This is a genomic window from Streptomyces sp. NPDC100445, from assembly GCF_044759735.1.
Classification (GTDB): Bacteria; Actinomycetota; Actinomycetes; order Streptomycetales; family Streptomycetaceae; genus Streptomyces.
In genome coordinates this window covers 285,837-341,175 of record NZ_JBIVZV010000006.1, presented here as the reverse complement: position 1 = coordinate 341,175, position 55,339 = coordinate 285,837, and the positions used below count along the sequence as shown (strand labels likewise).

The window sequence follows — 55,339 nt, the reverse complement described above, 5'->3', positions numbered from 1 at the left end:
CCCCGACTTCCCCGGCCGGCTCAAGGCGCTCCGGGCCCGTGGCGGGAGGCTCACCGTCGTGGACCCGCGCCGCACCCGCACCGCCAAGCTCGCCGACCGGCACCTGGCGATACGCCCCGGCACCGACGCGCTGCTGCTCGCCGCGATGGCCCACACCCTCTTCGCGGAGGACCTCGCCGACCTCGGGCACCTGGCCCCGCACATCGAGGGCCTGACCGAACTCCGCGACGCGCTGGCCGACTTCACCCCCGAGGCCGTGGCCCCCGCCTGCGACCTGGACGCCGGGGTCGTCCGCACCCTGGCCCGCGAACTCGCCGCCGCCCCGACCGCCGCCGTCTACGCCCGCATCGGCAGCTGCACCGTCCCCCACGGCACCCTGGCGAGCTGGCTGGTCGACGTCCTCAACATCCTCACCGGCAACCTGGACCGCCCCGGCGGCGCCCTCTTCCCGCAGGCCGCCACCGACCGGACACCGCGCCCGGCGGGTCCCGGCCGCGGGTTCGCCCTCGGCCGCTGGCACTCCCGGGTCCGGCGGCACCCGGAGGCCAAGGGCGAACTGCCCCTGTCGGCCCTGGCCGAGGAGATCGACACGGCGACTTCCACCGGGGAACCGGTCCGCGCGCTGATCGCCGTCGCCGCCAACCCGGTGCTCTCCGCGCCCGACGGCGACCGGCTCGACAAGGCCTTGGCCTCCCTGGACTTCATGGTCAGCGTCGACCCGTACCTCAACGAGACCTCGCGCCACGCCCACGTCGTCCTGCCCCCGCCCCCGCCCGCCCAGAGCCCGCACCACGACTTCGCGTTCAACACCCTCGCCGTCCGCAACCAGGTCCGCTACACCCGCCCCGCCGTCCCGCTGGAGCCCGGCCGCATGGCCGAGAGCGAGATCCTGGCCCGGCTGGTGCTCGCGGTCTCCGGCATGCACGGCGCCGACCCGGCCGCCGTCGACGCGATGGTCGTCGAACAGACCCTCGCCAAGGCGGTCCGGGACGAACACGGGCCGGTCCACGGCCAGGACCCGCACGCCCTCGCCGCACGGCTCACCGGCGACAACGGCCCCGAGCGGCGCCTCGACATGATGCTGCGCCTCGGCCCGTACGGCGACGGCTTCGGCGCCCGTCCCGACGGGCTGACCCTGGCCCGGCTGCTCGACCACCCGCATGGCATCGACCTCGGCCCGCTGCGCCCCCGCCTCCCGCAGCCGCTGCGGACCCGCAGCGGCCGGATCGAGCTGCTGCCCGAGCCGATCGCCGGCGACCTGCCCCGGCTGCGCGCGGCCCTGCGCGAGCGCCCCGCGGGACTCGTCCTCGTCGGCCGCCGCCACCTGCGCTCCAACAACAGCTGGATGCACAACGTGCCCGCCCTGACCGGCGGCAGCAACCGCTGCACCCTGCACATCCACCCCGAGGACGCGGCCCGGCTCGGTGTCCGGGACGGCGCCGGGGTCCGGGTCCGGGGCGCCGGGGGAGAGGTGGTGGCCCCCGCCGAGGTCACCGACGGCGTCCGGCCCGGTGTGGTGAGTCTGCCGCACGGGTGGGGCCACGACCGCCCCGGCACCCGGCTGGGCCACGCCTCCACGGTCCCGGGCGTCAACGTCAACCAGCTGCTCGACGGCACCCTGCTCGACCCGCTGTCCGGCAACGCGGTGCTCAACGGCATCCCCGTCGAGGTCGTCACACAGCTGTGACCTGGAGTTCTGCGCTTATTGCTCGCGCGCCGACCCCTTGTTGACCCTGTTCGGACGGACCTAACGTCGACCCACCGCCGGCCCCCAGGCGGAATGTTCAAGGGCGAACGTTAGGTACCCATCCATGCTGACCCTCCTCGGCTTCGCCATGATCGCGACCTTCCTGGTCCTGATCATGCTGAAGAAGATGTCGCCGATCGCGGCGCTCGTGCTCGTACCCGCGCTGTTCTGCGTGTGCGTGGGCAAGGGCGCCCACCTCGGCGACTACGTCATCGACGGCGTCACCAGCCTCGCCCCCACCGCGGCGATGCTCATGTTCGCGATCGTCTACTTCGGCGTGATGATCGACGTCGGCCTCTTCGACCCGGTGGTGCGGGGCATCCTCAGGTTCTGCAAGGCCGACCCGCTGCGCATCGTCGTCGGCACCGCGGTCCTGGCCGCGATCGTCTCCCTGGACGGCGACGGCTCCACCACCTTCATGATCACCGTGTCGGCGATGTACCCGCTGTACAAGCGCCTGAGGATGTCCCTGGTGGTGATGACCGGTGTCGCCGCCATGGCCAACGGCGTGATGAACACCCTGCCCTGGGGCGGCCCCACCGCCCGGGCCGCCACCGCGCTCAAGGTCGACGCGAGCGACATCTTCGTGCCGATGATCCCGGCGCTGGCCGTGGGCCTGGCGGCCGTGTTCGCCCTCGCCCTCGTGCTCGGCCGCCGCGAGCGCCGACGCCTCGGCGTGCTGACGCTGGAGGAGGTGCTCGCGGAGGAGACCGAGACGGTGCCGGCCGGCGCGGCCACCGGCGCCGGCGGCGGCACGCGGACCGCCGTGGGCCCGGGACCCGGCCCGGACACCACCCCCGGTGTCCCCGACGCTCCCGAGGACGACGGCATGCGGGGGCTCGACCCCCACCGCGCCACCCTGCGCCCCCGGCTGTACTGGTTCAACGCGCTGCTCACGGTCGCCCTGCTGACCGCCATGATCATGGAGTGGCTGCCGATCCCGGTGCTGTTCCTGCTCGGCGCCGCCCTCGCCCTGACCGTCAACTTCCCGCACATGCCGGACCAGAGGGCCCGCGTCGCCGCGCACGCCGAGAACGTCCTCAACGTCTCCGGCATGGTGTTCGCCGCCGCCGTCTTCACCGGCGTCCTCCAGGGCACCGGCATGGTCGACCACATGGCCGGGTGGCTGGTCGGCAACATCCCCGCGGGCATGGGGCCGCACATGGCCGCCGTCACCGGTGTGCTGAGCATCCCGCTCACCTACTTCATGTCCAACGACGGCTTCTACTTCGGCGTCCTGCCGGTGCTCGCCGAAGCCGGCCACGCGCACGGCGTCTCCTCGCTCGAGATCGCCCGCGCCTCGATCGTCGGGCAGCCCCTGCACATGTCCAGCCCGCTCGTCCCCGCCGTGTACGTCCTGGTCGGCATGGCCAAGGTCGAGTTCGGTGACCACACCCGGTTCGTGGTCAAGTGGGCCGTGCTCACCTCACTCGTGGTGCTCGGCGCGGGCCTCGCCTTCGGCATCCTCTGACCCCGCCGTGGAGGACGTGCGCACGGGGTCCACGGGGAGCCGCGGCTGGCTGCTGCGCCTCGTCATCGCCTTCGGCTGCGTGCAGGGGGCGGTGTCGACGGCCCGGCCCGCCGTCTCCTACCGGGCCCTCGCGCTGCGCGCCGACGAACGGGCGGTCGGTGTCATCACGGCCGGCTACGCCCTGCTGCCGCTGTTCGCGGCCGTACCGCTCGGCCGCCGCACCGACCACGGCCGCTGCGCGCCCCTGCTCGCGGCGGGCGTGGCCCTCATCGCCGGTGGCTGCGCGCTCGGCGGCCTCGCCGGTTCCCTGTGGGCGACGGCCCTGTGGAGCGGGGTGACGGGCCTCGGCCACCTCTGCTTCGTGATCGGCGCCCAGTCGCTGGTTGCCCGCCGGTCCGCGCCGCACGAACAGGACCGCAACTTCGGCCACTTCACCATCGGTGCCGCTCTCGGCCAGCTCGTCGGCCCCGTCGCCGCGGGCGCTCTCGTCGGCGGCCCCGACATGGCCCGCGGCAGCGCGCTCGCGCTCCTCACGGCGGGCGCGGGCGCGGCCGTCGCGTTCACCTCGCTGTGGCGCCTGGAGGACCGTACGGCCGTCGCACCGCACCCGCGGCGGGGCGCGCGCGTGCCGGTCACCGGCATCCTGCGGGCCCGCGGGGTACCCGCCGGGATGCTGATCAGCCTGTCGGTGCTGTCGGCGACCGACATCCTCACCGCCTACCTGCCGGTGGTCGGCGAGGACCGGGGCATCGCCCCGTCGACGGTCGGGGTCCTGCTCGGCCTGCGCGCCGGTGCCACCCTCGCCTGCCGGCTGGTGCTCACCCCGCTGCTCCGGCTGCTCGGCCGGCCGCTGCTGCTCACCGTGAGCTGTCTCCTGGCCGCCCTGCTGTGCGCGGGGGTGGCACTGCCGGTGCCGGTGGGCGCGCTCGGCGCGATGCTCGCGGTGCTCGGCTTCTGCCTGGGGGTGGGCCAGCCGCTGTCGATGACGACGGTGGTGCGGGCCGCCCCCGCCGGGGCCCGGTCCACCGCCCTCGCCCTCCGGCTGACCGGCAACCGGCTGGGCCAGGTCGCCGCGCCGGCCGCCGCCGGACTGGTCGCCGGCCTGGCGGGGGTGGCGGCGCCGTTCGTGATGCTGGGGGCGCTGCTGCTGCTGTCCTCGGGTGTGGCGCTGCGCTCGCCGGACCGGCCGGAGGAGGAGCCGGACCGCCCCGGGGAGGAGCCGGAGGGGCCGGCGGGGGAGCCGGAGGGGCCGCGTGAGCCGCCGGACCGGCGGGAGGGATCGCCCGGACGGGTGCACGAGGCACGTCCGGAGCGTCCGGGACTGCGCCGCACGGGTGATTTCTGACGGCGCGTCGGCCGTCGGTCCCGGCTCGCGCGGGGTGGATGGCGCAGAGTCCAGGCGAAAGAGCGATTTGTATGAAAATCGTCTGACTCGGAGGAACATCCATGCCCACCCTGAAACTCCCACGAGGCCTCGGCTCGCGCGCGGGCGCCACCGTCATTCTCTCCGCTCTCGCGGCGTCCGGCGCGTCGTGGGTGGCGGCGCCGGCGGCGTCGGCCCAGGGGGAGAACGGCGACATCAGGATCCACCGCGTGGGCGTGCCCTTCGGGGTCTCGAAGGACGATCCGGTGGTGTGCAAGTTCTACCTCGACGCCGTCAACTTCGACGTGCTGCCCACCATCGCCTACACCATCACGCCGCAGCCCCCGCTGCCGACCTCGGCCACCGTCGCCGGCACCATCCCGCTCGCCGGGGGCGCCGGTCACACCGACCCGCTCGGCCTGGCGGACGGCCAGTACCGGCTCACCTGGGTGGTGGCGGGTGCCCCCAAGGAGAAGGTCTTCCGGGTCCGTTGCAAGGACGAGCACCAGGAGGAGGGGCACGAGGGCCCGAACGGGCAGATCGCCGACGACCAGCACAACGACGGCGCCTGGGGGAAGAGCGACCAGGGCGGCCCCAAGGGTGGCGTGCACGCGGGCGGCGGCGGGCTCATCGACACGGCCGCCGCGTACTCCCCGGTGGCCGCCGCCGCCGTGGTGGGTCTGATCGCCGTCAGTGGTGTCGTGTACGTCCGGGTGGTCCGCCGGCGCCCCCATGGTGCCGCGTAGGCGCCGACGCAGGCCCTGGTACCGCACCCGCGGCTACCGGCTGGCCAGGACGGCGCTGCTCGTGACCGTCCTGGTGACGGTCGGCAACCGGTGCGGGCGGGACGGCGGGCCGGCTCTGCCCGGCCGGCCGGGCCGCCCGGACGCCGTGGCGGCCTCCGGCGCGGGCTCCGACCGGGCCGACGGACGGGGCTCCGGCCCGGACGACCCCGGTCCCCCCGCCGCGGCGGGCCCTCCGCCGAGCCCGCTGCCCCGGTCCCGGCCGACGTCCTTCCGGGTGCCCTCCCTCGGGATCGACGCCCCCGTCGCCCCGCTGCGCCTGGACGCGAACCGGCAGTTGGAGACGCCGCCCGTCGACCGGCCCAAGCTGGTCGGCTGGTACCAGGGCGGTCCCACGCCGGGCGAGTCCGGCACCGCGATCGCCGTCGGCCACCGCGACACCAGGACCGGACCCGCCGTCTTCGCCGGACTCGCCCTGGTCCGGCCCGGCAAGCCCGTCGAGGTGCGGCGGGCCGACGGCCGCACCGCCGTCTACACGGTGGACCGGGTGAAGGTCTACGACAAGGCGGGCTTCCCCGACCAGGAGGTCTACGGGCCCTCCCGGCGCCCGGAGCTGCGGATCCTCACCTGCGGCGGCCTCTTCAGCCGGCGGACCGGCTACACCAGCAACGTGGTGGTCTTCGCCCACCTGACCGCGACGAGGTGACCGGCGGACCGGCCGGTACGGGCGCCGGCACCGTACCGGCCGGTCCTTCGCGCGGCCGCCTCCCGGGCGCCCCGGGCGTCCCGCGGTCCGGGAAGGTCTGGCGCCGGAAAACTATCACCGCTAGTTTGTGTGTCGGACGACGCGGAACCGCCGGGAGGAAGCAGCATGAAGGCACACGACGCCCTGTACATCGACGGCGCCTGGCGCCCCGCCGACGGCGCGGACGTCATCGAGGTGGTCGACCCCGCCGACGAGCAGGTCATCGGCCGGGTCCCGGCGGGCAACGCCCTGGACGTCGACACCGCCGTCCGGGCCGCGCGCGCCGCCCTTCCCGGCTGGGCGGCCACGCCCCCGGCCGAGCGGGCCGCGCGGCTGGCCGCCCTGCGCGACGCCCTCACGGCCGGCGCGGACGAGATCGCCGCGACGGTCACCGCCGAACTGGGCTCGCCCCCGCAGTTCTCCCGGGCCGTGCACGTCGGCATGCCGATCGCGGTCGCCGACTCCTACGCCGGGCTGGCCGCCACCCACGCCTTCGAGGAGCGGGTCGGCAACTCCACCGTGCTGCACGAACCGGTCGGCGTGGTCGGCGCGATCACCCCCTGGAACTACCCCCTCCACCAGATCGTCGCCAAGGTCGCCCCCGCGCTCGCCGCGGGCTGCACGGTTGTCCTCAAACCCGCCGAGGACACCCCGCTCACCGCCCAGCTGTTCGCCGGGGCGGTGCACCAGGCGGGCGTACCCGCGGGCGTGTTCAACCTGGTCACCGGCCTCGGACCGGTCGCCGGCCAGGCCCTCGCCGAGCACCCGGGCGTCGACCTGCTCTCCTTCACCGGCTCCACTGCGGTGGGCCGGCGGATCGGCGCGGTGGCGGGCGCGGCCGTGAAGAAGGTAGCCCTGGAACTCGGCGGCAAGTCCGCCAACGTCATCCTGCCCGGTGCCGACCTGGCCCGGGCGGTCAACGTCGGGGTGGCCAACGTGATGGCCAACTCCGGCCAGACGTGCAGCGCCTGGACCCGGATGCTGGTCCACCGCGACCGGTACGAGGAGGCCGTCGAGCTGGCCGCGGCCGCCGCCGTCAAGTACGCCGAGCGCATCGGCCCGGTGGTCAGCGCCGCCCAGCGGGACAGGGTGCGCGGCTACATCGAGAAGGGCGTCACCGAGGGCGCCCGCCTGGTCGCGGGCGGTCCCGAAGCACCGCGCGAGCAGGGCTACTTCGTCAGCCCGACCGTCTTCGCGGACGTCACCCCGGAGATGACCGTCGCCCAGGAGGAGATCTTCGGGCCGGTCCTGTCGATCCTGCGCTACGACGACGAGGACGACGCCCTGCGCATCGCCAACGGCACGGTGTACGGTCTCGCGGGCGCCGTCTGGGCCGCCGACGAGGCCGAGGCGGTGGCCTTCGCCCGCCGCATGGACACCGGCCAGGTCGACATCAACGGCGGCCGGTTCAACCCGCTCGCGCCCTTCGGCGGCTACAAGCAGTCCGGGGTCGGCCGGGAACTCGGCGCGCACGGACTCGCCGAGTACCTCCAGACCAAGTCCCTCCAGTTCTAAGGGAGTCCGAGACCCATGGCCGTACGAGCCGCCGTCCTGCCCGCCATCGGCGCCCCGCTGGAGATCACCGGCATCGAGCTGCCCGACCCGGGCCCCGGGCAGGTTCGGGTCCGCCTCGCCGCCGCCGGCGTCTGTCACTCCGACCTGTCCCTGGCGAACGGCACCATGCGGGTGCCGGTCCCGGCCGTCCTCGGCCACGAGGGCGCCGGCACGGTCGTCGCCGTCGGCGAGGGCGTCACCCACGTCGCGCCCGGCGCGTCCGTGGTCCTCAACTGGGCGCCGTCCTGCGGCACCTGCCACGCCTGCGAGCTCGGCGAGGTCTGGCTGTGCGCCAACGCCCTGAACGGCGCCGCGGGCGTGCACGCCCGCACCGCCGACGGCACCGACCTGCACCCCGGCCTCAACGTCGCCGCGTTCGCCGAGGAGACGGTGGTCGCCGCGTCCTGCGTACTGCCGCTGCCTCAGGGAGTGCCGCTGGTGGACGCCGCCCTCCTCGGCTGCGCCGTGCTCACCGGGTACGGCGCCGTCCACCACTCGGCGAAGGTCCGGCCCGGCGAGACGGTCGCCGTGTTCGGCGTCGGCGGGGTCGGCCTCGCCACCCTCCAGTCGGCCCGCATCGCGGGCGCCTCCCGGATCGTCGCGGTCGACGTCTCCCCCGGCAAGGAGGAACTGGCCCGCGCGGCCGGCGCCACGGACTACGTCCTCGCCTCCGACACCACCGCGCGCGAGATCCGCGCCCTCACCGGGAAACAGGGCGTCGACGTCTCCGTGGAGTGCGCGGGCCGCGCCGTCTCCATCCGGGCGGCCTGGGAGTCCACCCGCCGGGGCGGCCGCACGACGGTCGTCGGCATCGGCGGCAAGGACGAGCAGGTCACCTTCAACGCGCTGGAACTCTTCCACTGGGGCCGCACCCTGTCCGGCTGCGTCTACGGCAACAGCGACCCGGCCCGCGACCTGCCCGTCCTCGCCGCGCACGTCCGGGAGGGCCGCCTGGACCTCACCCGGCTGGTGACCGAGCGGATCACCCTGGAGGGCATCCCGGCGGCCTTCGACAACATGCTGGCGGGCAAGGGGGGCCGGGCGCTGGTCGTGTTCTGAGGGCGCGCGGCCGCCGGGGCGGGCCGGTGCGCTACGCGCCCTCCCGCACCTGCCGGTACTGCTGCGCGAGCCCGTCCAGCAGCGCGCCGAGCCCCGTCTCGAAGGCCCGCTCGTCGATCTTCTCCTGCTGCTCGGCGAGCAGGTGCGCCTGGCCGAGGTGGGGGTAGTCGGCCGGGTCGTAGGCGCTGGCGTCGTCCACGAAGCCGCCGGCGAAGGAACCGAGCGCCGAGCCCATGATGAAGTACCGCATCAGCGCGCCGATGGAGGTCGCCTGCGCCGGCGGCCAGCCGGCGTCGACCATCGCGCCGTAGACCGCGTCGGCCAGGCGCAGCGCGGCGGGGCGGCGGCCGGGGCCCCGGGCGAGGACCGGGACGATGTTGGGGTGGTCGCGCAGGGCTGCCCGGTAGGAGACGGCCCAGTCGTGCAGCGCGGTCCGCCATTCCCGGCCGTCCTCGAACATCGACAGGTCCACCAGAGCGCTCACCGAGTCCGCGACCGCCTCCAGGATCTCGTCCTTGGTGGCGAAGTGGTTGTAGAGCGAGGGACCGCTCACGCCCAGTTCGGCGGCGAGCCGGCGCGTGGAGACGGCCGCGAGCCCCTCGCGGTCCACGAGGTCCCGGGCGGTCTCGACGATCCGGTCGGTACTGAGGAGGGGCTTGCGCGGTCGGGCCATGGCGCACATAGTAGGGCTGGAATCAGAAACTAGCAGTGCTAATTTAAATGTACGGAATTCAAGAACCATCTGGTGTGGGGTGATCTCGTGGTGAACCTGATGCTCAGCGAGGAGCAGACGGCCGTACGGCAGCTCGCCCGGGACTTCGTGGAGCGCGAGATCGCCCCGCACGTCGTCGCCTGGGACCGCGCCGAGGAGGTCGACCGGGGCATCGTGAAGAAGCTCGGTGAGCTGGGCTTCCTCGGCCTGACCGTCGACGAGGAGTACGGCGGCTCGGGCGGCGACCACCTCGCCTACTGCCTGGTCACCGAGGAGCTCGGCCGTGGCGACTCCTCGGTCCGCGGCATCGTGTCCGTCTCCCTCGGCCTCGTCGCCAAGACGATCGCCGCCTGGGGGAGCGAGGAGCACAAGCGGCGCTGGCTGCCCGGCCTCACCTCCGGGGAGTACGTCGGCTGCTTCGGCCTCACCGAGCCGGGCACGGGGTCCGACGCGGGCAGCCTCACCACGCGGGCCGTCCGCGACGGCGGCGACTACGTCATCAACGGCACCAAGATGTTCATCACCAACGGCACCTGGGCCGACGTCGTCCTGCTCTTCGCGCGCTCCACCGATGCCCCCGGCCACAAGGGCGTCTCCGCCTTCCTCGTCCCCGCGGACACCCCCGGCCTGACCCGCCGCACCGTCCACGGCAAGCTCGGCCTGCGCGGCCAGGCCACCGCCGAGCTGGTCCTCGAGGACGTCCGGGTGCCCGCCTCCGCCCTGCTCGGCCAGGAGGGCAAGGGCTTCTCCGTCGCCATGTCCGCGCTGGCCAAGGGCCGGATGTCGGTGGCCGCGGGCTGCGTCGGCATCGCCCAGGCCGCACTGGACGCGGCCGTGCGGTACGCCGGCGAGCGCGAGCAGTTCGGCAAGCCCATCGCCCGCCACCAGCTGGTGCAGGAGCTGATCAGCGACATCGCCGTGGACGTGGACGCGGCCCGGCTGCTGACCTGGCGGGTCGCCGACCTCGTGGACCGCGGCGAACCGTTCGCCGTCGAGTCCTCCAAGGCCAAGCTGTTCGCCTCCGAGGCCGCCGTCCGCGCCGCCAACAACGCCCTCCAGGTGTTCGGCGGCTACGGCTACATAGACGAGTACCCGGTCGGCAAACTCCTGCGCGACGCCCGGGTGATGACCCTCTACGAGGGCACCAGCCAGATCCAGAAGCTGCTCATCGGGCGCGCCCTGACCGGTGTCTCGGCGTTCTGAGTACGTCCCCTGAGTATCCCGGCGGATGTGGCGCGCGCCGCGTCCGCCGATGCTGTGTCCCATGAGTGACACACCGGTCAAGCAGCAGAGCACGGCCGCCTTCCACGGCCAGGCCGTCGCCTCCTTCGCCCTCGCCCTGACGGCCACCGCCATCGGCGTCTACCGGCTGGACGCCGGCGCCTGGGTCCGCGGCTTCCTCGCCATCGCCGTCCTCTACCTCGTCACCTCCGCCTTCACCCTCGCCAAGGTCGTCCGGGACCGCCAGGAGGCCGGGTACCTCGTCAGCCGCGTCGACCAGGCACGCCTGGAGAAGCTGCTCGCCGCACACGACCCCTTCGACAAGCCCTGAGGCACCGCAGGCGCCGGTGACCTGGCCGGGCGGCCACACTAAGCGCCCGCTCACTGTCGGCGGTATGGTGGTGCTCCTGTCACGAGAGGGGCGAACGAGCGATGAGTACGGCGGAGGAGACGACCGGCGGCGAAGTGGAGCCGTGGGAAGAGGTCACCCCGGACGCGGCCCGGCGGCTGCTCGTCGCCGCCGTGGAGGCCTTCGCCGAGCGGGGCTACCACGCGACGACCACCCGTGACATCGCGAGCCGCGCCGGCATGAGCCCGGCCGCGCTCTACATCCACTACAAGACCAAGGAAGAGCTGCTCCACCGGATCAGCCGGATAGGCCACGACAAGGCCCTCGACATCCTGCGCACGGCGGCCGGCCGCGAGGGCCGCGCCTCGGAGCGGCTGGCCGACGCGGTCAGCTCCTTCGTCCGCTGGCACGCGGGCCGGCGGACGACCGCGCGGGTCGTGCAGTACGAACTCGACGCCCTCGGTCCCGACGCCCGCGCCGAGATCGTCGCGCTGCGCCGCCAGGTCGACGCCGAGGTGCGCGGCATCATCGAGGACGGCGTGGCCTCGGGCGAGTTCGACGTGCCGGACGTGCAGGGCACCACGCTCGCCGTGCTGTCGCTGTGCATCGACGTGGCCCGGTGGTTCACCGTGAACGGCCCGCGCACCCCCGAGGAGGTCGGCGCGCTCTACGCCGACCTCGTCCTGCGGATGGTGGGGGCCGGATAGCCGCCCCGGGGGCTCAGAGGTAGTAGCGGGACACCGACTCGGCGACGCACACCGGCTTGTCGCCGCCCTCGCGCTCCACGGTGAACGCGACCGTCACCTGCACCCCGCCGGTCACGTCCGCCACGTCGGTGATCGTCGCCGTGGCGCGCAGCCGGGAGCCGACGGGGACCGGGGCGGGGAAGCGGACCTTGTTGGTCCCGTAGTTGACGCCCATCTTCACGCCCTCCACCCGGATGAGCTGCGGCCCGAACAGCGGCAGCAGCGACAGGGTGAGGTAGCCGTGGGCGATCGTGGTGCCGAACGGCCCGGCGGCGGCCTTCTCCGGGTCCACGTGGATCCACTGGTGGTCCCCGGTCGCCTCGGCGAACAGGTCGATCCGCTTCTGGTCGACCTCCACCCAGTCGGTGTGGCCCAGTTGCTCGCCCACGGCCGCCCTCAGTTCGTCGGGGGAGGTGAAGATCCTCGGTTCTGTCATGTTCCCGGCCTCTCGCTCGCGTCTCTAAGCAACTGCTTAGCATGGTCGGGTGGGAGGGCGATGTCAACGGACGGCCCGGCGGCCGGGTGGGTAATCTCTGAGAGGTGCCCCAGATTCCGGAGAAGATCCACGAGCTGACCGTCGGCCAGTTGTCCGCGCGCAGCGGCGCCGCGGTGTCCGCCCTGCACTTCTACGAGGCCAAGGGCCTGATCTCCAGCCGGCGCACCCCGGGCAACCAGCGTCGCTACAGCCGCGACACGCTGCGCCGGGTCGCGTTCGTCCGCGCGTCCCAGCGGGTCGGCATCCCCCTCGCCACGATCCGCGAGGCCCTGTCCCGACTCCCGGAGGAACGGACGCCGACCCGGGAGGACTGGGCGCGGCTGTCGGAGGAGTGGCGCTCCGAACTGGAGGAGCGCATACAGCAGCTGAACCGGCTGCGGGACCACCTGGCCGACTGCATCGGGTGCGGCTGCCTGTCCCTGGAGAACTGCGTCCTGTCCAACCCGGACGACGTCTTCGGCGACCGCCTGACAGGCTCCCGACTCCTGCCGGAGAACCACTGACCCCGAGGGCCCACGAACAGAGCACCGACGCCGCGCTCTCCGGCCCCCCGCCTCAGCCGCCTGCGCTGCCGCCCGCCCGGCCGCCCGCTCTGCGGGACCGGTGAGCGGGGCGGCACCGCCGAGTCGCGCACCCGGTTGTCCGGGACCGGTACCGGTCGGCTGTTCGACTCTCGGCGGAGGCCGCTGACTCCGGCGGGCCGGGAACCGAGCGCCGGCGCCGCGCTCTTCGGCCACCGCCCCGCCCGTCTACGCGGCCGGCCCCCCGCCTCGGCCTGCGCTGCCGCCCGCCCGCCCGCCCGCTCCGGGGGACCGGCGAGCGGCGCGGGACGGCGGAGTCCCGCGCCCGCTCTGCCGAGACCGGCGCCGGGCGGTTGCGGGGCTCCTGGTGGGTGGCCGCCGGCACGACGGAGCGTCGTTCTTCAGCCGCCGCGCCGACCATCTGCCCGGCCGCTCCGGGGGACCGGCGAGCGGGGTGGCACCGCCGAGTCCCGCATCCGGCCGTCCGGTACTGGACCGCTGCGCGACTCCTGGCGGAGGACCGCTGACCTGGCGGGCTGCGGACGGAGTGCCGGCGCCGCGCTCTTCGCCCGACGCGCGCCGAACGTCTGCCTGGCCGCCCGTTCCGAGGGACCGGCGAGCGGCGCGGGACGGCGGAGTCGCACACTCGGCGTCCGGGACCTGTACTTGCCGGTTGCGCGGCTGCTGGCGGCGGGCCGCTGGCACCGGCGGGCCGCGCACGGTGCGCCGCTCTCGGTCACCCCGCCGACCTTCTGCCCGGCCGTTCCGCGGGACGGGCGCGCTGGGCGGTACCGCCGAGTCGCGCACCCGATCGTGCGCGACCGGTGTCGGACGGCTGCGCGCCCCCGGGCGGGCGCGGTCCCGGCGCGCGCCGGACGCACGCCCACGGGAGAGCACCGCCGGCTCGGCGTCCAACCCCGCCGGGCGGCGGGACAGGGGTGGGGGACTCAGGTGCGCGCCAGCGGTGCGACGGGCCGGCGTCCGCGTCTCGGCGGTCACCGGATCCGCGTCGATCACCTCGCGCGGTACGCGCACCGCGACGCGCCCCCGGTGGCGGGCCGGATGCCTGCCGAGCAGTTCCTCGGTGCCGTCCCTGTGCCGGGCGGCACCGGTCACGCGCCGTGGGCGACCGGATCCGGCCGCGCCCAGGCGCCGGTCGTCATCCGACCCGCGTCCGCTTCGCTTCCCGTGCCGGTGCGAGGGCGCGCGGCCATCGGCGGCCGGTGGTGCCGAACGACACCGGTGACCGCGTCGGCCGCCGCGTCGACGGGGTGCGGCACCCCCTGCGCACCCCGCGACACCCACCGGGTGCGGGCCCGTCGGCCCTGTCACCGCTCAGGCCGTCATGAGCAGGCGCTCCCGCCTGGCGTACTCCAGCGCCCGCGGGGTGAGTACCGGTAGCGGCACGAGGATGCCGCAGTCCGCGCAGACCGGGCCGGACGACGGCTCGTGGTCCAGGCCGTACCGCCACACCAGGCGCTCCCCGTCGCACACCGGGCAGGACGAGCCCGGTGCCCGCTCCAGCGCGGCGATCAGCCGGCGCAGCACCACCGCCAGCGGCTCGTCGGGGTGGACCCGCGGGTCGTCGCACCAGGCGACGCCGAAACCGCCCCAGGTCATCCGGTGCCAGTCGTCGACGCTGCCCGGCCGGCGCAGCCCGTCGTGCTTCTCCTTCCTGCGCCGCTCCGTGAAGTCGCTCTCGTAGGCGAGCCAGACGTCACGGGCCTCCTCCAGTTCCTCCAGCGCGGCCACGAGCCGCGCCGGATCGGGGGAGCGGTCCTCCGGGCCGAACCCCGCCCGGGAGCACAGATGGTCCCAGGTCGCGCGATGCCCGTAAGGGGCGAACTTCTCGAGGCACTTGCGCAGTGAGTACCGCCGCAGCGCCAGATCACAGCGCGGATCGCGTACTTGTCTCGCCAGACTCCGGAAACCTGCCATCGTCCTGCACCTCCGTCACACCTGCACCTGCACCTGCACTCCGGTCACTTCGGCGTCGTCGCACGGACGTCGCCGAATAGACGTATCGACAGGCGATTCGGCTCCATCTCTTCTCCGGATCTCCTCGCGGACTCCCGAAAGTGACGCATGTTCACCTTTGAACGTGGGGATACCGGCGGTAACGTTCGGCCACCCCCAGTCGCTAGGAGCCGCCATGCCACGGCGAAGTCCACGTACTGCCCCTGACAGACTGAGAACGTCCCGACCTCTTCCCGGGTTCCTGAAGACCGCGTCCGTATGCGTCCTCGTCGCCGGTCTCCTCTCTCCCTTCACCCGGACAGCGGCGGCGGCGACCGACGCGGCCGCCCCGAACGACTACTGCGGCGGCCAGTGTTCGGACATCGTGCCGCCCGGCGAGAACGGCAACGCGACCCTCGCGCAGATCCTCCTCAACCAGGCCTTCGGCACCCAGCCCGCGCACGCGGAGGACCAGCTCGGCCCCTACGCCAACCTGGCCACCGGCTACAAGACGCTCACCGACGCCACCGTCAACACCTTCTTCAACGACGCCTCGTTCGGCGTCCCGGCCGGCCAGGTCGCCTCCACCGAGAAGCCGGCCGGCCGCGGCGACGTGATCATCGTGCGCGACAAGAAGGCCGGCGTGCCCCACATCACCGGCACCACCCGCTACGGCACCGAGTTCGGCGCCGGTTACGCGGCGGCCGAGGACCGGCTGTGGCTGATGGACGTCTTCCGGCACGTGGGCCGCGGCGAGCTGACCTCCTTCGCGGGCGGCGCCCCCGCCAACCAGGGCCTGGAGCAGCAGTTCTACCGCGACGCGCCCTACACCGAGGCCGACCTCCAGGCCCAGATCGACAACGCGGTCGCGAAGAACGGGGCGCGCGGGCGGCAGGCCCTCGACGACGTCGACGCCTATCTCGCCGGCATCAACGCCTACATCGACGCCTCCGACAGCGGCCGTTACTTCCCCGGCGAGTACGTCCTGACCGGACACAAGGACTCGATCACCAACGCCGGCACGATAGACCACTTCAAGGTCACCGACATGGTGGCCCTCGCCTCGGTCGTCGGTTCCCTGTTCGGCTCCGGCGGGGGCGGCGAGGTCGACAACGCGCTGTCCCTGCTCGCCGCCCAGGCCAAGTACGGCGTCGAGGAGGGCACCCGGGTCTGGGAGTCCTTCCGCGAGCGCAACGACCCCGAGGCCGCCCTCACCGTCCACGACGGCCGCAGCTTCCCCTACGCCGCCAAGCCCGCCGACGCCCAGGGCGGGGCCCTGCCCGACCCGGGCTCGGTGACCGGGGAACCACTGGTGTACGACCGCACGGGCAGCGCCGCCTCGGCGAGCGCCCGCAGGTCCTCCGCCACGGCCGCCACGGCGACGCTCGGCTCGGCCCGACGGGGCATGTCCAACGCCCTCGTGGTGAGCGGCGCCCACACCGCGAGCGGCCACCCGGTCGCCGTCTTCGGCCCGCAGACCGGCTACTTCGCCCCGCAGCTGCTCATGCTCCAGGAGATACAGGGCCCGGGCATCAGCGCTCGCGGCGCGTCCTTCGCGGGGCTCGGCATGTACGTGGAACTCGGCCGCGGCCAGGACTACTCCTGGAGCGCCACCACCTCCGGCCAGGACATCATCGACACCTACGCCGTCGAACTGTGCCAGGACGACCACCACTACCTGTACCACGGCACCTGCACCGCCATGGACCAGGTCGAGCGGAAGAACGCCTGGAAACCGACGGTGGCCGACGGCACGGCCGCGGGGTCGTACACCATGCGGGTGTGGCGCACGAAGTACGGTCCGGTGACCTACCGGGCGACCGTCGGCGGCAAGAAGGTCGCCTACACCACCCTGCGCTCCTCCTACCTGCACGAGGCCGACTCGATCATCGGCTTCCAGATGCTCAACGACCCCGACTACGTCAAGGGTCCGGAGGACTTCCAGAGCGCCGCGCGGCACATCAACTTCACCTTCAACTGGTTCTACGCCGACTCCCGGCACACCGCCTACTACAACAGCGGTGACAACCCCGTCCGGGCGGACGGCGTCGACGCCGAGTTCCCCGTCTGGGCCCGCCCGGCCTACGAGTGGCGGAACTGGGACCCCGCCACCAACACGGCCGACTACACCCCGGCCTCGGCACACCCCAATTCCGTCGACCAGGACTACTACATCTCCTGGAACAACAAGCAGGCCGAGGACTACACCACCGCGTCCTGGGGCGACGGCTCCGTGCACCGCGGCGACCTGCTGGACGACCGCGTCAAGAAGCTCGTCTCGGCCGGCGGGGTGACCCGGACGAAACTGGTGCAGGCCATGGCCGACGCGGGCCTCACCGACCTGCGCGCCGAGGACGTGCTGCCCGAACTGCTGAAGGTGGTCGACACCGCGCCGGTCACCGACCCCGCCGCCGCGGCGGCCGTGGGCAAGCTCAAGGCCTGGGTGGCCGCGGGCGCCAAGCGCACCGAGACGTCGCCCGGTTCGAAGACGTACGCCGACGCCGACGCCGTCCGTGTCCTGGACGCCTGGTGGCCGCTGCTGGTGAAGGCGGAGTTCGAGCCGGGACTCGGCAGCGACCTGTACACCGCGATCACCCACAGCCTGCCGGTCGACGAGGCGCCCTCCGCTGGCCACGGCCCGACCGGGTCGCACGCCGGCAGCTCCTTCCAGTACGGCTGGTGGAGCTATGTCGACAAGGACATCCGCGCGGTGCTCGGTGAGTCCGTCCGGGGCGGCCTGGCCCACACGTACTGCGGCGGCGGCGGACTCGGCGCCTGCCGGGACGTCCTGCTCGGCACGCTGAAGCAGGCGGCCGGCCTGACCGCCGCGCAGGTCTACCCCGGCGACGACCAGTGCTCGGCCGGCGACCAGTGGTGCGCCGACTCGATCGCGCAGCGCACCCTGGGCGGCATCAAGCACGGCCGGATCAGCTGGCAGAACCGGCCCACCTACCAGCAGGTCGTGGAGTACACCTCACACCGCTGAGGCGGCACGGGCGGCGGGTCAGCGGATGCGGCCCGCCGCCACCACCAGCCGCGCCAGCTCGGGGTGCACGATGTCGCTGTGCGCCCCGGTCGGCGCGCCCCCGCGCCGCACCACGGACGCCGCGTCGACGTTCACGCACCCCGACGCGGGCAGCGCACCGCCGAGCGCCGCCGCCAGGTCCAGCCGCGCGGTGCCCGGCACCCCCTGCGCCCCGTCGTGGCCCAGGGCGCCCCAGCGCGGGCCCAGGACGGCCGCGATCTCGCTGCCCAGGCAGGAACGGTCGTCCCCGGCGAGCCGGGAGGCCAGCGGGTAGAACGTGCCGAGCGCCGCGTCGAAGTGCGAGTAGCAGCACACCACCGGGCCGTCGACACGCCGCTGCCCGTCCTTCAGCGCCCCCGCCCGGTCGGGGGCGTGGGGCAGCCGGGCGGTGAACGCGTAGTGCGAGAAGGCGCCCTGGAGCAGGGTCACCGACTTGACGGTGTCCACCCCCTCGGGCAGCCCGCGCAGCGCGAACGCCACCAGCCGCCCGCCGAAACTGTGCCCGACCAGGTGCACCCGCACCCCGGGCGCCACCGCCGCCAGCCGCCCGAGCAGCGGCCCCAGCCCCCGCTCGCCCACCGTCCCGGCCCGCACCTTCATCTGGTGGTACGTCAGCTGCCGCAACAGCTCCTTGGCGCCGTCCCACGGGTTCGGCAGACTGAACCGCGCGGCACCGCCCGCCGTGTCGAGCGCGGCCAGCGCCTCCGCGAACTGCTCGCACGCGGCCACCGGATCACCGCCGAGGACCAGCGGATCACCGTCCTCGTCGGTGTCGGCGGTCCCCGCCGGGCCGCCCTCCGCGAGCCCCCGCGCCAGCCGGCCGAACTCGGCCAGCCCCGAAGCGCCGTCGGGACGTACCTCCAGCATCCGGTCCAGCCGGTCCACCACCGCCGCCCGGCCGGGGAAGGTGTCCGCGAGCGCCCGCCGGGTGCCCTCGTCCAGTCCCCGGCCCGGTGCCGCCGCGCCCACCGCCGCCGCCGGGCCGGGGAAGTCCGGGATCGGCTCGTCGCTGAACCGCATCGACGGCCAGATCACCCCCGCGTACCCGAGCCGGGCCTTCGGCGCGAGCTTCGGGAACGGGGCGAGGAAACGCCGGTAGAGCGCGGTGGCCCCCGACCGGTCGTTGTTCCAGCCGTGCGCGAACACGACCAGGTCGCGCACGCCGCGCCCGGCGATCTCCGCCAGCAGCCGGTCGCGTTCGGGGCCGTCACCGTCCCCGTCCGCGTCGAAGGTCAGCTCCCAGTAGGGAGTCACGCCCGTTCCAGGATCCGTCATGCCAGCTCCCTCGTCCCCGACGACCGTGTGGTGCGCCCGTATCGTCCTGCGGGGGCGAGGGGTTGGCCATACGGCGCGGCTCAGTCGTAGAGGAGGTATTCCCTCCGGGTCCGCCGGAACGCGGCCAGTTCGTCCTGCCAGGCGCCCACCACCTCGTCGGTGCCGGCGCCCGCGTCGATCATCGTGCGCACCCGGGCCGAACCGGTGAGCTTGTCGATCCAGTCGTCGGACCGCCAGGCGAAGCCGTCCCACACCCGTCGGGCGGTCACCAGCAGCGCGATCCCGGTGCGTACGGGGTCGTAGGCGGCCCGGTCGGTCACGTGGATCTGCACCCCGCCGACCGTCACCCCCTGGAACTTCGAGAACGTCGGCGTGAAGTACGCCTCCCGCAACCGCACGCCCGGCAGCCCCAGCGCGCCGGCGGCGGCGGCCCAGCGGCCGTCGACGCCCTCGGCGCCGAGGAGTTCGAACGGCCGGGTCGTGCCGCGCCCCTCGGAGAGGCTGGTGCCCTCGAACAGGCAGGTGCCGGAGTACACCAGCGCCGTGTCCGGGGTCGGCATGTTCGGGCTCGGCGGCACCCAGGGCAGGCCGCACTCGTCCCAGAACGCGTCGCGCCGCCAGCCCGACATCCGGACGGTCTCCAGGGCGACGGGCGTGGCCAGGAACTCCCCGTTGAACAGGAGGGCCAGTTCCGCGACGGTCATCCCGTGCGCCTGGGCGATCGGCTGCCGGCCGACGAAGGTGGCGAACTCCCGGTGCAGGACCGGTCCCCGGGCCTCGCGGCCGGTCACCGGGTTCGGGCGGTCCAGGACGACGAAGCGCAGGCCGGCGAGCTGGGCCGCCTCCATGCAGTCGTAGAGCGTCCACACGTAGGTGTAGAACCGGGCGCCGACGTCCTGGATGTCGAAGACGACCGTGTCGACGCCGGAGGTGGTGAAGACGTCGGCGAGCGCCCGGCCGCTCTTCAGATAGGTGTCGTAGACGGGGAGGCCGGTCGCGGGGTCGTCGTGGCGCCCCTCGGAGCCGCCCGCCTGCGCGGTGCCCCGGAAGCCGTGTTCCGGGCCGAAGACCGCGGTCAGCCGGACGCGGGGGTCGGCGTGCAGGACGTCGACGATGTGGCGGGTGTCCCGGGTGATGCCGGTGGGGTTGGTGACGACGCCGACGCGCCGGCCCGCCAGCAGCGCGTACCCGTCGGCCGCCAGTCTCTCGAAGCCGGTGCGCACCGGCTCCCGGTGCCGCGACGGGGCGGGGACGGTCCCGGGACCGCCGTGCCGGGAGGCGGCGGGGGCGGCCGGGGGTCCGCCGGGCCGGGCCGTCACGGGGACGGCCGCCACCGCGGCCGATCCGAGCAGGTTGCGTCGGGACAGGTGCATGGGATGGCCTCCGTGGGGTTGGAAGGTACCGGCAGGTCCGTGGTGGCTCGCGCGGTTCCCCGCCTCCCCCCGAGGGTGGCGCGGTCACCCTTTCCCTTATACATACCGACTGGTTAGTCTGTCCGGAAGAGCCGCGCGCGCCGCGCGAGAGTCGTGTCGAAGGAGACCGATGGTGGAAGCCGTGCAGGATGCGGGAGTGATCGTCACCGGAGCGGGCGGCGGGATCGGGGCCGCGCTGGCCCGGCGGTTCGCCGCCGAGGGCGCCCGGGTGGTGGTCAACGACCTGGACGCCGGCCGGGCCGAGGCCGTCGCCGCGGAGATCGGCGGGATCGCCGTGCCCGGCGACGCCTCCGCGATCGTCGGACCGGCCCGGGACGCGCTCGGCGGCACGGTCGACGTGTACTGCGCCAACGCCGGTGTCGCCTTCGAGGACGGCGACCTCGGCGGCCCCCTGGACGAGTACTCCTGGGCGACGTCCTGGGACGTGAACCTGATGGCCCACGTCCGCGCGGCCCACGCCCTGCTGCCGGACTGGGTGGAGCGCGGCGCCGGCCGGTTCGTGTCCACCGTCTCCGCCGCCGGCCTGCTGACGATGATCGGTGCCCCCTCGTACAGCGTGACCAAGCACGGCGCCCTCGCCTTCGCCGAATGGCTGTCGCTGACCTACCGCCACCGGGGGGTCAAAGTCCATGCCATCTGCCCGCAGGGCGTGCGCACCGACATGCTGTCCGCCACCGGCACCGCGGGCGACCTGGTGCTGCGGCCCACCGCGATCGAACCCGAGGACGTCGCCGAGGCGCTGTTCCGGGGCATCGAGGAGGACCGCTTCCTGATCCTCCCGCACCCCGAGGTCGCCGGCTTCCACCAGTCGCGCGCCGCGGACCCGGACCGCTGGCTCGCCACCATGAACCACATCCAGCAGAAGTGGGAGGCCGGCCGGTGACCGCGTCCCGCTACGCCGCCCGCCCCTGGCTCGCCCTGCTCGACGAGGCCCAGCGCGCCCCCGTCGACCCCGCCGACTCGCTCGTGCACGCGCTGCGCGCGGCCGTCGCGAAGGCCCCGGACCGCACCTTCCTCGCCTACTTCGACGGGCGCCTGAGCTACCGCGAGGCCGACGTGCTGAGCGACGGCGTCGCCGCCCACCTCGCCGCCCGCGGCCTGGCCTGCGGCGACCGGGTGGCCGTCCTGCTCCAGAACTCCCCGCACTTCGTGCTCGCGGTCCTCGGCGCCTGGAAGGCGGGCGCGACCGTCGTCCCGGTGAACCCCATGTACAAGGCGGGCGAGGTCGGGCATGTCCTGCGGGACGGCGAGGTGACCGCCCTGATCTGCTCCGACCGGGCCTGGGACTCCTACCTGCGGGAGACGGCCACCGGTTCACCGGTGCGGATCGTCCTGACCGCCTGCGAGCGGGACTTCCAGACCCGCGACGACCCGCGCGTGCTGTCCTTCGACCGGCTGCCCCCGGCCGCGGACGCCGACGACCTGACCGCCGTGGCCCGGCGCGGCGGCCACGCCCCCGCGGACCGCGCGCCGCGCCCGGAGGACATCGCGCTGATCAGCTACACCTCCGGCACCAGCGGCACCCCCAAGGGCGCCACCAACACGCACGCCAACATCATGCACAACGCCGAGCGGCAGGCCACCGGGCTCGGCCTGCCCCAGCCGCCCGTCTACCACGCCCTCGCGCCGCTGTTCCACATCACCGGCATGGTCTGCCAGTTCGGCGCCTGCCTGGACAGCGCGGGCACCCTGGTGCTCACCTACCGCTTCGAGCCCGGTGTCGTCCTGGAGGCCTTCACCGAGCACCGCCCGCACTACACGGTCGGCCCCTCCACCGCCTACATGGCGCTCGCCGCCCACCCGGGCGTCACCCGCGACCACTTCGCCTCCTTCACCCACCTCTCCTCCGGCGGCGCCCCCGTGCCGCCCGCCCTGGTGGAGAGGTTCCGCGAGCGCTTCGGGCCGTACATCCGCGTCGGCTACGGCCTCACCGAGTGCACCGCACCCTGCGCCTCCGTCCCGCCCGGCCTGGAGGCACCCGTGGACCCGGTCTCCGGGACGCTCTCCGTCGGCCTGCCCGGCGCGGACACGGTGGTGCGCGTCCTGGACGAGCGGGGCGAGGAGGTGCCCTTCGGGGAACACGGCGAGATCGTCGTACGGGGTCCCCAGGTGGTGCCCGGCTACTGGCGGCGCCCCGACGCCACCGCCGAGACCTTCCCCGACGGCGAGCTGCGCACCGGCGACATCGGCTTCATGGACCAGCGGGGCTGGCTCTACGTCGTCGACCGCAAGAAGGACATGATCAACGCCTCCGGCTTCAAGGTGTGGCCGCGCGAGGTCGAGGACGTCCTGTACACCCATCCGGCGGTGCGCGAGGCGGCCGTCGTCGGCGTGCCCGACGGATACCGTGGCGAGACCGTCAAGGCCTACATCAGCCTGCGGCCGGGAGCCGAGGCGGACCCGGACGAACTCGCCGGGTACTGCAAGGAGAGACTGGCCGCCTACAAGTATCCGCGTCAGGTGGAGATCCTGCCCGAACTGCCCAAGACGGCGAGTGGGAAGATCCTCCGTCGGGAACTGCGTTCCCGCACCGACGACTAGCAGCAGACCGGAAGGCAGGTGGCGGCAGTGCCCAGGACGACCGACGGAGACGGTGCGCCCGTCCCGCAGCGGCTGCTGGCCGCCGCCACCCGACTCTTCGCCGAACGCGGCTACGACCGCACCTCCGTGCAGGAGATCGTGGAGGCGGCCGGCGTCACCAAGGGCGCGCTGTACCACTACTTCGGCTCCAAGGACGACCTGCTGCACGAGGTGTACGCGCGCGTGCTGCGCGTCCAGCAGGAGCGCCTGGACCACTTCGCCGGCCTGGACGCGCCCGTGGACAAGCGGCTCAGGGACGCGGCGGCCGACGTGGTCGTCACCACGATCGACAACCTCGACGACGCGATGATCTTCTTCCGGTCCATGCACCACCTGAGCCCGGAGAAGAACAAGCAGGTCCGCGCCGAGCGCCGGCTCTACCACGAGCGGTTCCGCGCGCTCATCGAGGAGGGCCAGAAGGAGGGGGTCTTCTCCACCGCGACCCCCGCCGACCTGGTGGTGGACTACCACTTCGGCTCCGTCCACCACCTGTCCACCTGGTACCGCCCCGGCGGCCCCCTCACCCCCCAGGAGGTCGCCGACCACCTCGCCGACCTCCTGCTGCGGGCCCTGCGCCCCTGAACGGGCCCCGCACCGGCCGGTCAGTCGATGATCTCCCGGAAGAACAGGACCGCCGACGCGGCCGTGCCGCCGCCCACGCTCACCGCCACCGGCCACACGTCCCCGGCCAGCGCCGACAGGACGGTGGCCCCGACCCCGGCCAGCGCCGCGAGCAGGAACACCACCGCGGCCCGTTGCGTGAGCAGCGGCCCGGCCCGCTCCGGCCGCGGCCCGTCCCGCTCGGGCGACGGCCGGCCCGCCGGGGGCACCCCGGTGCTCCTCACCGGACGTCGCCGGCCCGGACGGGCACCGGGTCCTGGGACAGCGGGTCCACGCCGTCCAGCTCCGTCAGCCGCCACGGGTCCTGCGCCGGACGGACGACCGTGAACGCGACACGGCCGTCCGCGCCCGCCCGGACGCCGTACACGGCGGGCTCCGGAAGGCTGTTGTACTTGAACGGCGTGGAGAAGTAATACGCTCCGGTGTCCGGCACCACCACCAGGTCGCCCGGCTCCAGGGCGGGCAGCGCGCGGTCCCGGGCCAGCAGGTCCCCGGCGAAGCAGGCGGGACCGGCGACGTCCTGGCGTACCGGCCGCCCCCGCTTGGCCGCGCCGGACGGGTCGTGCGCCTCGATCCGCAGCGGCCAGGCGTCGGGACCGAACACGGTCCGGGTGGCGACCTGCACGCCGGCGTGCGTCACCGCGATCGGCCGGCCGCCCGCGGTCTTGGTGTACTCGACGTACGCGGCCATGAAGCCGTTCTTCGCCATCACGGACCGGCCGAACTCGGTGACGATCGCGTACCCGCCCTCGAACAGTCGCGGGGCGTGCGTCCGCAGCTGGTCCACGTACGCGTCGAACCCGGGGGTGACCTCGTCGTCGGCGAAGTTGACGGGCAGGCCGCCGCCGATGTCGATGCCCGCGATCCTGCCCGCCCCGAACGCGGCCGTCACCTGGTCGGCGAACTCCACCGCCTGCGCCACCCCGCGGGCCATCAGGTCCAGCGGGCAGCCCTGGGACCCGGTGTGGGTGTGCACCCAGCTCAGCCACGGATAGGTGCCGAACGCCCGCATCAGCCGTTCGCGGTTGCCCGGGTCCGTGAGCGGGACACCGAACTTCGACGTGCTCGTGGCGGTGCTCATCGCCGCGATGGAGCCGCCGCCGACCTGGCAGTTGAGGCGCACCCCGATCCGCGAGACCGGCGCCCGGCCGCCGAGCAGCCGGTCGATCCGCTCCAGTTCCTGGAAGCTGTCCGCGTTGACGGCCACCCCCAGCTCCAGCGCCCGCTCCAGCTCCGCCCGGGTCTTGGCGGGGGAGTCGAAGACGATCCGGTCGGCCGGGAACCCGGCCGCCAGCGCCCGGGCCAGCTCACCGCCGGTCGCGACCTCGCAGCCCATGCCCAGCCGGGCCAGCTCCGCCAGGACGGGCACGAGGCAGTTGGCCTTCGCGGCGAAGGTGTGCAGGACACCGGGCACCTCCGGGGAGCCGGGGAAGGCGTCGTCGAGCGCCCGGACGGTGGCCGCGACGGCGTCGAGGTCGACGAAGGCGGCCAGCAGCGACTCCTCCGGGTCCAGCAGCCTCTGCCGCACGGCCTCCTGGAGGACGTGTGCGCGCCGTACGGTGTCGAGGGGCACAGCGGTCATGGTGAACCTTCCGGTCTGGGACGAGGCGGCCGGGGCCTGTCTCCCCGGCGTGTTCCCAGACTGCGGGCCGCGCACCTGCCCCGTCATCGTCGGTTCCGCAAAGGCTCACCCCCCGAGCCGGCGCCCGGACCGGGCGGCCGGTCCGGTCGGACTCCGCCGTTGTGCGCGGCGACGAGGACGGCGCCCCCCGTTGGTGCGGGCGCACGAAACGCGCCGTGGGCACGCCCGTACGACGGGTCACGCCCCCGCGTCCGGATCCCCGAGCCGTAGCTGTAACTGCGCCAGCAGACGCGCGTCCGGGCTGCCGAGGTCCAGGTCCGAGACCGCGGTGATCCGGCCCAGCCGGTACCGCAGGCTGTTGGGGTGGACCGACAGCGCGTGGGCCGCCGCGGACACGTCACCGAAGTGGTCGAGGTAGGCGCGCAGCGACGCCACCAGCTGGCCTCCGCCCGGTCCGGCGTCGGACGCGGCCAGCCGCGCCACCGAGGTCCCCGGCGGCAGCTCCAGGTCCCGCAGCGCCTCCAGCACCCGCAGTACGCCGATCGTGTCGGCCACGTCCGCCACCCGGGCGACCGTGCGGTCGCCCCCGGTCCGGACGAGCGCCCGCAGGGCCTGCTCGGCGGTCCGGCGCGACTCCGCGGCCCGCGCCAGCGCCGACACCACCTCGCCCAGACCGGCCCGCACCGGTGTGCCCGTCGCGGCGGACAGCTGCGCGGTCAGCGACGTCCCCAGCTTCGTCAGCTGCTCACGCGCCGCGGCCGGGTCCGGGTCCAGCGAGGCGACCAGCACCAGCGCCCGGCCGCCGGCCGGCACCACCACGATCCGGTGGCCGAGCGCCGCGCAGTGCAGGGCCAGCGGGCCGTACAGCCGCGACGGGTCGTCCGCCGGTGCCTGTCCGGGCTCGCCCGCCCCGAATCCCACCGCCAGCACGGCACAGGGCTCCTGCGCCGGCAGCGACGCCCGCGCGGCCAGCACCTCGGCCGAGCCGCGCTCCTCCAGCAGCGCCCGCGCCGCGTCCTCCACCAGCCGGCTGTCCGCGCCGCGCGTGCGGTGGTGCAGCAGATGGGCGGCGGCCTCCCGGGACGCCGCGCGCAGCGCCTCGGACGCGTTCGGGGACAGCGGCCGGCCGCCGACCGCGGCCACCCAGACCGATCCCAGCACCTCACCGCCCGCGCGGACGGCGCACACCAGACGCTCGGGGTCGTCGCCCTGCGCCCTGCGGTGCAGCACGTCGTCCGCCGTCCACAGGGCGCGGAAGAAACCGGCGTCCCGCATGGCGGCCACCCGCCAGGGGGGAACACGCCGCCCGAGGATGGTCAGCCGGCGCATCTCGTCCACGTTCTCCTCCGTCGAGGAGAACGCCAGCACCCGGGAGTCGGTGTCCTCGATGGTCACCGAGCCGCCGACCAGCGCGGCCACCGCGTCGGCCAGCGCGTCCAGGTCCCCCAGGGCCGGCCCGGGGGCCGCTGCCGACGGCGCCGCCCCCGCCGCGGCCAGCCCGGCCCGCAGCACCACGACCAGCTCGTCCCAGCGGTACCAGGTGCGGAAGAACACCGCCGTACCGGCCTCCCGGGCCGCTGCCCGCAGCGCACCCGCGGCGCCCTCCGGGCGGTCCGGGCCGAAGACCACACCGGCGGCGCCGGCGTCACCGGCCCGGCGCAGGACGTCCACCGCCTGCGGCGAGCCGGCACCGACACCGACCGCGAGCACCAGCTCCCGGGGCCGGACCGCAGGGTCCAGCACGTCCAGGACGGCGACCCCGCCGACGGCCACGTCCAGCCCGCCGGGAGCCGTGTCCAGCTCCAGCGCCCCCGGCCCCACCACCGACAGCAGACGCTCCAGGGTCACCTTGTCCCCGCCCCACCCCGGGTGTTCCCGCGAATCGGCCACGCTTCCCCCTCGCCCCACCGCACGGCCGTGCCCGGCCGGCGTCCGGAAGGGGTACGACACCACAGCCCGCCCCCGCACTCAACAGCGCACGGAAACACCCGACGCGCCGCCTACGTGCCCCCCGGGGGCGGGGCCGGCGGGGCGTGGACACGGCTCCCCGGTCGGCCGGTGGGGAGGCCCGCTGGACGGCGTCCGCGACACGCGCCTGCGGCTCGATCGGTGCCTGTGCGCGGCGCGTCCGCCCGGCCCGGTGAGTCGGTGGCGGCCCTGGGCATGGGTGGGACGGCCCGGTGACCGGGCGGCGGCCGTGCGTGGGAGGTGGGGGCGGGGTAGGCGGGGTGGGCCGGTCCGGCGGGGGAGGGCGTGGGCCTCTCGTGTCGGGACGGTCCTCGGCCGGTGGGGAGGCCCGGCCGGGCGGCGTCCGTGAGACGCGTCCGCGGCTTGGGCGGAGGGTGACCGGTGGCCGTGCGCGCCGCGTCCGCCCGGCCCGGTGAGTCGGCGGCGGTCCTGGGCATGGGTGGGACGGCCCGGTGGGCGGCGTGGGGCCGGGCGAAGGATTACCCGGCGGCGGCCACGCGCGGGAGGCGGCGGCGTAGCCGGGGTGGGTCGGCCCGGCGGCGCGACGGCGCGGGCCTCTCGTGTCGGGACGGTCCTCGGCCGGTGGCTGGAGGTCACGCGGGGCGGCCCGGTCGGGGGCGGCCCGGTGGACCGGACCACGCGGCCCGGTCCACCGGGCCGTCCCCACGGCGGGACGCCGACCGTGCCCGCTGCCTGGTCCGCCGCCGGCCCACCTCCGGTCGGATCCGCTCCCCGATGCCACCGACCGGGCCACCGGCTGCTCCCGCCGAGGCCGTGCCCGTACCCGTCCCCGGCGGCGGGAGTCCGGCGCCCGGGTAGGGGGTTCGGCCCCGCCTCGCACGGGCCCCGGCCCCTGCCTGCCCCCGGCTCCCGCTCCCGCGGGGTACGGGGGCCGCACCGGCCGGGGGTGTCAGGTGTGCTTCCTCAGTTCCCTGCGGGCCAGCGAACGCTGGTGCACCTCGTCCGGGCCGTCGGCCAGCATCAGCGTGCGGGCGCTGGCGTACAGCTCGGCGAGCGGGTGGTCCTGGCTCACCCCGCCCGCGCCGTGCAGCTGGATGGCGCGGTCGAGGATGCCGACCACCGCCCGCGGCGTGGCGATCTTGATGGCCTGGATCTCCGTGTGGGCGCCCCGGTTGCCGACGGTGTCCATCAGCCACGCCGTCTTCAGCACCAGCAGCCGCAGCTGCTCCACGGTGACCCGCGCGTCGGCGATCCAGTTCTGCACCACCCCCTGCTGGGCCAGCGTCTTGCCGAACGCGGTACGCGACACCGCCCGCCGGCACATCAGCTCGATCGCCCGCTCGGCCATGCCGATCAGCCGCATGCAGTGGTGGATGCGGCCGGGGCCGAGCCGGGCCTGGGCGATGGCGAAACCGCCGCCCTCCTCACCGACCAGGTTGGCCACCGGCACGCGCGCGCGGTCGAAGACGACCTCGGCGTGCCCGCCGTGCGAGTGGTCCTCGTACCCGAACACCCGCATGGCGCGCCGCACGGTGACGCCCGGGGTGTCGCGCGGGACCAGCACCATGGACTGCTGGCGGCGGATGTCCGCCCCGTCCGGGTCGGTCTTGCCCATGACGATGAAGATCCGGCAGTCCGGGTTCATCGCCCCGGAGATGTACCACTTGCGGCCGGTGACGACGTACTCGTCGCCGTCCCGCTCGATGTGCGTGGTGATGTTCGTGGCGTCGGAGGAGGCCACCTCCGGCTCGGTCATCGCGAACGCCGAGCGGATCTCACCGGCGAGCAGCGGCTCCAGCCAGCGCTTCTTCTGCTCCTCGGTGCCGAACTGGGCGAGCACCTCCATGTTCCCGGTGTCGGGCGCGGCGCAGTTGGTCGCGGTGGGCGCGAGGTGCGGGGAACGGCCGGTGATCTCGGCGAGCGGCGCGTACTGGAGGTTGGTCAGCCCGGCACCGTACTCGGAGTCGGGCAGGAACAGGTTCCACAGTCCCTGCCTGCGGGCCTCGGCCTTCAGCTCCTCGACGACGGCCGGCGTGTCCCAGGGGGAGGCCAGCTCGGCGCGCTGCTCCTCGGCGACGGCCTCGGCGGGGTGGACGTACTCGTCCATGAAGGCGAGGAGCCTGGTGCGCAGCTCCTCGGTGCGCGCGTCGAACGCGAAGTCCATGGCGGTCAGCCTTCCTGAAGGGTGGTCAGTCCGTGGTCGATGAAGACGGGGACGAGTTCGCCGATGCGGTCGAAGCCGCGGCCGACCGTCTGGCCCAGCGTGTACCGGTAGTGGATGCCCTCCAGGATCACGGCGAGCTTGAACCAGGCGAACGCCGTGTACCAGGAGACGGCCGAGACGTCGCGGCCCGAACGCGCGGCGTACCGCTCGATCAGCTCCCGCGGGGACGGGTGCCCCGGTGCCTCGGCGGTGGTGGAGACGGGGGAGTCCGGCATGCCGAGCGGCGCGCTGTACATCACCAGCAGGCCCAGGTCGGTCAGCGGGTCCCCGAGGGTGGACATCTCCCAGTCGAGGATCGCCCTGATCCGGTCGTCGTCGCCGATCAGGACGTTGTCCAGGCGGTAGTCGCCGTGGACGACGGCCGGGGCGGGGGAGACCGGCAGCGCCCGCCCGAGGGCGGCGTGCAGCTCGTCGATGCCGGGCAGGTCGCGGTTGCGGGAGGCGTCCAGCTGCTTGCCCCAGCGGCGCAGCTGCCGGTCGAGGAAGCCCTCCGGACGGCCGAAGTCGGCGAGGCCCACCTCGGCGGGGTCCACCGCGTGCAGTTCGACCAGCGTGTCCACGAGGGAGAGCACCGCCGCGCGGGTGCGTTCCGCGCCGAGCGGGGCGAGCTGCCCGGCGGTGCGGTACGGGGTGCCCTCGACGAACTCCATGACGTAGAACGGCGCGCCGAGCACGTCCTCGTCCTCGCACAGCAGCACCGGCCGCGGCACCGGCACCCGGGTGGGGTGCAGGGCGCTGATCACCCGGTGCTCGCGCCGCATGTCGTGCGCGGTGGCCAGCACGTGGCCGAGCGGGGGCCGGCGCACGACCCACCGCCCGGTGCCGTCGGAGAGCGCGTAGGTGAGGTTGGACCGTCCGCCCTCGATCAGCCGGCCGGTCAGGGGGCCGCTGACCAGACCGGGGCGCTCGCGGTCGAGCAGGACGCGCAGCCGGTCCAGGTCGAGTCCGGGCGGGTGGTCGGCGCTCATACATCACTCCTACGAACGGGTGGAACACGACCCGACTCATGATGCCGACCGGTCGGTATGTCGTCCAGTGCGGGAGCCGAACGCGAGGTGAAACGTGACCGGAGCCACGATAGGCCGCCCGCGCCCCCGGACGCGCCGGACGGGCCGCTCGCACCCTCGGACGCGCCGCCGACCGGACGGTGCCCACCGGACCCCGGTTGCGCGCCGCCCGCGCACCCCGGAGGGTCGGGGGCATGAAGGGCATCAGCTACCGCCGCTACGGCGGACCCGAGGTGCTGGAGTACGGCGAGGTGCGCGACCCGAAGGTCGGCCCCGACCAGGTGCTGGTCCAGGTGCGCGCGGCGGCCGTCAACCCGGTCGACTGGAAGTGCCGCGAGGGCCGGCTCGACACCCTGCTGGACGCCGTCTTCCCGGTGATCCCCGGCTGGGACGTCAGCGGGGTCGTCGTACGGCCCGGGGCGGCGGTCACGGAGTTCGGCGTCGGCGACGAGGTCATCGGCTACGTCCGCGAGGACTTCCTGTCCCGGGGGACCTTCGCCGAGTACGTGGCCGCGCCCGTGCGCACCCTGGCCCGCAAGCCGCGCACCCTGTCGTTCGAGGAGGCCGCCGGTCTGCCGCTGGCCGGGCTCACCGCCTACCAGGTGCTGCACAAGGTGCTGGAGGTGAAGCGCGGCGAGACCGTCCTGGTGCACGCGGCGGCCGGCGGGGTCGGCTCCTTCGCGGTCCAGCTCGCCGCCCACACCGGTGCCCGGGTGATCGGCACCGCAGGCGAGCACAACCACGACTTCGTCCGCGGCCTCGGCGGCGAACCGGTGGCCCACGGGGAGGGCCTGGCCGAACGGGTGCGCGGGCTCGCCCCCGAGGGCGTGGACGCGGTCTTCGACACCATCGGCGGCGACACCCTCAGGACCTCCGCCAACCTGCTCGCCCCCGAGGGTCGGCTGGCGTCCGTCGCCGACCCGGCGGTGGTGGGCTACGGCGGCCGGTACGCCTTCGTCCGTCCCGACACCGCGGACCTCACCGCGCTCGCCGCCCTCGCCGACCAGGGGGTCCTCACCGTCCACGTGCAGGAGACGTTCCCGTTGGAGAGCGCGGCCGACGCCCACCGCCTCGGCGAGCGCAACCGCACCCGCGGCAAGATCGTGGTCACGGTGCCCTCGGACACCGGCCGGGACTGACGCGCTAGCGGGCGGGACCGAGCACCAGCGCCGCCGCGCACACCGCCGTCGCCACCGCGCACAGCACCGCCGCCGCCGCGTGGCGCGGGGCCAGCGCGGGCGGCGGGATGCCGGCGGACAACGCGCGGATACGGTGATGGGCCACGCTGAGGAAGGCCAGCCACAGCCCGCCGTACACCGCGCATCCGGCGACCGCCCCGGCAGCTCCGCCCCCGCGCAGCGCCGACCTCACGGCGAGGACGGCGGCCACGGTGGCGGACAGCGTGGTACGCCGCCAGGCCAGCCGGGTGCGCTCGGGCTGGAGCCCCGGGTCCCGGCCCGCCGGACCCGCCGCCACGCCCGTCGTCACCCCTCCCACCCGACCAGCACCACCAGGACCATCGCCACCGCCACCACCGCGACGACCAGGCCCAGCAGCGCGGGGAACCGGGACTCGGGCAGGTCCTCGCCGCGCCGCATCGCCCGCTCGCAGCGCACCCAGTGGTTCACCGCCCGCAGCGAGCACAGCACACCGGCGCCCAGCAACGCGAGCGCGAGACCGGCCCGCCACGCCCAGCGCAGGTCCGGCAGGAACTGGTCGACCGCGAAGCCGCCGCCGATCAGCGCGAGCGCCGTCCGCAGCCAGGCGAGGAAGGTCCGCTCGTTGGCCAGCGAGAACCGGTAGTCGGGCGTGCCGCCCTCGTCGCGTACCCGCTCCGGCGCGAACCACAGCCGGACGTTCCGTACCAAGTCGATCACACGACCGACCCTACCGGCGGCTCACCGGGACCGGAACGCCCCCAGGCGCTCGTACGCGGCGAGGCCGTCCGGCACCCACTCCCATTCGGTGAGCCGCCGCCCGACCTCCTCCTCGGTGAGGAAGGCGTGCCACTGCACCTCCTCGGGCTGGGGCCGCACCGGCAGGTCGCAGCGCACCTCGTACACCGCGGACCACCAGCTCCTGCCGGCACCGTCGTCGTAGAGGAAGGTGAAGAGGTGCTCCGGGCGCGGCAGCCCGGTGACGCCCAGCTCCTCCTCGGCCTCGCGCAGTGCCGCCGCGTCGTAGGACTCGCCCGCGCCGACGACCCCGCCGACGAACATGTCGTACAGGGACGGGAACACCAGCTTGGTGGCGGTGCGCCGGTGCACGAAGAGCCGGCCGGCCGCGTCCCGGGCCTGGACGAACACACAGCGGTGACGCAGCCCGCGGGCGTACGCCTCGCCGCGCGGGCAGCGGGCGACGACCCGGTCGTGCTCGTCGACGATGTCGAGGATCTCGTCAGCGGGATTCATGCCCGCCATCCAAGCAGGCCGGCGGGCTCAGCGGCGCTGGAGGTCCCGGGCCGACGGTTCCGTGCCCGTGGCGCCGCACGGCATCGCCGGGTGCATCCCCAGCAGGACGATGCCCGCCACCACGGCCGCGAGCCCGGCCGCCTCCCAGGCGAGCGCCCCGGTGTCGGTGCGCAGCCGGTCACCCAGGAACCCCACCCCGCACAGGATCCCGGCGAGCGGCTCGGCCGCGGTCAGCGCGGGCAGCGACATCCGCAGGGGAGCCGTCTCGAACGCGCTCTGCACCAGGACCAGCCCGGTGACCCCGCAGGCCAGCACGCCGTACGGCTGCCAGCTGGTGAGGAGTTCGGCGAGTCCGCCGTCGCCGAACAGGGTGCCGCTCACCCGGGTCAGCGCGTCCTGGACGCCGTACAGCAGGCCGGCGGCGGTGGCCAGCAGCACCGGGCCCCAGCTCAGCCGGGAACGCTTGGCGTACGCCGTCAGGACCAGCGCCACGCCCACCACGGCCCCGATGATCAGCCAGTGCCGCAGCGGATCGGCGACCGCCGTGCCGGCGCGCGGCTCGCCCGCCATGAGGAACGCGCTGACGCCCCCCGCGAGCAGCAGCAGCCCGGCCCAGCCCTGGCGGCCCAGCGACTGCCCGGTGCGGTAGCGGGACAGGGCGAGGGCGAACAGCAGGTTGGTCGCGAGCAGCGGCTCGACGAGCGAGATCTCCCCCTTGCCGAGGGCGACCGCGCCCAGCACCATGCCGGCCACCATCAGGCCGAGGCCGCCCAGCCAGCGCGGCATCCGCATCAGGTCGAGCAGCAGCCGGAAGGAGAGGAAGTCGCTGAGCGGTGCCTGCTGCGCCGCGTTCTGCTGGAGTACGAATCCGAAGCCCAGACAGCAGGCCGCGCTCACGGCGAGAACGAGAACCAGAACCGACACGCTGTGTACCTCATCATCCGGCCGGACCACGGGCGCGTAGTGGCCGACTGTAGCCTCCCCGGGGTGACATTGCCCCGGAAGCACCCGAAAGCGGGCAGTTGACTCGCCATGGTCCGGCGCCGGGGCGTCCGGCGCCATGGCGTACGCCACAACCGGCCCGGCCCGCGTTCCGCACGGTCCGTGGCATACGCCACAGGAAAAACCGCCGACCGGGCGGGCAGACCCCGGCCACCTGCGCCGGTTACACCAAGTTCCGCTCGGGGCAAGGCTGTTGAACGGTCGAACACCGGGATTCCGCTTGACGCAAGCCGTGGCTGCGGGTTTGCTGTCCGTGATCGGTTGATGGCAGCCCGAGAAAACAGGAAGCCCCCGGTGCCCCCTCTCCCGCCTGCGCCCGGCCTGCGCCGGGCCCCCACGGACGCGCCCGGCGCCCCCGCCGGGACCGACACCGCTGCCTTCGACGAGGCCCTCGGCGACGCCGGACTGCGCACCGCCCGCACCGCCCTGGCCCAGGGCCGCCGGCAGGCCGCGCGCTCCCTGCTGATCCACACCGGCGACGACTGGGACCGCCGCGGCCACCGCCTCACCGTCCTCGCCCGCGACCCCCGCGCCGCCGCCCGGGCCGGTGACTGGCTCGCCGCCGAGCCCGGCTCCGCCGACGCCGCCACCCTCCTCGCGCTCGCCCTGGTCCACCGCGCCCTGCGCGGCCGGGACGACGCCGGCCGGGCCCGCGAGGCCTGCGACACGGCCGCCGCGCTCGCCCCGGCCGACCCCACCCCCTGGCTCGGCCGGCTCCTGCTGGCCCGCGCCCTCGGCCCGGAGAGCGAACTGCTCGGGGCCTTCACCGAGCTGCGCCGCCGCCACCCCGAGCACCACCACGCCCACCACCTGCTGATCGCCCGCCTCGCCGAACGCCCCGCGGGCGGCCGGGCGGAGGTCCACGAGGCGTACGACGCCGCCGAACTGGCCGCCGCCGAGGCCCCCGCCGACTCACCCCTCGCCGTGCTCCCCGTCGTCGCCTACGCCGAGCGGTACCGGGTCCTGGCCGCCACCGGCCTCACCCCCGCCGACCCGGCCGCCTCCGGGCACTGGTCCGGCCCGCGGGCCCGCCGCATCCTGCGCACCTGCTTCGACTGGTGGCTGGAGTGGGAGCACGACGACCACCCGCGCCGCCACCTCGACCTCAACCACCTCGCCTTCGCCCTGACCTCGGCCGGCCGCCCGGCCGAGGCGGCCGCCCTCTTCCGGCGCATCGGCCGGCACGCCACCCCGGCCCCCTGGTCCTACGCCCACCGCGACCCCTGGGCGGCCTTCCGCGCGGCCCGCGGCCACGCCCTCGGCCGGTGAACGGCGGCGCCCCCGCGGCCGTACTCGGGGAAGAGATGACGAAAGTCTGACCGCTGCCCCCGACCCCTGGCCCCGCACGGACGGGAGTGCTCGAATGGGCCACGTGAACCCTGACCCACCCGAGGAACGGGACGGCCGGCCGGTCGGCCGCCGCATCTTCCTCGGCACCCTCGGCCTCGGCGCGCTCGGCGTGCTCGGCGCGCCCGTGCTCCAGCGCGGCATGGAAGGCTTCCTCGGCGAGGTCGCCGGCAAGGACCCCACGGGCCTGACCGGACTGCTGCCCAACGGCGGCGGATTCCGGTACTACTCCGTCGCCGCCTCCGTCCCGCGCCCGAGCCCCGCCGCCTACCGCCTCACCGTCGACGGCCTGGTCGACCGCCCGCACAGCTACACCCTCGCCGAGCTGCGCGCCCTGCCGCGCACCCGGCTCGTCCGGGACGTCCAGTGCGTCACCGGCTGGCGGGTCCCCGCCACCCCCTTCGAGGGCGTACGCCTCTCCGCGCTGCTGGACGCCGCCGGCGTCCACCGCTCCGCCCGGGCCGTCCGCTTCACCTGCTTCGACGGCACCTACACCGAGAGCCTCACCCTGGCCCAGGCCCGCCGCCCCGACGTCCTCGCCGCCCTGCGCATGCAGGACCAGGACATCGGCCACGACCACGGCGGCCCCGTCCGCCTCTACGTGGCACCCATGTACTTCTACAAGTCGGCCAAGTGGCTCTCCGGCATCACGGTCACCGACCGCGTCCGCCCCGGCTACTGGGAGGACCTGGGCTACGACGTCGACGCCTGGGTGGGCCGATCGAACGGACGCACCGATGCACCCACCGGCTGACGCCCCGGCCCGGCCGGCCACCCGCGTCCACCGCTTCACCCCGGCCGAACGTCTGGTGCACCGCGGCACGGCCGCGCTGATGGGCCTGTGCGTGCTGACGGCCGCCGTCCTCTACGTCCCGCAGCTGGCGATCCTCGTCGGCCGCCGCGAACTGGTCGTCCGCGTCCACGAGTGCGCGGGTCTCGCCCTGCCCGTCCCGTTCCTGCTGGGACTCGCCTCCCGCGCCTTCCGCACCGACCTCGGGTTCCTCAACCGCTTCGGCCCGCACGACCGGGTCTGGCTGCGCGCCGCCCTGCGCGGCGCCACCCGGCACGCCCCGCGCCCGGCCGGCAAGTTCAACGCCGGGCAGAAGGTCTACGCCGCCTGGATCGCCGGCGCCACCCTCGTCATGCTCGGCACCGGCCTGATGATGTGGTTCACCCACCTCACACCGCTGATGTGGCGCACGTCGGCCACCTTCGTGCACGACTGGCTGGCCCTGACCACCGGTGTCGTCCTGGCCGGCCACATCGGCATGGCCATGGCCGACCCGGAAGCCCGCAGGGGCCTGCGCACCGGGACGGTGAGCGAGGAGTGGGCCCGGCGGGAGCACCCCCTGTGGCGCCCCTGACCCCGGTGGCCCGCTCCCCCCGACCGACCCCGCCTAGACCACGAGGGACAGCAGCAGCACCAGACCGCCCGCGACCACGGAGATGATCGTCTCCATCAGCGACCACGTCTTGACGGTCTGCCCGACACTCAGCCCGAAGTACTCCTTCACCAGCCAGAACCCGGCGTCGTTGACCTGGCTGAAGAAGAGCGAGCCCGCGCCGATGGCGAGGACCAGCAGAGCCGTGTGCGTGGTCGACATGTCGGCCGCCAGCGGCGCCACCAGGCCGGCCGCCGAGACCGTCGCCACCGTCGCCGAGCCGGTCGCGAGCCGGATCACCACCGCGATCAGCCAGCCCAGCAGCAGCGCCGGGATCGACCAGTCCGCCGAGACGTCCAGGATCATCTTGCCCACCCCGGAGTCGATCAGCGTCTGCTTGAAGCCGCCGCCCGCGCCGACGATCAGCAGGATGCCGGCGATGGGCACGAGGCCGTCGTCGACGGTCCGGCGCAGCCGGTCCCGGGTGAACCCGGCGGCGCGGCCCAGCGTGAAGAACCCGACGAGCACGGCGGCGAGGAGCGCGATCAGCGGCGAACCGACGATGTCGAAGACGCGTTGCGTCGGGTCGGCGGTGTCGTCCACGACGATGTCCGCCAGCGCCTTGGCCAGCATCAGCACCACCGGCAGGAGCACGGTCGCGAGCGTCGCGCCGAAGCCGGGCCGCCGCTCCAGCTCCTCCGACGCGCGCTGCGGCAGCATCCGCTCCGGTGCCGGCACGTCCACCCAGCGGGCCGCGACCTTCGAGAACAGCGGACCGGCGATGATCACCGTCGGGATGGCCACGAGGATGCCGAAAGCCAGGGTGACGCCCAGATTGGCGTGCAGCGCGTCGATCGCGACCAGCGGGCCGGGGTGCGGCGGGATCAGGCCGTGCATCACGGACAGACCGGCCAGCGCCGGGATGCCGATGCGCATCAGGGAGTAGTTGCCGCGCCTGGCCACCAGCAGCACGACCGGGATCAGCAGCACGATGCCGACCTCGAAGAACAGCGGCAGACCGATCACCGACGCGATCAGCACCATCGCCCACGGCATCGCGCGCCCGCCCGCCCTGGCGAGGATCGTGTCGACGATCTGGTCGGCGCCGCCGGAGTCGGCGAGCAGCTTGCCCAGGATCGCCCCGAGCGCGATCAGGACGCCGACGCCGGCCACGGTCGCGCCGAGCCCGGCGGTGAAGCTGGTGATGGCCTTGTCGAGCGGCGCTCCGGCGACCGCCCCGAGCACCAGCGACCCGATGGTCAGGGCCAGGAAGGCGTGCAGCTTGAACTTGGTGATGAGCAGGACGATCACCGCGATGCCCACCAGGACGGCGATGCCCAGCTGGGCGTGTCCGGCGGAGGTGATCGGCGGAGGCGTGTCCGCTGCCAGCATCTCGACGCTGAGTCTGGTCACGGGGGTTCCCTTGCGGTTACGGAGAACGTGTTCGGAAGAAGGGGTCAGGCGGATGCGGCGGAAAGGGCGTCCAGCGCCCGCACGGCACGCTCGGTGATCTCCTGCGGGCCGCCGGCGACGTCCACGGCGACCCCCGGCTCGTCCGGCTCCAGCGGCTGGAGGGTGGCGAACTGGGAGTCCAGCAGCGCGGTGGGCATGAAGTGGCCCTGCCGCCGGGACATCCGCTCCTCGATCAGCCGCCGGTCACCGGTGAGGTGCAGGAACACGATCCCCGGTGCCACGGCCCTGAGCCGGTCGCGGTACGACCGCTTCAGCGCGGAGCTGCTGACCACCCCGCCGAGCCCGGCCCGGTCGTGCGCCCAGTGTCCGATGGCCTCCAGCCACGGCCACCGGTCGGTGTCCCGGAGCGGGATGCCGGCCGACATCCGGTCGATGTTGGCCTGCGGGTGGAAGTCGTCACCCTCGGCGTACGGCACGCCCAGCCGCGCGGCGAGCAGAGGACCGATCGTGGTCTTGCCCGTCCCCGCGACGCCCATCACGACGACGACCTGGGGGGTTCGCATCACTGCCTCGCTGTCTCCCTCGACATCCGACGCCACTGCGGCGTCGCCATACTGAAACTCATTAGGTACGACGAATTCAAGAGTGTGTGACATATAAGTCCGACTTTTTGTCTACGTGATCCGGGCCGTACGCTGAGTGCATGAGCACACCGGGCCGGGGCCTTCACGGCCGTGTACTGGACGCTCTCGGCCCCGCGATCACGGCGGGCGAGTACCCGCCGGGCAGCGTTCTGCGCACGGACGAACTCGCACAGCGCTTCGAGGTGTCACGCTCGGTGATGCGCGAGGCGGTCCGCGTCCTGGAGTCGATGCACCTGGTCGCCTCCCGCCGCCGGGTGGGCGTGACGGTCCGCCCCAAGGCCGAGTGGAACGTCTACGACCCCCAGGTCATCCGCTGGCGCCTCGCGGGCGCCGACCGCCCGCACCAGCTGCGGTCCCTGACCGTGCTGCGCTCCGCCGTCGAACCCGTCGCCGCGGGTCTCGCCGCCCGGCACGCCACGGCCGGGCAGTGCGCCGAGCTGACCGCGTGCGCCCTCGGCATGGTCGCCAACTCCCGCGGCCACCGGCTCGACCAGTACCTGGTCCACGACGTCGCCTTTCACCGCGCCGTCCTCACCGCGTCCGGCAACGAGATGTTCGCCCGCCTCGGCGACGTCGTCGCGGAGGTGCTGGCCGGCCGCACCCATCACGAGGTCATGTTCGAGGACCCCGACCCGGCGGCCGTCACCCTGCACGTACAGGTCGCCGAGGCGGTCCGCGCGGGCGACGCGGCCCGCGCCGAGGAACTGACCCGCCAGATCACCGTCGGCGCCCTCCACGAACTGGACGTCCTGGCCCCCTGACCGCCGAGCGCGGATGCGGGCGGCAGCCGGGTCGGTGCGCTGGTCCTGGCCGCTCGTCGGGGGTCCGCCGGGGTTCGTCGACGGGCGGCACGGCCGCGGCGCCCGGTCCGGTGCCGGGACCGGGCGGGGCGTCGGTCGGGGCAGTCGCCGTACACGTACCGGACGCCGGTGACGCGAGGCCCGACGGGGGCGCCGGCCTGACCGCTGGGGGTTCGCGGGCAGCTACCGCGCCCGTTGGCGTGCGGGGCCCCGCACCGGGGGCGGGCTCGTGCCCTCACCAGGTTCCAGCGGGCACGCGTGCGCTCACGGTCGGCTGTGCGGGCCCGGACCGGTACGGCGGTCTCCGGCCGGTGGTCCGGCGTCGCGGTCCCGGACCGTGTGGGGCGTGCGGGGAACCCGCAAGGGGCGCACCGGCAGTGGCGGCAACTCGTCCGGGTCCGGGACGAGCGGGCGCCGCAGGCCTGCGGGGACCTGTGCCCGGGTGGCCGGCCGAGTACTTGTCCGGGGTCGGGCCGGAGACCGGTACCCAGGTGGGCGTCCCCGGCCGGTAGCTCGTCCGGGAGTTCTCGGCGCCGAACCCACGGGGGTGCGCCCGGGCCCGCTGGGGGGCGTCCGGAGGGTTGCTCGTCCGGTGAGCCGCGTTCGTCGGGCGCCGAGGCCCGGGCCGGTGCGGGCGTTGCCCGGTGGGGGTCAGGCGTCCGGGAAGTCGCCGTCCACGTAGACCCACGCCCCGGCCACCCGCTCGAACCGGCTGCGTTCCAGCAGCGAGCCGCCCCGGTAGGAGGCGCGGAAGGTGACCGTGCCCGTCGTGTGGAAGGCCGACCCCTCGGTGGAGCCGAGGACCTCAAGCCCGGTCCACCGCGTCCGCGGATCGAGGTCCAGCCGTTCCGGCCGCGTCCGGGGATGCCAGGTGCGCAGCAGGTAGCCCGCGTCCCCCCGCACGAACGCGCTGTACCGCGACCGCATCAGCAGTTCCGCCGTCGGCGCGGCGGCCGGGCCGCAATGGAAGCGCCCGCAGCAGGCGTCGTAGGGCCGGGGCAGCCCGCAGGGGCACGTGCGCGAGGTCATGGCCCACATTCTGCCCGCGGCCGGGGGGCGCCCGCCCGCGCGGGGGTGCACAGTGGAAGGGGGCTCCACCGGCGCCCCCACCGGGCCGTGGCGCGCGGGGAGGAGGGACCGACGATGACCCGACCCCTGGGCAGCCGCCCTCCCGGCGTCAGGGAGTGGCGGCTGAACCTGTACCTGTGCGAGCGCGACCCGGACACCACGGCCCGGATCGTCCTGGACACCGGCGACGGTGTCCTGGAGAGCCGAGCCGAGGCCCGCCGCAGCCCCTACGACCCGGCGGTGCCGGACATCGGCGACGAACTCGCCGCCGGCCGTGCCCTCATCGCCATGGGCCGCCTGCTGCTCCGCGCCGCCGACGGCGACATGCGGGCCACCGGCACGCCCGCGGCGGACGCGGGCCTGCCGCCGCTCTGGCTCACCCGGGAGTGATCCCCGGCCCGGCCCCCGCCGGGGCAACGCGAAAGGCCCCCGCATCGCGGGGGCCCTGCTGGTGTCCGAGGGGGGACTTGAACCCCCACGCCCGATAAAGGGCACTAGCACCTCAAGCTAGCGCGTCTGCCATTCCGCCACCCGGACAAGGTGTCTGTCGTGCGAGATTTCCCTTTGGGCGGGGTTTCCCTCGCGGCGACGAAGGAAACATTACCAGGCTTTCCGGGGTGGCCGATCACCCCCCTTGCCCCGGCCACGGCCCCGGTCGCCCACGCGTGAACGGCGTGTGACGGGCCCGGCCCCGTCTTGGGCCGGGGTTGCGCCCGGGGAGAGGATGGGGGGAACCACCAGCAGTGACAGCGGGAGGAAGCAGCGTGAGCGAGACGGACACGGCCAGGAGCGTCACCGGTGAGGACGAGGTCGTGGACCTCTGCCGCGAGCTGATCCGGTTCGACACCAGCAACTACGGCGACCACTCCGGGCCCGGCGAGCGGAAGGCCGCCGAGTGGGCCGCCGAGAAGCTCGCCGAGGTCGGACTGGAGCCGCGGATCTTCGAGTCGCACCCGGGCCGCGCCTCCACGGTGGCCCGCATCGAGGGCGAGGACCCGTCCCGGCCCGCCCTGCTGATCCACGGTCACCTGGACGTCGTACCGGCCAACGCCGACGACTGGACCCACCACCCCTTCTCCGGCGAGATCGCCGACGGCTGCGTGTGGGGGCGCGGCGGCGTCGACATGAAGGACATGGACGCCATGACGCTGGCCGTCGTGCGGGACCGGCTGCGCAGCGGTCGCCGGCCGCCGCGGGACATCGTGGTCGCCTTCCTCGCCGACGAGGAGGCGGGCGGCACCTACGGCGCCCGCTACCTGGTCGACCACCACCCCGAGCTGTTCGAGGGCGTCACCGAGGCGATCAGCGAGGTCGGCGGCTTCTCCTTCACCGTGAACGAGCAGCGGCGGCTCTACCTGATCCAGACGGCCGAGAAGGGCATGCACTGGATGAAGCTGACCGTGGCCGGGACCGCCGGGCACGGATCGATGATCCACCGCGACAACGCGATCACCGAGCTGTCCGAGGCCGTCGCCCGCGTCGGCCGGCACAAGTTCCCGGTACGGGTCACCAAGACCACCCGCGCCTTCCTCGACGAGCTGGGCGACGCGCTCGGCACCCGACTGGACCCCGAGGACATGGAGTCCACCCTGGCCCGACTCGGCGGCATCGCCAAGCTGATCGGCGCGACCCTGAGCAACACCGCCAACCCCACCCAGCTGAACGCCGGCTACAAGGTCAACGTCATCCCGGGCGAGGCCACCGCCCACATCGACGGCCGGTTCCTGCCCGGACACGAGGAGGAGTTCCTCGGCGACATCGACCGGCTGCTCGGGCCGCACGTCCGCCGGGAGGACGTGCACGCCGACAAGGCGGTCGAGACCGGCTTCGACGGCGCACTGGTGGAGGCCATGCAGTCCGCGCTGCTCGCCGAGGACCCCACGGCCAAGGCCATCCCCTACATGCTCTCCGGCGGCACCGACGCCAAGTCCTTCGACGACCTCGGCATCCGCGGCTTCGGCTTCGCGCCGTTGAAGCTGCCGCCGGAGCTGGACTTCGCGGGCATGTTCCACGGCGTGGACGAGCGGGTGCCGGTGGACGGGCTGCGGTTCGGCGTGCGGGTGCTCGACCGGTTCATCGACGCGTCGTGAATCGGGCAGCCGTACGAGATCGCCCGAGAGGGTGAATGCGACGATAGGTTCGTAGCTTCATCAGTCCCTCCTCGTTACAGCTGATGTGACCCCGCACCTTGGGGTCGCATTGCCAACTAGGAGGAACAATGATCAAGAAGATCGTCGCCGCCGCGGCCGTCACCGGTGGCCTGGTTCTCGCGGGCGCGGGCCTCGCCGTCGCCGATGCCGGTGCCCAGGGCGCCGCTGTGAACTCCCCGGGTGTGGCCTCCGGCAACGTCGTCCAGGTGCCCGTGCACATCCCGGTGAACGTGTGCGGCAACACGATCGACGTGATCGGGCTCCTGAACCCCGCCTTCGGCAACGCCTGCGTCAACAAGTGAGGCCGGCCCCCCGTGGGACGTCACTCCCGAGGGGGCCTCTTACACGAGCCGTCGGCCCCGGAGCGCGCGCCATGCGCCCCGGGGCCGACCGGTCTCCGCGGCCGGCCGCCGTCCCGGACGCGGCCGGCCCTCCACGGCATCGAAGGCAGGGGGGAATCGAACATGCGACAGAGCACGCGCAAGGGCCTCATGACCATGGCCGCCGCGACCGGTGTGATCGCCGCCGTGAGCGGCCACGCCCACGCGGACGCGGCCGCCACGGGCGCCACCGCCGGCTCACCCGGCGTACTGTCCGGCAACACGGTGCAGGTACCGGTGCACGCGCCGGTCGACGTCTGCGGCAACACGGTGAACGTCGTCGGGCTCCTCGACCCGGCGGTCGGCAACACCTGCGCCGGGCACGGCGGCGCACCGGCACGGCACCACGGTGACAGCGGCGGCTCCGGCGGCTCGCACGCGGGCGGCGGCAGCACCGGCTCGCCGGGCGTCGGCTCCGGCAACACCGTGCAGGTGCCCGTCGACGTCCCGGTGAACGTGTGCGGCAACAGCGTCGACGTCGTCGGGGCGGGGAACCCGGCCGTGGGCGACGACTGCGGGCCCGGCGCCGGACACCCCGCGCAGCCGCCGGGCCGCGGGCACGGCACCCCGCCCGGCGAGCCGTCCCGGCCGGGCCACCCGAACCATCCTGGTCACCCGAACCGTCCGGGCCACCCGGTCCGGCCCGCGCACCCCGGTGATTCCGGTCACTCCGCGCACCCCGGCGGCCCGCGGTCCCAGACCCGGACGGCGGCCCGCTCCGACCGGCCCGCGACCACCGTCCAGCTCGCCCACACCGGCAACGGCCTGCCGCTCGGCGTGGCCCTGCCGGGCGCCGGGAGCGCGCTCCTCGCGGGCGCCCTGCTCTACCGCAAGGCACGGTCCGCGGCGTAACGCGCCCTCCCGGTCCGAAGGCGGGTACGGCCCCCGGCAGGGCCGTACCCGCCCGGAAAACGGAGCGGGCCCTGCCATGCCGGCGGGGCCCGCTCCGTTCAGTTGTCCCGTGTCACCACGTGGCACGCGCCTGGCGGATGATGCGCCGTCGCAGCCGCACTCTGCGGCTGCCGTCGCGCAGCAGGCTCAGTCGGTCCAACTCCCAGTGTCCGTACTCGGCATGGTCCGTCAACAGACGTGTCGCCTCCTTGCGGGACACCCCGCGAGGCACGTACACGTCGACAAATTCGTATTCCGGCATCGCATCTATTGTGCGGGCTGGTGCCCGGTACGGATAGCGTCTGCACTATGTCTGATGCTGCGCAGCCCACCGCTGCCGAGGTACGCGCCGCCGCCGAGGCGGTCAAGACCGCGCTCGACCGCCACCTGGCGGCGGTCGAACGCCGGTCGGGGGAGGACGACCCGGCCGTCTCCGAGGCGTTCAACCAGCTGGCCGCTGCCGCCGAGGTGTACGACGAGCTGCTCTACGACCGCTACGACGAGGTCACGCCCTTCGAGATCCCCGGCGCGGAGGACTCCCTGCCGCCGTACGCCGGACCCGACGAACCGAACGCGATCAGCGTGCTGATCCGCCGGGACTACACCGTCGCCGAGCCCCAGCGGCTGCTCGCCCAGGCCCAGCGGATCGAGGCGGCCGAGTACGACGACGACGAGGCCGCCCGCTCCGTCCCCGGAGCGCTCGGCATCCTCTTCGGCGAGTTCGAGGCCGACGAGATCGCCTCCCGGCACAAGGAGTTCGGCCTGGAGGAGGGCGACTCCACGCTGTGGGTCACCGCGGCGGAGGAGCCGGCCGAGGCCGGCGAGTGGCTGGAGGCGCCGTTCGAACACTTCGACCCGCAGCAGGTGGTGTGCCGCTTCGACGTGAGCGCGGTCTTCGACGACGAGGCTCCCGACCTCGAGGACGACGACATCGACTTCGTCGAGGACGGCCCGGAGGGCCCCGGGACCCTCGCCCGGGGTCACCGGGCCGACGGCGGTGGTGACGACGCTGACGGCGACGACGAGCTGGAGCCGCTCGACATCCGCAAGTGACCGGCACGGCGGCCCGTGACGGGCGCCCGGCCCGCCTCTCCGCCGCCGGACCCCACCGCCGCGTCCGGCCGGACCGACCGGGCCGGTCCGGGTCGAACAGCACCACCCGCGTCCCGTACGACGGCTCGACCCCGCCGACCCGCACGCCCGGACGGCCGATGCCTGCACCGGGCCGCCAGGCCGACCGCGGACCGGGCCGCCGGACGGGCCGGACCGGCCGGACGCCCGGGTGGGCCGTCAGGGCGTCGGAGTCTGGGTCCGCAGCAGGGTCCGCAGCCGGGTCGTGCGCGGTCCGGCGGGGATCTCCGCGACCGCCTTCGGCAGTGCCTGGTCCACGCCGTGCACGACGGACAGGTGCCGCTCCGCCCGCCCGAACGCCGTGTACACCCACGGTCTGCTGAGAGCCTGCGCCGCGTCGCCGGGCAGCACCACGACCGCCGCCGGCCAGCGCGCGCCCACCGCCTGGTGCGCGGTCAGCGCCCAGCCGTGCCGCACCCCGCTCTCCACCCGCTCCCGCGGCACGACCACGGGGACGCCCGCGCACGACAGGTGCAGCCCTTCGGCATCGGCCTTCACCACCACGCCCGGCACCGTACGGCCCGGCGCGGGGGAGTAGGCGACCCGGTCACCGGGGTCGAAGCCGCCGAACCGGCCGGGGCCCGGATTGAGCCGTTCCTTCAGCGCGGAGTTCAGGGCACGCGTGCCCACGGCGCCCCCGTGGCCCGGGGTGATCACCACCGTCCGGTCGGCGGGCACGCCGATCGCCCGCGGCACCGAATCCGCGACCAGCTGCACGGTCCGGTGCACGGCCTCGCCGGCGTCCCGCACCGGCACGATCACGACCTCCTTGCCCGGTGCGGCGACCTGGTTCAGCTCGCCGACGGCGATGCCGGAGACCAGTTCCCCGACCGGGCCGGGGTCGGGCACCCGGGAGACGACCTGGGGGCAGACGCGGGCCGCGACGAGGTCGGCGAAGACCCGGCCCGGACCGGCGGACCACAGCACCGCCGGGTCACCGCTCAGCACCAGCCGGGCCCCGTCGGGCAGCGACTCCACCAGCATCGCCGCGGTCTCCACGTCGAGCTGGGGCGCGTCCAGCACGATCAGCAGGTCGAGCTCCGAGGCGCCCTCCGCGTCCCGGGCCGGCCCCTCGGCGCCGGACAGCAGGCCGGCGACCGTGCCCACCTCCCGCTCGGCGGAGCTGTCGCCCAGCAGCGCGGCGAGGCGCCGGCGGCCGTCCGGCGTGTGGCAGGCGGCGAAGGCCCGCAGACCCGCGGCGCGGGCGGCGCCGAGCAGCGCGGCCGGTTCGGCGCGGGCCGCCTCCCCGCCGGTATGAAGCACCAGGCCGTGCCCGGCGACCGCGCGGGCCAGCTCGGCCGCGCCGCCGGACACCGCGGAGGCGGCCGTCTCCCAGGCCTGACCGGGCTCCGACGACGGGGAGTTGATGAGCCGGGCCAGGCCGTCGGCGAGACTCTCCTCGGCCATTGCGCAGCGCTCCAGGCCGACCAGCACCCGCACCGGCGCCTCCCGCTCCTCGTCGGTGTCCTGCGGCGCCGGGGCGCCGGGCTCCTCCAGGGCGTCCTGGAACACCAGCGCCTCGCCCTCGGCCAGGGCGCTCTGCACCGCCGCGTCCGGGTCCGGCACCGCCTGCCGGCCCAGCGCCGCGGTGAGCGTGGGCAGTTCCAGCGCGGTGTGCCCGGCCAGGGCCGCCTGTTCCAGCAGCCAGACGGTCAGCGCGCGGCCCCGCCGCTCGTCGTCGGGACCGCAGTCGGCGCCGAGCAGCGCCCGCGCGAAGCCGTCGGCCCGGTCCGGCCGGACGCCACCGACCCGGAGCAGCTGCCAGGGGTCCTCCCGCAGCGCCGCACCGGCGTTCTCGCCGAGGGCCGCGGCCACCTGCGGGGCCAGGCCGTCGGGCGCGCCGCCCTCGGTCAGCACCCGGCGCACGGCCTCCACGGTCTCCGGCGCGGGGACGCCGGGGGCGGCCGCGGCCGGGGCGGGCTGGAGCCTGCGCACGGGTTCCGGGGCGGGGCGGCGCGGCGCGGGGGCGGGGTCGGCGAACACCGCGGTCACCGGCTTCTCGCCGCTCTCCACGGCGCGCACCGCCGCGAGCAGGTCGGCCGCCTTGCCGCTGAGTTTGGCGCCGGCGGCCACCGGACCGGCCTTCTCGGCCTTCCGGCGCTCGATCCGCTCCCGTTCGATCCGCTGGGCGGCCAGCTCGGCCTCCGCCTCGGACACCCCACCGGTGGCGCCCCCCTCCGGGGACCCGCCACCGTCCGCGGGACCGGCGGCCTCCACGCCACCCCGGGAGCCACCTCCGGCCGGTTCATGCCCGTCCCCGTCCCCGTCGCCGTCCCCGGCAGACCCCGGCGTCCCCGGGCCGTCCCCGGCACCGACTCCGGCGGAACCGTCAGCACGGTCCGGGGTGCCCGGGGCGTCGCTCCCCACAGCCGCGTCGCCGTCCCCGGCCGGCACCGGCGCTCCCGGGCCGTCCCCGGCAGGGGTACCGGCACCGGCACCGGCACCGGCGGAATCCTCAGCACCGTCCGGAATGCCCGAGCCGCCGCTCCCCGCGCCCTCCTCGCCGTCCCCGTCCCCCCGGCGCTCCGCCTCTCCGGTCTCCCCGGTGTCCCCCGTGCCGTGCCGGTCCTCCGGGGCGGCCGGGGTGCCGACGGCCCCCGGGGTGCCGGCCGGGGCGGCCTCCGTGTCCGGTGTCCCCGGCCCGGCTTCCTCCGTGGTCTCCGGCTCGGTGCTCACAGCGTGCTCCAGTCGTGATCGGGATAGCGGTGCACGGGCGCCGACACGTCGTCCAGCGCCCGGCAGATCTCGTCAGGAAGACTAAGCGCCTCCACTGACAACGCCGCCGCGAGCTGCTGCGCGTTGCGCGCGCCGACGATCGGGGCGGTCACTCCGGGCCGGTCCCGGATCCAGGCGAGGGCCACCTGGAGCGGGGTGACGGCGAGCCCGTCCGCCGCCGTGGTCACCGCGTCCACGATGCGGCTCGCCGCGTCGTCGAGGTAGGGCTCGACGAACGGCGCCAGCTGCTCGGAGGCGCCGCGCGAGTCCTGCGGAGTGGCGTGGCGGTACTTCCCGGTGAGCACGCCCCGGCCGAGCGGCGAGGACGGCAGCAGGCCCACGCCCAGGTCGAGGGCGGCGGGCAGCACCTCCCGCTCCACGCCCCGCTGGAGCAGCGAGTACTCCATCTGGGTGCTGGCCAGGCGGGTCCGCGTGCCCGGGGCCGCGAGCTGCCACGTGGCCGCCTTGGCCAGCTGCCAGCCGCAGAAGTTGGACACCCCCGCGTACCGGGCGCGGCCGCTGCTCACCGCGAGGTCGAGGGCCTGGAGGGTCTCCTCCAGCGGCGTGTCGGGGTCGTAGGCGTGGACGTGCCAGACGTCGACGTACTCCGTGCCCAGGCGGGCCAGGGAGGCGTCGAGCGCGGCGAGCAGGTGGCCGCGGGAGCCGTCGAAGCGGCGGTCGGGGTCGCGGACGCTGCCCGCCTTGGTGGAGATGACCAGGTCCCGGCGGGCCACCAGTTGCTCCATGAGCTGCCCGAGCAGGTACTCCGCCTCGCCGTCGCCGTACACGTCGGCGGTGTCGACGAGGGTGCCGCCGGCCTCCCAGAACGCCTTCAGCATGGCCGCGGCGTCGTGCTCGTCGGTGCCCCGGCCCCAGGTGAGGGTGCCGAGTCCGATCCGGGACACGCGAAGGCCGGTCCGGCCGAGATGCCTCTGCTCCATGTCCGCGAGATTACTGGCCACACCCGCAGCCGTGGGTTGCCTGTGGATAACCTTCCCGACGAGGGACGAACACCTGGTCGCGCCCGGGGCGGGGGTCCGGCCGGCGCCCCGCCCACCCCGCGCCCCGCACGCTCCGACCGCACGTCCCCGGCCACGCCCGGCCCCCGTCGCCCGGCCCCGCGCTAAGGTCTGCGCCACAGGACGTTACTCGTCGGTAAGGGGAATCGCGCATGCAGCTCGGGATCAACCTCGGCTACTGGGGTGCCGGAATGGACGGCGACAATCTGGCCGTGGCGCAGGAGGCCGACCGGCTGGGCTACGCCGTGTGCTGGGCCGCCGAGGCGTACGGCTCCGACGCGGCGACGGTGCTCAGCTGGGTCGCCGCGCAGACCGAGCGCATCGACGTCGGTTCGGCCATCTTCCAGATCCCGGCCCGCCAGCCCGCGATGACCGCGATGACCGCCGCCACCTTGGACTCGCTGTCCCGCGGCCGGTTCCGGCTCGGCCTCGGCGTCTCGGGCCCCCAGGTCTCCGAGGGCTGGTACGGCGTCAAGTTCGACAAGCCGCTGGCCCGCACCCGCGAGTACGTGGAGATCGTCCGCCGGGCGATGACCCGCGAGCGGCTGTCGTACGAGGGCGAGCACTGGACGCTGCCGCTGCCCGGCGGCCCCGGCAAGCCGATCAAGCTGACCGTGCACCCGCAGCGCGAGCACATCCCGCTGTACATCGCGGCGATCGGCCCGAAGAACCTGGAGCAGACCGGTGAGATCGCCGACGGCGCGCTGCTGATCTTCCCCTCCGCCGAGCACCTGGAGGAGACCACCGTCAAGCACCTGCGCGCCGGCCGGGAGAAGGCGGGCCTGTCCCTCGACGGGTTCGACGTGTGCCCGACGCTGCCGATCGCCCTCGGCGACGACAAGGACGTCTCCCGCCTCGCCGACACCTTCCGCCCGTACACCGCGCTGTACGTCGGCGGCATGGGCAGCCCGAAGCAGAACTTCTACAACCAGCTCGCCCAGCGCATGGGGTACGAGCGGGAGGCGGCCGAGATCCAGCGCAGGTACCTGTCCGGGGACAAGCAGGGCGCCGCCGCCGCGGTCCCGCAGGACCTCGTCGACAGCACCACGCTGCTCGGTTCCGTCGACCGCATCGCCGACCGGATGAAGGCCTACGCCGCCGCCGGGGTCACCACGCTCAGCCTGGCCCCGGCCGGCTTCACCCTGGACGAGCGGCTCGCGTCGCTGCGGGCCGGCACCGAGGCCCTGGAGCGCGCCGGGCTCGCGTAGGGGAGTTCAGCGGCCGTGGTGGGGGCTCGGGGGTCTTCCCCGCCACGGCCGTCACCCGGAACAACGCGTCCGGCGCCGCCCGGTTACGACTCCTGGGGGTCCTTCTTCCGGCCGGGCGCGCCGCACCCCGCCTCACAGCCAGCCGCGCTGCTTGAACAGCCGGTACAGGATCACCTCCAGCACCGCCATCACCGCGATCACCGCCGGGTACGACCACACCCAGTGCAGCTCCGGCATGTGGTCGAAGTTCATGCCGTAGACGCCCGCGATCATCGTCGGGACCGCGGCCATCGCCGCCCACGCGGAGATCTTGCGCATGTCGTCGTTCTGCCGGACGCTCATCTGCGCCAGGTGCGCCGACAGGATGTCCGACACCAGCCGGTCCAGGGCCTCCACCGACTCGTTCACCCGCGTCAGGTGGTCGCCCACGTCCCGGAAGAAGGGCCGTGCCTTGTCGTGCACGAACGGCACCCCGCCGCCGGCCGGGCCGTTGTCGGCCAGCCGGGACAGCGGCAGCGTCAGCGGCCCGGTGGCCCGCCGGAACTCCAGCACCTGCCGCTTGAAGGTGTAGATCCTCGACGCGGTGTTGCGCGACCCCCCGATCTCGGGCCGGAACACCTCCGCCTCCAGTTCGTCCAGGTCGGTCTGGAGTTCCGTCGCCACCTCCAGGTAGTGGTCGACGGTGGCGTCCGCTATCGCGTAGAGCACGGAGGTGGGGCCCTTGTCGAGCAGCTCGGGCTCCTCCTCCAGCCGGTGCCGCACGGCGGCCAGCGGCGCGCCCTCGCCGTGCCGCACGGTCACCACGAAGCAGTCACCTATGAAGATCATCACCTCACCGGCCGAGACGGCGTCGCTCCGGGGCTCGTACACGACCGGTTTGAGCACCAGGAACAGCGAGTCGTCGTACACCTCCAGCTTGGGCCGCTGATGGGCCTTCAGGGCGTCCTCCACGGCCAGCGGATGGAGTCCGAACTCCCTCGTGACCAGGTCGAACTCCCGCTCCGACGGTTCGTGCAGCCCGATCCACACGAACCCGCCCGCCGCCCTCGCCTCGGCGAGCGCGTCGGACAGGTCCTCCGGGCCCTCGGTACGGTGCCCCTGGCGGTAGATGGCGCAGTCCACGATCACGCGGCGCATTCTCCCTTCGGCCGATCACCGGCACATCACCGGCACATCCCGTGATGCGCCTACCCTGGTCCGCATGCCCACGCTGATCCTCGTAAGGCACGGACGTTCCACCGCCAACACCTCGGGCCTCCTCGCCGGCCGGACGCCCGGCGTCGCCCTGGACGAGCGCGGCGCCGCACAGGCCGCCGCGCTGCCCGGGCGGCTGGCCGGCCTGCCGCTGGCCGAAGCGGTCGTCAGCCCGCTCCAGCGCTGCCAGGAGACGGTGCGGCCGCTGCTGGCGGCCCGCCCGGAGCTGCGCGCCCACACCGAGGACCGGATCGGCGAGTGCGACTACGGCGACTGGACCGGCCGCAAGCTCGCCGAGCTGAAGGACGAGCCGCTGATGGAGGTCGTGCAGGCCCACCCGTCCGCGGCCGCCTTCCCCGGCGGCGAGTCGATGCGGGCCATGCAGACGCGGGCCGCGGAGGCGGTGCGCGAATGGAACGCGCGCGTGGAGCGCGAGCACGGCGCCGACGCCGTGTACCTGATGTGTTCCCACGGCGACATCATCAAGTCGCTCGTCGCCGACGCCCTCGGGCTCCATCTCGACCTCTTCCAGCGGGTCTCGGTGGAACCGTGTTCCGTCACCGCGATCCGCTACACCCGCCTCCGGCCCTACCTCGTCCGCCTGGGCGACACCGGAGACCTCGCTTCGCTCGCCCCGCGCGAGGAACCCGGCGAGGGCGACGCACCGGTCGGGGGTGGTGCGGGCGCACCGTGATCGTCGGCCGCAGTAGGGTGAAGCGGTCCGCACGGCCGCGCACCCGAACAGCCGTGCATGCCGAAGGCCCGCACCGCACCTCTCGAATCAATGGAGACAGGACGTGTCCCGTCAGGTGTTCCTCTACGACCAGCCGGACCGCTTCGTGGCCGGCACGGTCGGACTGCCCGGGCGCCGTACGTTCTTCCTCCAGGCCACCGCAGGCCCCCGGGTGACCAGCGTGGTCCTGGAGAAGACCCAGGTCGCCGCGCTCGCCGAGCGTATGGACGAACTGCTCGACGAGGTCGTGCGGCGCAGCGGCGGCAGCGCCGCCGTGCCCGCCGTGGCACCCTCGGAGATCACCGACACCGCCCCGCTGGCGAGCCCCGTCGAGGAGGAGTTCCGCGTCGGCACCATGGCGCTGGCCTGGGACGGCGAGGACCAGCGCATGATCGTCGAGGCGCAGGCGCTGGTCGAGCTGGAGGCCGACACCGAGGAGGACCTCGCCGAGGCCGAGGAGCGACTGCTCCAGGACGAGGAGAACGGGCCCCCGATGCTGCGGGTCCGGCTGACCGGCGCGCAGGCCCGGGCCTTCGCCAAGCGCGCCCTGGACGTCGTCAACGCCGGGCGGCCGCCGTGCCCGCTGTGCAGCCTCCCGCTCGATCCGGAAGGACACGTATGTCCGCGCCAGAACGGATACCGCCGCGGAGCGTGACGGCGGACCCCGACCCCGCCGAGCTGCTCGCGCGCGGTGAGCTGACCGTACGCGGGCGGATCCGCGAGGCGTCCAACGCGGCGCTGTTCTGCACGGTCGCGCTGGACGGCCGGCAGGCCTCCTGCGTGTACAAGCCGGTGGCGGGGGAGCGGCCCCTGTGGGACTTCCCCGACGGCCACCTGGCGGGCCGGGAGGTGGCCGCCTACGAGGTCTCCGAGGCCACCGGCTGGGGGCTGGTGCCTCCCACCGTGCTGCGCGACGGCCCGTACGGCGAGGGCATGTGCCAGCTGTGGATCGAGGTGAGCCCCGAGGCGGAGCTGCTCGCCCTGGTCGACGGCGAGGAGCCCGAGCCGGGCTGGAAGGCGATCGGGTTCGCCGAGGTCGGCGAGGGCCGCACCGCGCTCCTGGTGCACGCCGACGACGAGCGGCTGCGCCGGCTCGCCGTCCTCGACGCGGTGATCAACAACGCCGACCGCAAGGGCGGCCACCTGCTGCCGACCGCGGACGGCAGGCTCTACGGCATCGACCACGGCGTCAGCTTCAACGTCGAGGACAAACTGCGCACGCTGCTGTGGGGCTGGGCCGGGGAGCCGCTGACCCCGGAGGCCCTCGGGGTCCTGAAGGGGCTGCGGGAGGCCCTGGACGGGCCGCTGGGCGAGCGGCTGGGCGGACTGATCACGACGGCGGAGACGAACGCCACACGGGCGCGCGTCGACGCGCTGCTCGCCTCGGGCGTGCACCCCGAACCGGGCGGGGACTGGCCGGCGATCCCCTGGCCGCCGGTGTGACCGTCGCCGCCGGGTGCGCCAGCACATCCGGCGCCGAGGTGCAAGATGGCAGAACCGGGCATCCGGCTCGATCCCGTTCGTACGCGCGGCTCGACGCCGGTTAGGCTCATGTACATGCATGCCTGGCCCGCTTCCGAGGTCCCCGCCCTGCCTGGTCAGGGCCGCGACCTGAGGATCCACGACACCGCGACCGGCGGTCCGGTCACCCTCGACCCCGGTCCTGTCGCCCGAATCTACGTGTGCGGCATCACCCCGTACGACGCGACCCACATGGGTCACGCGGCGACCTACAACGCGTTCGACCTCGTCCAGCGCGTGTGGCTCGACACCAAGCGGCAGGTCCACTACGTCCAGAACGTCACCGACGTCGACGATCCGCTGCTGGAGCGCGCGGAGCGGGACGGCGTCGACTGGGTCACCCTCGCCGAGAAGGAGACCGCTCTCTTCCGCGAGGACATGACCGCCCTGCGGATGCTCCCGCCGCGCCACTACATAGGCGCCGTCGAGGCGATACCGGGCATCGTGCCGCTGGTGGAACGGCTGCGTGACCTCGGCGCCGCCTACGAGCTGGACGGCGACGTCTACTTCTCAGTGGAGTCCGACCCGCACTTCGGCACGGTCTCGAACCTGGACGCCGCCGCCATGCGGCTGCTCTCCGCAGAGCGCGGCGGGGACCCGGACCGTCCGGGCAAGAAGAACCCGCTGGACCCGATGCTGTGGTCGGCGGCCCGGCCCGGCGAGCCCAGCTGGGACGGCGGCACCCTCGGCCGGGGCCGGCCCGGCTGGCACATCGAGTGCGTCGCCATCGCCCTGGACCACCTCGGCATGGGCTTCGACGTCCAGGGCGGCGGCTCCGACCTGGCCTTCCCGCACCACGAGATGGGCGCCTCGCACGCCCAGGTGCTCACCGGCGAGTTCCCGATGGCCCGGGCGTACGTGCACGCCGGCATGGTCGCCCTCGACGGCGAGAAGATGTCCAAGTCCAAGGGCAACCTGGTCTTCGTCTCGGCGCTGCGCCGCGACGGCGTGGACCCGGCGGCGATCCGGCTCTCCCTGCTCGCCCACCACTACCGCGCCGACTGGGAGTGGACCGACCAGGTCCTCCAGGACGCCGTGGCCCGGCTCGGCCGCTGGCGCGCGGCCGTCTCCCGGCCCGACGGGCCCTCGGCCGACGCGCTCGTGGAGGAGATCCGGGCGGCGCTGGCCGACGACCTCGACGCGCCCGCCGCGCTCGCCGCGGTGGACCGCTGGGCGGCCCGCCAGGAGCGGGACGGCGGCACCGACATCGGCGCCCCCGGCCTGGTCTCCCGGGCCGTCGACGCCCTGCTGGGCGTGGCGCTCTAGCGGACGGCACACGGGGAGGGGCGGTACGCGTCGCGCGTACCGCCCCTCCCCGTGTGCCCGGTGCTCGGCTTCAGTCCTCGGCGGAGTCGCCCTGGTCCTGGTCGTCGCCCTCGGCCGCGTCGGGCCGGGGCGGCTTCGCCGGACGGGACCGGCCGCCCGGGTTGTCCCGCAGGTACGAACCGCCCTCCCCGCCCTCGGCGGTGGCGTGCCCGCCCGGCGGACCGCCGTCCCGGCGCCGCAGGTACCGCTCGAACTCGCGGGCGATCGCCTCGCCCGACGCCTCCGGCAGCTCCGCGGTGTCCCGGGCCTCCTCGAGCGTCTGGACGTACTCGGCGACCTCGCTGTCCTCGGCGGCCAGCTGGTCGACGCCCACCTGCCAGGCCCGCGCGTCCTCGGGCAGCTCGCCGAGCGGCAGCCGTACGTCGAGCAGGTCCTCCAGGCGGTTCAGCAGCGCCAGCGTGGCCTTCGGGTTGGGCGGCTGGGAGACGTAGTGCGGCACCGCCGCCCACAGCGACACCGCCGGGACACCGGCGTGCGTGCACGCCTCCTGGAGGACGCCGACGATGCCCGTGGGGCCCTCGTACTTGGTCTCCTCCAGGTCCATCCGGCGGGCCAGGTCCGGGTCGGACGTGACCCCGCTGACCGGCACCGGCCGCGTGTGCGGGGTGTCACCGAGCAGGGCGCCCAGCACCACCACCAGCTCCA

The 55,339-nt window shown here is 74.4% G+C and carries 52 protein-coding genes and 1 tRNA gene (2 of these 53 only partly in view); 30 read left to right on the top strand and 23 right to left on the bottom strand.

Annotated elements, in window-relative coordinates:
• From ACIQVT_RS17855 to ACIQVT_RS17825, 7 genes are all read left to right on the top strand, one after another.
• Positions 1-1,687, top strand: the 3' portion of a protein-coding gene (locus ACIQVT_RS17855) for a molybdopterin oxidoreductase family protein (RefSeq protein ID WP_403753859.1). The gene continues 545 nt to the left of window position 1, outside the view; the window shows 1,687 of its 2,232 coding nt (coding positions 546-2,232); its start codon lies beyond the left edge, outside the window; it ends in the stop codon at positions 1,685-1,687.
• Between the two features lie 124 nt (positions 1,688-1,811).
• Positions 1,812-3,218 carry a CitMHS family transporter gene (locus tag ACIQVT_RS17850; protein ID WP_403753856.1) on the top strand — a complete coding sequence of 469 codons (1,407 nt, stop codon included), beginning with the start codon at positions 1,812-1,814 and terminating at the stop codon, positions 3,216-3,218.
• Positions 3,219-3,234: 16 nt separating this feature from the next.
• Positions 3,235-4,563 carry an MFS transporter gene (locus ACIQVT_RS17845; RefSeq protein ID WP_403753853.1) on the top strand — a complete coding sequence of 443 codons (1,329 nt, stop codon included), beginning with the start codon at positions 3,235-3,237 and terminating at the stop codon, positions 4,561-4,563.
• Positions 4,564-4,664: 101 nt separating this feature from the next.
• Positions 4,665-5,327 (top strand): hypothetical protein, encoded by a 663-nt coding sequence (locus tag ACIQVT_RS17840; protein WP_403753850.1) that lies wholly within the window; start codon positions 4,665-4,667, stop codon positions 5,325-5,327.
• Positions 5,314-6,030, top strand: a complete 717-nt coding sequence (locus tag ACIQVT_RS17835; RefSeq protein WP_403753847.1) for a class F sortase — start codon at positions 5,314-5,316, stop codon at positions 6,028-6,030. Before ACIQVT_RS17840 ends, ACIQVT_RS17835 begins: the two co-directional genes overlap by 14 nt.
• A gap of 165 nt (positions 6,031-6,195) precedes the next feature.
• Positions 6,196-7,584 carry an aldehyde dehydrogenase family protein gene (locus tag ACIQVT_RS17830; RefSeq protein ID WP_403753844.1) on the top strand — a complete coding sequence of 463 codons (1,389 nt, stop codon included), beginning with the start codon at positions 6,196-6,198 and terminating at the stop codon, positions 7,582-7,584.
• A gap of 15 nt (positions 7,585-7,599) precedes the next feature.
• Positions 7,600-8,682, top strand: coding sequence for a Zn-dependent alcohol dehydrogenase (locus tag ACIQVT_RS17825; protein WP_403753841.1), 1,083 nt, complete (start codon positions 7,600-7,602; stop codon positions 8,680-8,682).
• A gap of 31 nt (positions 8,683-8,713) precedes the next feature.
• On the opposite strand, the gene ACIQVT_RS17820 is transcribed toward ACIQVT_RS17825, so the two are convergent.
• On the bottom strand, positions 8,714-9,355 hold the full coding sequence (locus tag ACIQVT_RS17820; protein ID WP_403753838.1) for a TetR/AcrR family transcriptional regulator: 642 nt from the start codon (positions 9,353-9,355) through the stop codon (positions 8,714-8,716).
• A 90-nt stretch (positions 9,356-9,445) separates the two neighbouring features.
• Here ACIQVT_RS17820 and ACIQVT_RS17815 point away from each other — a divergent pair, with 90 nt between their 5' ends.
• From ACIQVT_RS17815 to ACIQVT_RS17805, 3 genes are all read left to right on the top strand, one after another.
• Positions 9,446-10,597 carry an acyl-CoA dehydrogenase family protein gene (locus ACIQVT_RS17815; protein ID WP_403754098.1) on the top strand — a complete coding sequence of 384 codons (1,152 nt, stop codon included), beginning with the start codon at positions 9,446-9,448 and terminating at the stop codon, positions 10,595-10,597.
• 61 nt (positions 10,598-10,658) lie between these two features.
• Positions 10,659-10,946 carry a YiaA/YiaB family inner membrane protein gene (locus ACIQVT_RS17810; RefSeq protein WP_403753834.1) on the top strand — a complete coding sequence of 96 codons (288 nt, stop codon included), beginning with the start codon at positions 10,659-10,661 and terminating at the stop codon, positions 10,944-10,946.
• Between the two features lie 101 nt (positions 10,947-11,047).
• Positions 11,048-11,671: a TetR/AcrR family transcriptional regulator gene (locus ACIQVT_RS17805; protein ID WP_403753831.1), complete on the top strand. Its 624-nt coding sequence runs from the start codon at positions 11,048-11,050 to the stop codon at positions 11,669-11,671.
• A 13-nt stretch (positions 11,672-11,684) separates the two neighbouring features.
• Here ACIQVT_RS17805 and ACIQVT_RS17800 read toward each other — a convergent pair whose 3' ends face one another.
• Positions 11,685-12,146 carry a MaoC family dehydratase gene (locus ACIQVT_RS17800; protein ID WP_403753828.1) on the bottom strand — a complete coding sequence of 154 codons (462 nt, stop codon included), beginning with the start codon at positions 12,144-12,146 and terminating at the stop codon, positions 11,685-11,687.
• Between the two features lie 104 nt (positions 12,147-12,250).
• Between ACIQVT_RS17800 and soxR the strand changes: the two genes are divergently transcribed.
• A complete protein-coding gene (gene soxR / locus ACIQVT_RS17795) occupies positions 12,251-12,709 on the top strand; it encodes a redox-sensitive transcriptional activator SoxR (protein ID WP_403753825.1) in 459 nt (152 codons plus the stop codon).
• Positions 12,710-14,062: 1,353 nt separating this feature from the next.
• On the opposite strand, the gene ACIQVT_RS17790 is transcribed toward soxR, so the two are convergent.
• Positions 14,063-14,665 carry a hypothetical protein gene (locus ACIQVT_RS17790; RefSeq protein ID WP_403753823.1) on the bottom strand — a complete coding sequence of 201 codons (603 nt, stop codon included), beginning with the start codon at positions 14,663-14,665 and terminating at the stop codon, positions 14,063-14,065.
• A gap of 214 nt (positions 14,666-14,879) precedes the next feature.
• On the opposite strand from ACIQVT_RS17790, the gene ACIQVT_RS17785 reads away from it, so the two are divergent.
• The gene (locus tag ACIQVT_RS17785) at positions 14,880-17,669 is read left to right on the top strand and encodes a penicillin acylase family protein (RefSeq protein ID WP_403753820.1); all 2,790 of its coding nucleotides are present in this window, start codon (positions 14,880-14,882) and stop codon (positions 17,667-17,669) included.
• Positions 17,670-17,687: 18 nt separating this feature from the next.
• Here the strand turns inward: ACIQVT_RS17785 and ACIQVT_RS17780 are convergent, their stop codons facing one another.
• Together ACIQVT_RS17780 and ACIQVT_RS17775 are read right to left on the bottom strand one after the other, a co-directional pair.
• A complete protein-coding gene (locus ACIQVT_RS17780) occupies positions 17,688-18,983 on the bottom strand; it encodes a serine-threonine protein kinase (RefSeq protein ID WP_403753818.1) in 1,296 nt (431 codons plus the stop codon).
• Positions 18,984-19,063: 80 nt separating this feature from the next.
• On the bottom strand, positions 19,064-20,356 hold the full coding sequence (locus tag ACIQVT_RS17775) for an exo-beta-N-acetylmuramidase NamZ domain-containing protein (protein WP_403753815.1): 1,293 nt from the start codon (positions 20,354-20,356) through the stop codon (positions 19,064-19,066).
• A 169-nt stretch (positions 20,357-20,525) separates the two neighbouring features.
• On the opposite strand from ACIQVT_RS17775, the gene ACIQVT_RS17770 reads away from it, so the two are divergent.
• From ACIQVT_RS17770 to ACIQVT_RS17760, 3 genes are read left to right on the top strand one after another with little or no spacing between them, the layout of a single operon-like run.
• Entirely contained in the window at positions 20,526-21,299 is a 774-nt protein-coding gene (locus ACIQVT_RS17770; protein WP_403753812.1) for an SDR family oxidoreductase, read from the top strand.
• Positions 21,296-22,957, top strand: a complete 1,662-nt coding sequence (locus ACIQVT_RS17765) for a class I adenylate-forming enzyme family protein (protein WP_403753809.1) — start codon at positions 21,296-21,298, stop codon at positions 22,955-22,957. Before ACIQVT_RS17770 ends, ACIQVT_RS17765 begins: the two co-directional genes overlap by 4 nt.
• A gap of 27 nt (positions 22,958-22,984) precedes the next feature.
• On the top strand, positions 22,985-23,578 hold the full coding sequence (locus ACIQVT_RS17760) for a TetR/AcrR family transcriptional regulator (protein WP_403753806.1): 594 nt from the start codon (positions 22,985-22,987) through the stop codon (positions 23,576-23,578).
• Positions 23,579-23,598: 20 nt separating this feature from the next.
• Here the strand turns inward: ACIQVT_RS17760 and ACIQVT_RS17755 are convergent, their stop codons facing one another.
• From ACIQVT_RS17755 to ACIQVT_RS17735, 5 genes are all read right to left on the bottom strand, one after another.
• Entirely contained in the window at positions 23,599-23,826 is a 228-nt protein-coding gene (locus ACIQVT_RS17755; RefSeq protein ID WP_403753803.1) for a hypothetical protein, read from the bottom strand.
• Positions 23,827-23,837: 11 nt separating this feature from the next.
• The gene (locus ACIQVT_RS17750) at positions 23,838-25,199 is read right to left on the bottom strand and encodes a diaminopimelate decarboxylase (RefSeq protein ID WP_403753800.1); all 1,362 of its coding nucleotides are present in this window, start codon (positions 25,197-25,199) and stop codon (positions 23,838-23,840) included.
• Positions 25,200-25,436: 237 nt separating this feature from the next.
• Positions 25,437-27,089: a helix-turn-helix domain-containing protein gene (locus tag ACIQVT_RS17745; RefSeq protein ID WP_403753797.1), complete on the bottom strand. Its 1,653-nt coding sequence runs from the start codon at positions 27,087-27,089 to the stop codon at positions 25,437-25,439.
• Between the two features lie 988 nt (positions 27,090-28,077).
• Positions 28,078-29,292 (bottom strand): acyl-CoA dehydrogenase family protein, encoded by a 1,215-nt coding sequence (locus ACIQVT_RS17740; RefSeq protein WP_403753795.1) that lies wholly within the window; start codon positions 29,290-29,292, stop codon positions 28,078-28,080.
• Between the two features lie 5 nt (positions 29,293-29,297).
• Positions 29,298-30,320 (bottom strand): phosphotransferase family protein, encoded by a 1,023-nt coding sequence (locus tag ACIQVT_RS17735; RefSeq protein ID WP_403753792.1) that lies wholly within the window; start codon positions 30,318-30,320, stop codon positions 29,298-29,300.
• A 233-nt stretch (positions 30,321-30,553) separates the two neighbouring features.
• Here ACIQVT_RS17735 and ACIQVT_RS17730 point away from each other — a divergent pair, with 233 nt between their 5' ends.
• Positions 30,554-31,498, top strand: coding sequence for an NADP-dependent oxidoreductase (locus ACIQVT_RS17730; RefSeq protein WP_403753789.1), 945 nt, complete (start codon positions 30,554-30,556; stop codon positions 31,496-31,498).
• A gap of 4 nt (positions 31,499-31,502) precedes the next feature.
• On the opposite strand, the gene ACIQVT_RS17725 is transcribed toward ACIQVT_RS17730, so the two are convergent.
• Genes ACIQVT_RS17725 through ACIQVT_RS17710 form a run of 4 tightly spaced genes read right to left on the bottom strand, consistent with a single transcriptional unit; the run spans position 31,503 to position 33,694 of the window.
• Positions 31,503-31,847, bottom strand: a complete 345-nt coding sequence (locus ACIQVT_RS17725; RefSeq protein ID WP_403753786.1) for a DUF202 domain-containing protein — start codon at positions 31,845-31,847, stop codon at positions 31,503-31,505.
• The gene (locus ACIQVT_RS17720) at positions 31,844-32,236 is read right to left on the bottom strand and encodes a YidH family protein (RefSeq protein WP_403753783.1); all 393 of its coding nucleotides are present in this window, start codon (positions 32,234-32,236) and stop codon (positions 31,844-31,846) included. Before ACIQVT_RS17720 ends, ACIQVT_RS17725 begins: the two co-directional genes overlap by 4 nt.
• A gap of 21 nt (positions 32,237-32,257) precedes the next feature.
• The gene (locus ACIQVT_RS17715; RefSeq protein WP_403753780.1) at positions 32,258-32,770 is read right to left on the bottom strand and encodes an NUDIX hydrolase; all 513 of its coding nucleotides are present in this window, start codon (positions 32,768-32,770) and stop codon (positions 32,258-32,260) included.
• A 27-nt stretch (positions 32,771-32,797) separates the two neighbouring features.
• Positions 32,798-33,694 carry a DMT family transporter gene (locus tag ACIQVT_RS17710; protein WP_403753777.1) on the bottom strand — a complete coding sequence of 299 codons (897 nt, stop codon included), beginning with the start codon at positions 33,692-33,694 and terminating at the stop codon, positions 32,798-32,800.
• Between the two features lie 372 nt (positions 33,695-34,066).
• Between ACIQVT_RS17710 and ACIQVT_RS17705 the strand changes: the two genes are divergently transcribed.
• The 3 genes from ACIQVT_RS17705 to ACIQVT_RS17695 all read left to right on the top strand — a co-directional run bounded on the left by ACIQVT_RS17705 (position 34,067) and on the right by ACIQVT_RS17695 (position 36,483).
• Positions 34,067-35,041: a hypothetical protein gene (locus ACIQVT_RS17705; RefSeq protein WP_403753774.1), complete on the top strand. Its 975-nt coding sequence runs from the start codon at positions 34,067-34,069 to the stop codon at positions 35,039-35,041.
• A gap of 94 nt (positions 35,042-35,135) precedes the next feature.
• Positions 35,136-35,873: a molybdopterin-dependent oxidoreductase gene (locus ACIQVT_RS17700; RefSeq protein WP_403753771.1), complete on the top strand. Its 738-nt coding sequence runs from the start codon at positions 35,136-35,138 to the stop codon at positions 35,871-35,873.
• Positions 35,857-36,483 carry a cytochrome b/b6 domain-containing protein gene (locus ACIQVT_RS17695; RefSeq protein WP_403753767.1) on the top strand — a complete coding sequence of 209 codons (627 nt, stop codon included), beginning with the start codon at positions 35,857-35,859 and terminating at the stop codon, positions 36,481-36,483. Before ACIQVT_RS17700 ends, ACIQVT_RS17695 begins: the two co-directional genes overlap by 17 nt.
• A gap of 33 nt (positions 36,484-36,516) precedes the next feature.
• Here the strand turns inward: ACIQVT_RS17695 and ACIQVT_RS17690 are convergent, their stop codons facing one another.
• Both ACIQVT_RS17690 and ACIQVT_RS17685 read right to left on the bottom strand, forming a co-directional pair.
• Positions 36,517-37,914, bottom strand: coding sequence for a gluconate:H+ symporter (locus tag ACIQVT_RS17690; protein ID WP_403753764.1), 1,398 nt, complete (start codon positions 37,912-37,914; stop codon positions 36,517-36,519).
• A gap of 44 nt (positions 37,915-37,958) precedes the next feature.
• Complete coding sequence (locus ACIQVT_RS17685) at positions 37,959-38,477, bottom strand: gluconokinase (protein WP_403753761.1); 519 nt, start codon at positions 38,475-38,477, stop codon at positions 37,959-37,961.
• A gap of 140 nt (positions 38,478-38,617) precedes the next feature.
• On the opposite strand from ACIQVT_RS17685, the gene ACIQVT_RS17680 reads away from it, so the two are divergent.
• Entirely contained in the window at positions 38,618-39,319 is a 702-nt protein-coding gene (locus ACIQVT_RS17680; protein WP_403753758.1) for a FadR/GntR family transcriptional regulator, read from the top strand.
• 690 nt (positions 39,320-40,009) lie between these two features.
• On the opposite strand, the gene ACIQVT_RS17675 is transcribed toward ACIQVT_RS17680, so the two are convergent.
• Positions 40,010-40,387, bottom strand: a complete 378-nt coding sequence (locus tag ACIQVT_RS17675; RefSeq protein ID WP_403753755.1) for a YchJ family protein — start codon at positions 40,385-40,387, stop codon at positions 40,010-40,012.
• A gap of 114 nt (positions 40,388-40,501) precedes the next feature.
• Here ACIQVT_RS17675 and ACIQVT_RS17670 point away from each other — a divergent pair, with 114 nt between their 5' ends.
• A complete protein-coding gene (locus ACIQVT_RS17670; RefSeq protein ID WP_403753752.1) occupies positions 40,502-40,816 on the top strand; it encodes a dsRBD fold-containing protein in 315 nt (104 codons plus the stop codon).
• Between the two features lie 59 nt (positions 40,817-40,875).
• Here ACIQVT_RS17670 and ACIQVT_RS17665 read toward each other — a convergent pair.
• Positions 40,876-40,963: transfer RNA gene (locus ACIQVT_RS17665), tRNA-Leu, on the bottom strand.
• Positions 40,964-41,190: 227 nt separating this feature from the next.
• On the opposite strand from ACIQVT_RS17665, the gene ACIQVT_RS17660 reads away from it, so the two are divergent.
• The 3 genes from ACIQVT_RS17660 (at position 41,191) to ACIQVT_RS17650 (ending at position 43,808) form a co-directional block, all read left to right on the top strand.
• Complete coding sequence (locus ACIQVT_RS17660) at positions 41,191-42,516, top strand: M20/M25/M40 family metallo-hydrolase (protein WP_403753749.1); 1,326 nt, start codon at positions 41,191-41,193, stop codon at positions 42,514-42,516.
• Between the two features lie 128 nt (positions 42,517-42,644).
• Positions 42,645-42,878 carry a chaplin ChpH gene (gene chpH / locus ACIQVT_RS17655; RefSeq protein ID WP_403753746.1) on the top strand — a complete coding sequence of 78 codons (234 nt, stop codon included), beginning with the start codon at positions 42,645-42,647 and terminating at the stop codon, positions 42,876-42,878.
• 162 nt (positions 42,879-43,040) lie between these two features.
• Positions 43,041-43,808 (top strand): chaplin family protein, encoded by a 768-nt coding sequence (locus tag ACIQVT_RS17650; RefSeq protein WP_403753743.1) that lies wholly within the window; start codon positions 43,041-43,043, stop codon positions 43,806-43,808.
• 112 nt (positions 43,809-43,920) lie between these two features.
• Here the strand turns inward: ACIQVT_RS17650 and ACIQVT_RS17645 are convergent, their stop codons facing one another.
• Positions 43,921-44,109 (bottom strand): DUF5703 family protein, encoded by a 189-nt coding sequence (locus ACIQVT_RS17645; protein ID WP_403753740.1) that lies wholly within the window; start codon positions 44,107-44,109, stop codon positions 43,921-43,923.
• Positions 44,110-44,156: 47 nt separating this feature from the next.
• Here ACIQVT_RS17645 and ACIQVT_RS17640 point away from each other — a divergent pair, with 47 nt between their 5' ends.
• Complete coding sequence (locus tag ACIQVT_RS17640; protein ID WP_403753737.1) at positions 44,157-44,900, top strand: hypothetical protein; 744 nt, start codon at positions 44,157-44,159, stop codon at positions 44,898-44,900.
• A gap of 237 nt (positions 44,901-45,137) precedes the next feature.
• On the opposite strand, the gene ACIQVT_RS17635 is transcribed toward ACIQVT_RS17640, so the two are convergent.
• Positions 45,138-47,450, bottom strand: coding sequence for a helix-hairpin-helix domain-containing protein (locus ACIQVT_RS17635; RefSeq protein WP_403754095.1), 2,313 nt, complete (start codon positions 47,448-47,450; stop codon positions 45,138-45,140).
• A gap of 200 nt (positions 47,451-47,650) precedes the next feature.
• On the bottom strand, positions 47,651-48,634 hold the full coding sequence (locus ACIQVT_RS17630; protein ID WP_403753735.1) for an aldo/keto reductase: 984 nt from the start codon (positions 48,632-48,634) through the stop codon (positions 47,651-47,653).
• A gap of 230 nt (positions 48,635-48,864) precedes the next feature.
• Here ACIQVT_RS17630 and ACIQVT_RS17625 point away from each other — a divergent pair, with 230 nt between their 5' ends.
• A complete protein-coding gene (locus ACIQVT_RS17625; protein WP_403753733.1) occupies positions 48,865-49,920 on the top strand; it encodes an LLM class F420-dependent oxidoreductase in 1,056 nt (351 codons plus the stop codon).
• 132 nt (positions 49,921-50,052) lie between these two features.
• Here ACIQVT_RS17625 and corA read toward each other — a convergent pair whose 3' ends face one another.
• Complete coding sequence (gene corA, locus ACIQVT_RS17620) at positions 50,053-51,048, bottom strand: magnesium/cobalt transporter CorA (RefSeq protein ID WP_403753731.1); 996 nt, start codon at positions 51,046-51,048, stop codon at positions 50,053-50,055.
• Positions 51,049-51,121: 73 nt separating this feature from the next.
• Between corA and ACIQVT_RS17615 the strand changes: the two genes are divergently transcribed.
• From ACIQVT_RS17615 to mshC, 4 genes are all read left to right on the top strand, one after another.
• Positions 51,122-51,808, top strand: a complete 687-nt coding sequence (locus tag ACIQVT_RS17615) for a histidine phosphatase family protein (protein WP_403753728.1) — start codon at positions 51,122-51,124, stop codon at positions 51,806-51,808.
• 103 nt (positions 51,809-51,911) lie between these two features.
• Positions 51,912-52,502, top strand: coding sequence for a DUF3090 domain-containing protein (locus ACIQVT_RS17610; RefSeq protein ID WP_403753725.1), 591 nt, complete (start codon positions 51,912-51,914; stop codon positions 52,500-52,502).
• Positions 52,466-53,290: an SCO1664 family protein gene (locus ACIQVT_RS17605; protein WP_403753722.1), complete on the top strand. Its 825-nt coding sequence runs from the start codon at positions 52,466-52,468 to the stop codon at positions 53,288-53,290. Before ACIQVT_RS17610 ends, ACIQVT_RS17605 begins: the two co-directional genes overlap by 37 nt.
• A gap of 114 nt (positions 53,291-53,404) precedes the next feature.
• Positions 53,405-54,634 carry a cysteine--1-D-myo-inosityl 2-amino-2-deoxy-alpha-D-glucopyranoside ligase gene (mshC, locus tag ACIQVT_RS17600; protein WP_403753719.1) on the top strand — a complete coding sequence of 410 codons (1,230 nt, stop codon included), beginning with the start codon at positions 53,405-53,407 and terminating at the stop codon, positions 54,632-54,634.
• Between the two features lie 70 nt (positions 54,635-54,704).
• On the opposite strand, the gene ACIQVT_RS17595 is transcribed toward mshC, so the two are convergent.
• Positions 54,705-55,339 carry the 3' portion of a PAC2 family protein gene (locus ACIQVT_RS17595; RefSeq protein ID WP_403753716.1) on the bottom strand. It continues 358 nt past the right edge of the window, so the window shows 635 of its 993 coding nt (coding positions 359-993); its start codon lies beyond the right edge, outside the window — the gene reads right to left on this strand; the stop codon is at positions 54,705-54,707.

Bases quoted from the DNA above. Each gene is read 5' to 3' on its own strand.
- ACIQVT_RS17685 (WP_403753761.1), bottom strand. From the start codon at position 38,477: ATGCGAACCCCCCAGGTCGTCGTCGTGATGGGCGTCGCGGGGACGGGC.
- ACIQVT_RS17775 (WP_403753815.1), bottom strand. From the start codon at position 20,356: ATGCACCTGTCCCGACGCAACCTGCTCGGATCGGCCGCGGTGGCGGCC.
- ACIQVT_RS17850 (WP_403753856.1), top strand. From the start codon at position 1,812: ATGCTGACCCTCCTCGGCTTCGCCATGATCGCGACCTTCCTGGTCCTG.
- ACIQVT_RS17800 (WP_403753828.1), bottom strand. From the start codon at position 12,146: ATGACAGAACCGAGGATCTTCACCTCCCCCGACGAACTGAGGGCGGCC.
- ACIQVT_RS17790 (WP_403753823.1), bottom strand. From the start codon at position 14,665: ATGGCAGGTTTCCGGAGTCTGGCGAGACAAGTACGCGATCCGCGCTGT.
- ACIQVT_RS17650 (WP_403753743.1), top strand. From the start codon at position 43,041: ATGCGACAGAGCACGCGCAAGGGCCTCATGACCATGGCCGCCGCGACC.
- ACIQVT_RS17730 (WP_403753789.1), top strand. From the start codon at position 30,554: ATGAAGGGCATCAGCTACCGCCGCTACGGCGGACCCGAGGTGCTGGAG.
- ACIQVT_RS17825 (WP_403753841.1), top strand. From the start codon at position 7,600: ATGGCCGTACGAGCCGCCGTCCTGCCCGCCATCGGCGCCCCGCTGGAG.
- ACIQVT_RS17640 (WP_403753737.1), top strand. From the start codon at position 44,157: ATGTCTGATGCTGCGCAGCCCACCGCTGCCGAGGTACGCGCCGCCGCC.
- mshC (WP_403753719.1), top strand. From the start codon at position 53,405: ATGCATGCCTGGCCCGCTTCCGAGGTCCCCGCCCTGCCTGGTCAGGGC.
- ACIQVT_RS17785 (WP_403753820.1), top strand. From the start codon at position 14,880: ATGCCACGGCGAAGTCCACGTACTGCCCCTGACAGACTGAGAACGTCC.
- ACIQVT_RS17780 (WP_403753818.1), bottom strand. From the start codon at position 18,983: ATGACGGATCCTGGAACGGGCGTGACTCCCTACTGGGAGCTGACCTTC.
- ACIQVT_RS17840 (WP_403753850.1), top strand. From the start codon at position 4,665: ATGCCCACCCTGAAACTCCCACGAGGCCTCGGCTCGCGCGCGGGCGCC.
- ACIQVT_RS17670 (WP_403753752.1), top strand. From the start codon at position 40,502: ATGACCCGACCCCTGGGCAGCCGCCCTCCCGGCGTCAGGGAGTGGCGG.
- ACIQVT_RS17695 (WP_403753767.1), top strand. From the start codon at position 35,857: ATGCACCCACCGGCTGACGCCCCGGCCCGGCCGGCCACCCGCGTCCAC.
- ACIQVT_RS17830 (WP_403753844.1), top strand. From the start codon at position 6,196: ATGAAGGCACACGACGCCCTGTACATCGACGGCGCCTGGCGCCCCGCC.
- ACIQVT_RS17630 (WP_403753735.1), bottom strand. From the start codon at position 48,634: ATGGAGCAGAGGCATCTCGGCCGGACCGGCCTTCGCGTGTCCCGGATC.
- ACIQVT_RS17750 (WP_403753800.1), bottom strand. From the start codon at position 25,199: ATGACCGCTGTGCCCCTCGACACCGTACGGCGCGCACACGTCCTCCAG.
- ACIQVT_RS17715 (WP_403753780.1), bottom strand. From the start codon at position 32,770: ATGAATCCCGCTGACGAGATCCTCGACATCGTCGACGAGCACGACCGG.
- ACIQVT_RS17645 (WP_403753740.1), bottom strand. From the start codon at position 44,109: ATGCCGGAATACGAATTTGTCGACGTGTACGTGCCTCGCGGGGTGTCC.
- ACIQVT_RS17615 (WP_403753728.1), top strand. From the start codon at position 51,122: ATGCCCACGCTGATCCTCGTAAGGCACGGACGTTCCACCGCCAACACC.
- ACIQVT_RS17740 (WP_403753795.1), bottom strand. From the start codon at position 29,292: ATGGACTTCGCGTTCGACGCGCGCACCGAGGAGCTGCGCACCAGGCTC.
- ACIQVT_RS17805 (WP_403753831.1), top strand. From the start codon at position 11,048: ATGAGTACGGCGGAGGAGACGACCGGCGGCGAAGTGGAGCCGTGGGAA.
- ACIQVT_RS17835 (WP_403753847.1), top strand. From the start codon at position 5,314: ATGGTGCCGCGTAGGCGCCGACGCAGGCCCTGGTACCGCACCCGCGGC.
- ACIQVT_RS17820 (WP_403753838.1), bottom strand. From the start codon at position 9,355: ATGGCCCGACCGCGCAAGCCCCTCCTCAGTACCGACCGGATCGTCGAG.
- ACIQVT_RS17735 (WP_403753792.1), bottom strand. From the start codon at position 30,320: ATGAGCGCCGACCACCCGCCCGGACTCGACCTGGACCGGCTGCGCGTC.
- ACIQVT_RS17625 (WP_403753733.1), top strand. From the start codon at position 48,865: ATGCAGCTCGGGATCAACCTCGGCTACTGGGGTGCCGGAATGGACGGC.
- chpH (WP_403753746.1), top strand. From the start codon at position 42,645: ATGATCAAGAAGATCGTCGCCGCCGCGGCCGTCACCGGTGGCCTGGTT.
- ACIQVT_RS17605 (WP_403753722.1), top strand. From the start codon at position 52,466: ATGTCCGCGCCAGAACGGATACCGCCGCGGAGCGTGACGGCGGACCCC.
- ACIQVT_RS17700 (WP_403753771.1), top strand. From the start codon at position 35,136: ATGGGCCACGTGAACCCTGACCCACCCGAGGAACGGGACGGCCGGCCG.
- ACIQVT_RS17675 (WP_403753755.1), bottom strand. From the start codon at position 40,387: ATGACCTCGCGCACGTGCCCCTGCGGGCTGCCCCGGCCCTACGACGCC.
- ACIQVT_RS17770 (WP_403753812.1), top strand. From the start codon at position 20,526: ATGGTGGAAGCCGTGCAGGATGCGGGAGTGATCGTCACCGGAGCGGGC.
- ACIQVT_RS17810 (WP_403753834.1), top strand. From the start codon at position 10,659: ATGAGTGACACACCGGTCAAGCAGCAGAGCACGGCCGCCTTCCACGGC.
- ACIQVT_RS17680 (WP_403753758.1), top strand. From the start codon at position 38,618: ATGAGCACACCGGGCCGGGGCCTTCACGGCCGTGTACTGGACGCTCTC.